Origin of the sequence: Labrenzia sp. PO1, from assembly GCF_012273635.1 — a bacterium.
Classification (GTDB): Bacteria; Pseudomonadota; Alphaproteobacteria; order Rhizobiales; family Stappiaceae; genus Roseibium; species Roseibium algicola.
Map to the genome: position 1 here is coordinate 1208012 of NZ_JAAXCR010000002.1, position 55564 is coordinate 1263575.

Below are 55564 nucleotides of genomic sequence, written 5' to 3' on the forward strand. Positions count from 1 at the left end.
CACGGACTTGCGCGGCAGAATGCCCGGCGCCTTGACGTCCACGCGGCGCTTTTCGGTTGCCTCGATCGGGCCTTTGCCGTCGATCGGGTTGCCGAGCGGGTCAACAACGCGGCCCAGGAGGCCCTTGCCGACCGGCACTTCCACGATGGCGCCGGTCCGCTTGACGGTGTCGCCTTCTTTAATGTCACGGTCGGAGCCGAAGATAACGACACCAACGTTGTCGGTTTCCAGGTTCAGGGCCATGCCCTTGATACCACCCGGGAATTCGACCATTTCACCAGCCTGGACTTTGTCCAGACCATAAACACGGGCGATACCGTCACCGACGGAGAGCACCTGACCGACTTCAGAAACTTCGGCTTCCTGGCCAAAGCTCTTGATCTGGTCCTTGAGGATTGCGGAGATTTCCGCGGCCCGAATATCCATCAGCCGACCTCTTTCATCGCGAACTTGAGTGAATTGAGCTTGGTACGCAGCGATGTGTCGATCATGCGGGAGCCGACCTTGACCACGAGGCCACCGATCAGGGCAGGATCAACCTTTGCCACGATGTTTACAGATTTGCCCGTGGAAGCCGAGAGAGCTTCTTTCAGGGCAGCGACATGATCGTCGGAAAGGGCAGCTGCGGAGGTTACCTCAGCCGTTTCCTCACCACGCTTTTGCGCAAGCAGGGTGCGGAATGCCTTGATCATGCCGGGAAGAACGAAGAGGCGCCGGTTACGGGCTGCCAGCTTCACGAAATTAGCAGCCAGGCCTTTGATGCCTGCCTTGTCGAGAAGTGCGGTAAGCGCTGCAAGCTGCTCCTCCACACTGAATACCGGGCTTTTCACGAGACGGACGAGATCTTCGCTTTCGGCAAGCATGCCTTCGAAAGCTGTCAGATCCCGCTCCACGTCAGCCGTTACACCTTCGCCTTCGGCGAGGTCGAGAAGGGCGGACGCATAACGCTGTGCCACGCCGGATACGAGAGATACGTTGTCAGTCACCAGGTCCGTGCTCTCTGACGTTTTTCATGCCCACGAAACGGCTAGCGCTCGCAAAGCATTGAAAAAATGAATGATTTCAAGGTCAGAAGGTATGACGGTTAAACCGCTGCCCCCAAAGCCGCGCCTCAATTAGCACAGGGTTTCTCAGTGTGCAACTTCGCCTAAAGACTGTTATTGCCGATTCCTCGGTGTTTTTTGTCAAAGGTCGATAAAAAACGTTTCAGATCAACGTCTCCGCACCGTCATAAACCTTTAGACGGTTTTCTGCAGAGCGGGCGAAAAGGCCTTTGCACAGGGCTGAAAGGGGCAAGCCAGGAGGGCGTTTTTGCCGCAGCTGCGCGGAAGGCGGGATTATTGCCGTCAGCAGCGTTGCCACAATTGCAAACAATGCCCCTGCGGTTCCACCCGATTCTCCCACGCCGAACTCGTATGAACGGCAGGCGCTTTTTCCGATGAACGCAAAAACCACCTAGAGAAAATGCTGCGGGTCGATGTCTACTTGCAGGCGCAGCCCCTTCGTGGGCTTCGGGCCGATGCTCAGCCAATGCCGCAGATAGGCCTGCAGATCGTACTGGCGGGGGGCCATTGCCAGCAGGCGGAAACGATAGCGTCCGCGCACCATGGCAAGGGCGGCTTCCGCAGGCCCAAGGAGCGTGACGGCCTGATCCGGCGGTGCGGCACGGGCAAGGGCCCTCGAGAAGCCTTCTGCAAATCCTCTGTCTGGTCCGGAGACGATGACGGCGGCAAGACGCCCGAACGGCGGCAGACCTGCTCCCCGCCTTGCCTCGATCTCGGCCTGGTAGAACGCCTTCTTGTCGCTTGAAAGCAGCGCCTTGATGACGGGATGATCGGCATTGTAGGTCTGCAGGAAACCTTTGCCGCCGCCGGTGACGCGGCCCGCACGGCCCGTCACCTGGGCAAGCAGCTGGAAGGTTTTTTCCGCAGCTCTCGGATCGCCATGGGCAAGGCCAAGGTCCGCATCCACCACGCCAACCAGTTTCATCAGCGGGAAGTTATGCCCCTTGGCGACCAGCTGCGTGCCGATGACGATGTCGGCCCCGCCTTCCTCGACAATCTTCATTTCGCGCTTCAGCCGATCCGGCCCGCCGGCAATATCCGACGAAAGCACGAGCACACGCGCCTGCGGAAAGAGCTCGGTCACTTCCTCGGCGATTCTTTCCACGCCGGGACCGCAGGCAACCAGACTGTCTACCGACTGGCAGGACGGACAGGCCTTGGGAACCGGCTCCTGATGGCCGCAGTGGTGACAGACGAGTTTTTTCTGAAAACGATGCTCCACCAGCCAGGCGCTGCAATGAGCGCATTGGAACCTGTGGCCGCAGGTACGGCAAAGGGTCAGCGGTGCATAACCGCGCCGATTGAGAAACAGTAGCGACTGCCCCCCTTCGGCGAAGGTGCCGGCGATGCCGTGGACCAGGCCAGGTGCCAGCCAGCGTCCGCGTTCCGGCCCGTCCTGGCGCATATCGATGGCCATGAGGTCCGGCAGGGCAGCACCGGATGCCCGTTCGGGCAGCTCAAACAGCTTGTAGCGGCCGACCTCTGCGTTGACGATGCTTTCCACGGATGGCGTGGCCGAAGCCAATACAACAGGGAAGCCGGAGAGATGGCCGCGGACAACAGCCATGTCGCGTGCGCTGTAAGGCACCCGGTCGTCCTGCTTGAAGGCCGCATCGTGTTCTTCGTCCACGATGATCAGGCCCAGTTCCTTGAACGGCAGAAACAGCGAGGAGCGGGCCCCTATCACCACCCGCACATCTCCGGAGGCCACCCCGCGCCAGACCCGCGAGCGGTTCTTGACCGTGATCTGGGAATGCCACTCGGCCGGATAGACCCCGAAGCGTTGTTCGAAGCGCCGCAGGAACTGTTCGGTGAGTGCGATTTCAGGCAGCAGCACCAGCGCCTGCTTTCCCCGGCGCAAGGCTTCGGCAATCGCCTCGAAATAGACTTCCGTCTTGCCCGAGCCGGTGACACCGTCGATCAGGGCAACGGCCCCACCCTTGCCGAAACAGGCCGTCAGGCCGTCTGCCGCGGCCTGCTGCGCCGGGGTCAGCGGTTTTTGCGCGTAGTCCAGTTGCGGTTTCGGCGGCGGAGGAGCCGCCGGCATCAGGACGGTTTCCAGGACATCTTGCTGAAGCAGGCCGTCGATGACGGAAGCGGACACGCCGGCAGCATGGGCAAGGCCGCTTTTCGTCCAGGCAAAGCCGTCTTCCATGGTCGCCAGAACGCGCCCGCGTGCCGGCGTCAGACGATCCGGCTCGGCACCTTCGATACGGCGGACACCGGGAACGGGTGCCTCCGGCTCCAGCGCTTCTTCGGACCGCAACACCATGCGCAGCACCATCCCCGGAGCGCCAAGTGTCCAGTTCGCTACCCAGTCGACGAACCGGCGCAGATCATCATCAAGCGGCGGCGTCTTGTCGTAGACATGGGAAATGGTCTTCAGTTTCTTTGGATTGATGGCCGCGTCCGGCTCGATATCCCAGACAGCGCCGATCACCTCGCGCGGGCCGAGCGGCACCTTGACGATGGTGCCCGGAACCACGGACTGGCCGGGCGGCACCTTGTAGGTATAGGCCCCCGCAACCGCGACCGGCACCAGCACGCTGGCAATGGTTTCCTGGAAGTCTGGATCGTCGAACAGCACTGGGTGTCAGGTCCTCATCGCTCCGGGAACGGCCGCGAAACCATGCGCCTGGCACGGCTCGAACCCTAGCGTGACATTGCCCGTCCGGTCGCCGGGATCAAGCCTCGCCATTCTTGAGGTACGTACCGCAAAAATTTCGTCCACCAGAGAATCAGGGGTTCTTCTTGTCATCATCCTAGGGTAAAGAGAGCCCAGCTGACCACGCAATCGTTTTGTCCCGCTAGCCGGGACCAGGTTTCCGGCGACGCTCCGGTAGCCCTACAGGGAGTAAAGACAGATGAAATTCTTCGTCGATACGGCCGACACGGCTGAAATCAAGGAACTGGAAGCAACCGGCCTCCTTGACGGTGTCACCACCAACCCCTCGCTGATCGCAAAGTCCGGTCGGGACTTCAAGGAAGTCATCGCAGAAATCTGCGCCATCACCGAAGGCGATGTTTCCGCCGAAGTGGCCGCAACCGATTTCGACACGATCATGAAGGAAGCGCACGTCCTTGGCGCGATCGCAAACAACGTGGTCATCAAGCTGCCGTTGACGTTCGATGGCCTGAAGGCGTGCAAGCAGCTGACCGAAGAAGGCACCAAGACCAACGTCACCCTGTGCTTCTCGGCCAACCAGGCCCTGCTCGCAGCCAAGGCCGGCGCAACCTACATTTCGCCGTTCATCGGCCGTCTGGATGATATTCATGCCGACGGGCTTGAGCTGATCCGCGAAATCCGCGTGATCTACGACAACTACGGCTTCGACACGGAAATTCTGGCTGCGTCGATCCGCACGCCGAACCACGTGAAGGATTGCGCCATCATCGGCGCCGACGTCGCGACCGTACCGCCGGCAACGCTGAAGGCACTGGTCAAGCATCCGCTGACCGACAAGGGCCTTGAAGCTTTCCTGGCCGATTGGGCCAAGACCGGCCAGAGCATTCTCTGATCATCGACCTTTAAGACAAACGAACGGCCCGGATTTCCGGGCCGTTTTTGTTTGCCGTTCCTGGCGCCTGCCAAGGGCAACAGGACGTTCCAATACCTTTTGCCTGGTGTTGGGGGACAAGTCGGTCCTGTTCACCTCCTGGTGGGAGTGGGACCACCTGTCGGCCGGTTTGACGAAAAATAGCCGCCATGTGGCGCGATGTTAACGGAACCGTTGGGGATCCGGCATCACATTGGCACCATGTGTGCCGCATCCTCCAAATCCGAATCGCTGCTCGTCACCGCCCGGCCGGAGCTCAACCGCCGCATCGACCAGTGGCTTGACCACCTGTCCGATGAGCGACGCCTTTCCGACAAGACCCTGCTTGCCTACGAACGCGACCTGCGCCAGTTCCTGCGGTTCCTGACCAACCATCTGGGCGGGGCACCGGACCTCAAGGAAATTGCAGCGCTCCGCCCGGCCGACTTTCGAGGCTTTCTGGCAAGCCGCCGCCGTGATGGTGCCCAGAGCCGATCGCTCGCCCGCGGCCTTGCCGGGATCCGGTCGTTCCTCAGGTACCTGGAGCGGCGCGGAGAAGTGAACGCCGCGGCGTCTTCCGCCGTGCGGCCACCACGGCAGGCCCGATCCCTGCCGAAACCCGTCTCCTCCAAGGACGCCATCGACGTGACCAGCGGAGACCTGGCGATGGAACGCGAACCGTGGCTGGAAGCCCGCAACGCCGCCGTCCTGACCCTGCTCTACGGCTGCGGCCTGCGGATTTCGGAAGCGCTGTCGCTAACCGGTGCCATGGCCCCCAAAACCGGGACGAAGACACTTCGTGTCGTCGGCAAAGGCGGCAAGGAGCGGATTGTCCCGATCCTGCCGGCGGTCTGCCAGGCGGTGGAGCACTATCTGAAACTTTGCCCTTATGCGATTTCGCCCGATGGCCCCCTGTTTCTCGGTGCCCGCGGCGGTCCGCTGAACCCGCGCATGATCCAGCTGGCCATGGCACGCCTGCGCGGTGCATTGGGCCTGCCGGACAGCGCGACCCCGCATGCCCTGCGCCATTCCTTTGCCACACATCTGCTGGCTGGCGGCGGAGATCTCAGGACTATCCAGGAACTGCTCGGCCACGCCAGTCTTGCCTCAACGCAGATCTATACGGAAATCGACAGCGCCCATCTCCTGTCTGCCTACGACAGGGCTCATCCGCGCCGTTAGGATCCGTCAGGTTTCGGAAATCCGTAGACTGTCCGTTCCTTGCCATCAGGAAACATCTCGCGCGCAATCGGCTCGCCGCCAAGTTTGCGCACCAGTCCCCTTGCTGCCTCGTTGTCATCCTTCATATGCGTTTCGACCAGTGGCCAGCCATAGACTTCGTAAGCATGGCGGATTGCCGCCTGCGAGACTTCCACGGCTGCACCGGTGCCGCGTGCCTGGGGCATCAGCCACCAGGTCAGCTCCCGTCTTGGCCAGCCTTCGGGCCAAACGAAGCCGCAACCACCGATGATATCTGCCCCCGTTTTCGGTTCGATAACCCACATGCCATAGCCGCGCAGTTGCCAGTGGCCGAGGTGGCTTGCCAGCACGCGCCAGGCAGAGTCCGCACGCAACGGCCCACCATAGAAGTGTGAGGCCTCGCCGTTCTCGAAGAACGCCTTGTAGACTGGAAAGTCCGGTTCTTCCGGCAAGCGCAGACGAAACCGCGACGTTTCGAGTGATTGCATGATAAGTCTCTGTTGTTTGCGGGAAATTTCGTTCGATTCCCATGTTAGTTCCAACTCCGTTGTAGCCGCTTCCGCCACAAACGGTTAGGTTGCTGAAACAGCCTGTTTCGCCGGGAGATAACGAATGCGTCTGATACTACTCGCAGCCGGTCTTCTTCTACTGTCGGCAGCGCCCTCGCTGGCGCAGCGCGTCTACTGTCCACTTCCCGAAGACGGCGTCTGGGTCAATGCGAATGCCAAGCCGAAGGAGATCTCGCGCGTCGAGGTGGAAAGCCGCTGCGAGAATGAAGCGGTGCATGTGCGCGTACGCGCATTCACCTCCTGCATCCCGCGTGACTGCAAGTGGGGCTGGACCAAAGGGGAAATGCGCTCAGATGGTGCCATCCAGGTGCTGCTGATCGGTTTCTTGAGCAGCAAGCAACTGACATTGCGGGCCTTTGGCGAGCTTCTGGATGTTCACGTGATCAACGTCGTCAACGATCTGTCCGAACCGCGAACCGAGACCACCTACAATCTCCAGCGCGAGTAACCGGTCAGGGGAGTGCGACGACAATCGCCTTTCGCTTTTTCCTTGTCAGACCTCCGTTTTTCCTTACCTTACGTAAGACTGCGCAAGTGTAGCGCAGGCCAACGGACGGAGATGTAACATGCGCCTATTGAGCACCGGCATTGCGGCCCTTGCCGTAACCGCGTTTGCAATTGCACCGGCCGCTGCATGCAGCTGGAACAAGACAGCCCAGTCCAAACAGATGACAGTGGCGGAAACGCCCGTCCTCCCGGACACCGACTCGGATGTGGCTATCGCCACCAACGATCTCAGCGATGCAATCGTAAGCGAGACCGTAATTCAGCCGACCACCGGCGAAGCCGTGTCGGAGTGACCCCCACCGGTAAACAAGCTCCAGACCAAGACCCGCTGCTACGCAGCGGGCTTTTTTTCGGCTGAATACCGTCTGCACGAAATCTGCTGAAACCTGCCTTCATCGGGCCGTATCGACGCCTCAATAACCCGGTTCACTCGGGATTATCCTGAAGAACCGGTTGATACAGTCTCATGATTTCCAGACGCCGTTTCCTGCAAACCTGTGGCATCGCAATGCTGGGTGCCGTTTCCGCTCCTGCCTATGCGATTGGCGTTGAGCCTTTTCGGCTCAGCCTGAAGCATTATCACCTGACGCCTCCACGATGGCCCAGAGGGCTGAACCTGAAAGCCGCGCTGATAGCCGACCCGCATGTCTGCGATCCCTGGATGGGGCTGGAGCGGGTTCGCTCCATCGTCCGGCAGACCAACGCTCTGAAGCCCGACATCATCCTGATGCTGGGCGACTATGTGGCCAGCCACAAATGGCAATATGACCCGATCCCGCCACAGGCGTGGGCTGATCTCTTCGGTGATCTGTCGGCCCCGCTCGGGACCCACGCCATTCTCGGCAATCACGACTGGTGGGACGACGCGGACGCGCAGCTGACTGGCGGTGGGCCGACCAGATATGGTCAGGCGTTGCTGAACGCCGGCATTCCCCTTTACCAGAACCGGGCTCAACGGTTCGAGAAGGACGGCCAGGCTTTCTGGCTTGCCGGCGTCGACGACCAGTTGGCGCTGAGACCGCACCGCAAGATCAAACGGCACCGCTGGAAAGGTTTGGATGACCTGACCGGCACGCTTGCCCAGGTGACGGACGATGCGCCCGTGCTGCTGATGGCACATGAGCCCGACATCATCCGCGAAGTGCCGGGCCGCATCAGCCTGACGCTCAGCGGTCACACCCATGGCGGGCAGGTCAACTGTTTCGGTTACAAACCTGCCTTTCCCAAACGCAGCGTCAAAAGCTACGCCTATGGCCACATCGTTGAAACGGAAGGGACGAGGCTGGCAAGGCACCTGGGCCTTGAAACGGAGCCCCGCCACCTCATCGTTTCCGGAGGTCTTGGCTGCTCGATCCTGCCGGTCCGATTCGGTGTTCCTCCGGAAATAACGGTGGTGCATCTGGGAAGCACCACCACTTGAGTCATGTTCCGGAAAGGGCGAATTATTCAGCCGCCACTTCGTGCTCCGTCTTGTGCCGGTATTCCTTTATGGCCTGACTCAGGATCTGGACCGAGGAACTGACGAAGAGAGCCGCCATGAGACCGGCGACAATCAGGTCCGGCCAGGCGCTTGCCGTTCCCCAGACACCGGCGGCCGCCAGCATGACGGCGACGTTGCCTATGGCATCGTTGCGCGAACACAGCCAGACGGAGCGCACATTGGCATCACCATCCTTGTATCGGACCAGCAGCAGGACACTGGCAAGGTTTACGGCCAGTGCCAGAAAGCCGATGGAGCCCATCACCGCGGCCTGCGGCACGCCAAGCACGAACACCTGATAGAGCGTGGTGGCAGCCACCCAGACGCCCATCAGAAACAGGCTTGTGCCCTTTGCAATCGCAGCCAGGGCCCGGGTCTTCAGCGATGCGCCAATGACAGCCAATGATATGCCGTAGGTGACCGCGTCGCCGAAGAAATCGAGGGCGTCGGCCTGCAGCGCCTTTGAGCCGGCTGCCTGTCCGGCAATCATCTCGACGATGAACATGCCACCGTTCAACGCGATCACCAGCCAGAGCCGGCGGCGATAGTCCTTCGACATTCCGTCAAATGTTCCGTGGGAATGTCCGCAACAGGCACCCATGATGCACTCCTTGTTCGAGTCGCTTGATTTTCGGTTCCTGTCCCTTGTAATTGCTATAGCGACTAGAGCTTCAAGAGGCTTTTTATGGATTTCTCAATTGGTGACCTTTCAAGACGGACCGGCGTGAAGGTTCCGACGATTCGTTATTACGAAAAGGAAGGCCTGCTGGAAGCGCCGATCCGCAGCGAGGGCAACCAGAGGCGCTACCGGTCCAGCGACCTGGAAAGGCTTGGCTTCATCAAGCATTGCCGCGACCTCGGCCTGCCAATGCCGGCCATCCGCGATCTGATAGACCTCAGCCAGCATCCGGACAAACCGTGCGAAACCGCCAACCGGATTGCCGAAGATCAGTTGAAGGCAGTGCGCCAGCGGATTGCCCACCTGCGCAAATTGGAGGCGGAGTTGAAGCGCATCGCAACAAGCTGCGAAGGCGACCACACGGTGACCGAATGCAACGTTCTGAAGGCTTTCGGCGACCATGGCCTCTGCCTGAAGGAGCACTGACAAGCCTTTTTGCCCGGCTTCAGGCAAGCATTGTCCAGTCCCGTGTCTCCCCTACGGCACGCATGTTCGTTCCGGTGGCAGCCGCCAGGGAATGTGCTGCTAGCTTTCGTCTATCGGTCTTGGTCCGGCGCCTGAGCCGAGTTCCGTTGCCATCACCGTTCCCCCTAGCCTTTCCAGGCGCATCATTGTCCAGCGTTTGGCAGGCAGATTACAGGAATGACGGCCCAGAATGCAGGAGAACTGGAGGACGTGGGGATAGTCGTTCTTCGGCCAAACCCTTTCAGCAACGTCATGCCTGCCCTTCAGGTATCCGAGCAGGGTATATTCGCTGACATACCAGACGTCGCCTTCCTTCAGGTCTGCCATACTGGTCGGCCGCCCCTTGGGAAATGTGCCTCCCCAGGTCCAGGACAGGGCACCGGACGTTTTCTGATCCAGAAAATGGTGGGCCATCGTTTCGTCGATAAAGACCCGCTTTCCGTCCGCCAGATCCTGCCGGTAAGCCTCGACCACAGCTTGCCTGTTCGGCAACGGTTCCGACAGCACATAGAAAACGATGAAGTTGGAGGAAAGCGCCAGCACCAATGCGGCGCAAAGGCCAAGCTTCACCCTGTACCAGCGGTCTTTCAACAGCACGTCGACCGCCAGCAGAAACAACATTGCGGCCGCAAGATTCCGGATCAGCGGCCGGTCATGCACGAAGGCGCCGAAGAATTGTCCAACGGCAAGGCAAAAGCCGATTATCCCGGCGGTGCGGGACTTGCGGAAAACAACCCAAGATACGCCTGCAAACATGGCAGCCCGGAAGATCGCTTCGACATTGAACTTGCCGGAGCCATGTGACCGGCTGGAGTGATAGGCGATCTGCCGGAAGAACTCGGCGAACTCGAAGTTCACCGAGACCGCAAACAGGGCAACGGCAATCGCGAGGGCGACAAGGCCTTCACTCAGCACACGAACGAGGCTTGCCTGCCGCGTCCTGAGCCTCCAGATCTGAAGAACGGCAATGACGCCAACACTCCAGGCAAGCATGGACAGTGCAGTCAGCGGAGCAATTCCCAAAAGCGCGGTACCCGCAACGCCGGCAACGGTTTCCGGACCGGTCTGCCGTGTGTCACCCGTACCTGCCCTGACTGCAACCGGCAGGACCAGCAGCAGCCCGAGCATCCAGATGAATGAACCCGTCAGTTCCAGCCGGAAGCCGGAAACGACATACATGGGCGCAAAGATCAACGGTGTGAAAAGCGCAGCGGTGCGAAGGTTCAATCTGAGGCAGAACACCACGAAGACCAGGCTGGTCGCCACGTAACAGAGGAATTCGTACAGGACGATTGTCGCGGTGCTGATCCCCGCGGCTTTCAAAAACCATCCGGACAGAATGAAATGAAGCCTTGGCTGGAGATGATAGGATTCCAGCCCCGGGAACTGGACCGCAAGAAGCGGATTCAAGTGACGGCCCGTTTGCGCAAATTCGGATGCCCAGGGAATAAAGAAGAGGTCATCCACGTAGGGAATGGTTCGCTCCGGCCAGAAAAACACCAGGCCGCAAACCAACGGCAATACGCCCCCTGCAACGACTGGCAGCCAGCCGCGGGTGAGATTCAGATTTTGATTGTTGCCCCGTTGCCTTTCAAGCAAAGCATCTCCTGCCTTTTGTTGAAATGCACCACCCCTGACAGGACAACACCTTAGCGCATTAGTTGCAGATGCGCGGCATTTTTTACGTTTACTTGCAGAACTTCAAACTTGAATGGCGTCTGCCGGTCCGCAGGACGGCAGATCCAACAAAAATGTTACGGGGCACCCGGTGACCGGATGCCCCGACCGATATCGAAAAGACATCGTTCAAGCGTTGATTACGCGTGGATCGACTTCGCAAATGCGCCGAGGGCTGCTTCCTTGACCGCTTCCGACATGGTCGGGTGGGCGTGGCAGGTGCGTGCAAGGTCTTCGGAAGATCCACCGAACTCCATCAGGACAGCAGCTTCGTGGATCATCTCACCGGCACCGAAGCCGACGATGTGAACACCAAGCACGCGGTCGGTCTTTGCGTCCGCCAGAACCTTGGCAAAGCCGTCGGTCTTGTTCATGGCGCGCGCGCGACCGTTTGCGGAGAAGACGAATTTGCCGGTCTTGTACTCGACGCCGGCCGCCTTCAGTTCTTCCTCGGTCTTGCCGACGGAAGCGACTTCCGGCTGGGTGTAGACAACACCCGGGATGACATCATAGTTCACGTGACCAGCCTGGCCTGCCAGCATTTCGGCAACGGCAACGCCTTCGTCCTCGGCCTTGTGGGCCAGCATCGGACCGACGACCACATCGCCGATGGCGTAGATGCCGTCGACATTGGTCTTGTAGTGGGTGTCGATCTTGACGCGGCCGCGCTCGTCCAGGGCAACACCTGCCCCATCAAGGCCCAGGCCTTCCGTGTATGGACGGCGACCGATGGCAACCAGAACGATGTCGGCCTCGAGAACCTGCGCATCGCCGCCCTTTGCCGGCTCTACAGTCACGGCAAGGCCCTTGCCTTTCTTCTCGACACCCGTGACCTTGGAGGACAGCTTGAATTCCATGCCCTGCTTTTTCAGCATGCGCTGGAAGTTCTTGGAAACGTCACCGTCCATCGGTCCGAGGATCTTGTCCATGAACTCGACCACGGTCACTTCCGACCCGAGACGATTCCAGACGGAGCCGAGCTCAAGGCCGATGACACCACCACCGACGACGAGCAGCTTGCCGGGCACCTTGTCCAGTTCCAGAGCGCCGGTGGAAGAGACCACCTGCTTCTCATCGATCTCGACACCCGGCAGCGGCATGACGTCGGAACCGGTGGCAATCACGATGTTCTTCGTTTCCAGTACGCTTGCCTTGCCGTCGGCATCGGTAACCTCGACCTTGCCTTTGGCCAGGATCTTGCCGGTACCGGTGTGAACGTCGATCTTGTTCTTCTTCATTAGGAAGGCAACGCCGTTCACATTGGCATCGACCACGCCGGTCTTGTGTTCCATCATCGCCGGCAGATCGAGCTTGGGCTTTGCGACCTTGATGCCGAGTTTTTCGAAACCGTGGCCGGCTTCCTCGAACATTTCCGAGGCATGCAGCAGCGCCTTGGACGGAATGCAGCCGATGTTGAGGCAGGTGCCGCCAAGCGTTGCGCGTTTTTCGACGACAGCCGTTTTCAGGCCGAGCTGCGCAGCCTTGATCGCGCAGACGTAGCCGCCAGGACCGGTTCCGATGACGACGAGATCATATTGGGACATTTTGGTCGCCTTTGCCTCTTTCATTTCTGGTTTGAATGCGGGTTAGGGAAGGATTGCCCGGCCGCCGGAGACATCGAGGATGGCACCGGTCGTATAGCTGGACTGGTCGGAGAGAAGCCACAGAATCGCTTCGGCCACCTCGTCGGCGGTTCCGGCACGTTTCATCGGCAGTTTGGACCTGAGCTGGGCCACCCGGTCAGGATGGCCCCCCGAGGCATGGATATCGGTGTCGATAATGCCGGGACGAATACCGTTGACGCGAACACCTTCGTCGGCAACTTCCAGCGCCAAGCCGACTGTCATGGTATCGATAGCCCCCTTGGAGGCCGCGTAGTCGACATATTGGGAAGGTGACCCCAACTTGGAGGCTGCAGACCCGAGATTGACGATCACGCCACCGGTGCCGCCATGCTTGGTCGACATGCGCCTGACCGCTTCGCGGGCACACAGGAAGGCGCCGATCACGTTGATGGAGAACATTCGTGTCAGACGTTCCAGGGTCATTTCATCGACGCGCTGGGAATAGTCGACAACACCGGCATTGTTGACCAGGCCCTTGAGGGTGCCGAGCTTGTCGGCTTCGGCGAAAAGATGCAGCACGTCGGCTTCGTTCTGGACGTCACCCTGAACTGCCACGGCCTCGCCGCCGGCCGCCTTGATTTCCTCGACGAGAGCATCAGCGGCAGCCTGGTTGTGCGTGTAGTTGACGATCACCTTGTGACCGAGCGCCGCAACCTTGCGGCTGACGGCAGCGCCGATCCCCCGGCTCCCGCCCGTTACCAATACAACCGTGTCAGTCATGAATTCCCACCGGCTCCCGTTCCTATTGCCCTTGAATGCGCGTCAGTTCTTCAGCGCCGCGGCCCGCGGCCCAGAGGCCTTTCAAATGCCCGTCCGCCATGACCGCGTAAACCACCGGCGTCTTGTCGCCCCAGTCCACTGTCAGCACGTTGCCATCCAGTTCACCCACGCCGCGATAGCTGTCGGTGCCGACTGTCCAGATCAGCGTGAATGTCCGGCCCTGCTGCGTCAACACGACCGTACCGTCATATGTCGTGCCGTCCGGGTTTCGGCCGGCAACCGAATAGTTGCCAGTCAGCCCTTCCGCCTCGACCGGTGCAGTGCGCGAATAGAGCGTCAGCTTTTCGCTGGCCGAGCCGTCCGCCCATTCACCGTCCAGCGTTTCCGCGCCAGTGAAGGAATAGACGACAGGGTGCTTGTCTCCCCAGTTGACCACCAGCATGCGGCCGGCGAACTCGCCGACGCCGGTGAAGACGTCGGTTCCGATCCACCAGGTGAGTCGCACATTCCGGTCTTCCGGCGTGATTGCCAGCATGCCGTCGTAGGTCGTTCCGTTCGGGTTGGTTCCCTCGACCCGGTAGACACCCGAGATCTGGCGGGCCGGACCGGTGCGCGCGGTGCTCTCCTTGAGCGCGGTTCCGATGGCCGCAAGAGCGGCCATCTTGGGCACCGATCCTGCCGGATTATCCGTGCCGCCGTCAACGAAGGTGAAATCTCCGAAGAAGGACGAGGAAATCCAGGGCGTTTGCTGGCCGTTCGTTTCCTGGAAGACGCCCTTCAGCGTGCGCTTGAAGGTTTCTTCCAGATTGAGCGCCGGGGTCGCGATGGCGCTGGCAAGATGCTTGGTGAAGGGGCTGTTGCTGCCCTGCCCGTCCAGAGCCACGGAGCCAGGTGACGTCGAATATGAGACGAACAGGCGCGCGTTGCTGTCGATCCGCGACAGGCCGGACGATGCCCCACCGAGGGGATTGTTGCGGCAAGCGTCCAGCACGACGATGTTGAGCCCGTCATGGGACGACGTCATTACTTCCACGGCCTCGCTGACCGCGACCGACTGCTGCTGCAGGACCTCGTCCGCCGGCGCATCCCCTGCCACAGGCAGCAGGTAGTTTTCGCCCTTAATCTGGATACCGTGGCCGGCGTAATAGAACAGGCCGACGCCACCCTCCTTTTTCAGCCGATCACCGAAGGCCCGGATCGCCTGTTCCATGGCATCACGGTTGGCGTCAGTCTGAAGGATGACCTCGAAGCCGGCCTTGTCGAGGGCGCGGGCGATGGCCAGAGCGTCATTGACCGGATTGGCGAGCGGGCCATAGCCATATTGCGCGTTTCCGATCACAAGCGCAGTGCGTTGTTCGCTTGCATGCGAAGCGACTATCAGTCCGAGGACGGTCCAGACGACAAGAACAACCGAAAGGGCATAACGCTTTATGGCGTTCATATTCCTGTTCCTCCTGACCGTCTCACACCGTGTCGGCGATGATCCGATTATTGCTCCGCCAGAGCCAGTCGCAAACCGAACCCGGCGAAGGTTGCAGCCACGGTCCGGCGCATCCAGACCATCACGCGATCACTCTTCAACACCTTCTCGCCGACCAGTGAAGCAAACGCGCCATAGATGACAAAGACAACGAAGGTCATTGCCATGAAGACGCCGCCCATCAGCAGCATGTCGAGCGTTGGATTGACGGCATCATGGCTGACGAATTGCGGCAGGAAGGCGAGGAAGAATACCGTCAGCTTGGGATTGAGGATGTTGATCAGGAAGCCGGTGCGCGCCGTTGCAAGGAAACTCTTGCGCGATCCCCTGTCGGCTTTCAGGTCCATCGGTCCGCTGTCTTTCAGCGTCTGCCAGGCAAGGTAGAGAAGATAGGCGACACCGGCGTATTTCACGCCCTGGAATACCAGAGCACTGGTGTGCATCAGCGCCGCCAGGCCCACGACGGACGCCAGAATTGCGGGAATGATACCGAGGGTGCAGCCGAAGGCCGCGGCAACGGATGCCTGACGGCCTCTGCCAAGTCCGACGGCAACCGTATAAACAACACCGGTGCCCGGAACGAGCACCACGACAAGAGCAGTAATCAGAAATTCCAGGCTCACAATGCGGCTCCTCCTGGGCCAGACCGACGGGCATTCAACCGCGAGAGCTGGAACGCCGCTGGCCAGGCAACCTTAAAATGTCCGGGCACCCTGCCGGGGCGTTCCCGGCAAGGCACTCGCAAGGCACTGAACCGGATCAGAGATCCAGAACCAGACGCTGCGGATCTTCCAGGCTTTCCTTGACGCGAACCAGGAAGGTCACGGCTTCCTTACCGTCGACAATCCGGTGGTCATAGGAGAGCGCCAGATACATCATCGGGCGGATCACCACCTGGCCGTTCACAGCCATCGGACGTTCCTGGATCTTGTGCATGCCCAGGATACCGGACTGCGGCGCGTTCAGGATCGGCGAAGACATCAGCGAACCATACACCCCGCCATTGGAGATAGTGAAGGTGCCGCCGGACATATCAGCCATGCCCAGCTTGCCGTCGCGTGCCTTGCGGCCGAGATTGCCGATTTCCTGCTCGATCTCTGCGATGGACATCTGGTCGGCGTCACGCACAACCGGAACCACAAGGCCCTTGTCCGTGCCAACGGCGACGCCGATGTGGCAGAAGTTCTTGTAGATGATGTCGGTGCCGTCGATCTCGGCATTGACTGCCGGGATCTCTTTCAGCGCATGGGTCACCGCCTTGGTGAAGAAGCCCATGAAGCCGAGCTTGACGCCGTGTTTCTTCTCAAACAGGTCCTTGTACTGCTTGCGCAGTTCCATGACCGGGCCCATGTCCACTTCGTTGTAGGTGGTAAGCATGGCCGCGGAGTTCTGTGCGTCCTTCAGGCGGCGCGCAATGGTCTGGCGCAGCTTGGTCATGCGAACGCGTTCTTCGCGAATTTCGTCCTGGGCGGCAACCGGGCCACGGGCAACGGGAGCAGCCGACGGGGCTGACGACGACGAGGTTGCACCGGAGGCGATCGCGTTGATGACGTCTTCCTTCAGCACCTGACCACGCTTGCCGGACCCGGCAACCTGGTCGGCGGAAAGGTTGTTTTCAGCCATCATCTTCTGAGCAGACGGAGCCGGCGGCATGGAAGACCCGCCGCTTGCGGCCGGAGCGGACGCAGCCGGTGCCGGTGCAGCGGCTGCCGGAGCAGCACCTTCGCCTGACGGATCGATCTGGCAGAGCAGAACGCCGGGTTCCACGGTCGTACCGGTTTCGACTGCGATCTTGACGATGGTGCCGGCAACCGGCGCCGGAACTTCCTGGGCTGCCTTGTCGGTTTCCAGTTCCACCAGCGTGTCGTCGGCCTTGACGACATCACCGACCTTCACGCTCCATTCGCCGACTTCCGCCTCGGTGACGGATTCGCCCGCGCTCGGCGTGACGACATCGACCAGCTGGGCCTTTTCGGATTTGGTTTCGGCCTTGGCATCAGCCTTTGCCGGAGCCGCTTCAGCCTTCGCGGCCGGAGCACCGGCGCCTTCTGCGATCTGACCGAGCAGGGCGCCGACCTCAACGGTGTCGCCTTCCTTGACCACGATGCTTTCCAGCGTGCCCGCGGCCGGTGCCGGAACTTCGACGGTTACCTTGTCGGTTTCCAGTTCCACAAGGGGCTCGTCCTGGCTGACGGCGTCGCCCGGTTTCTTGAACCACTGCGCAATAGTCGCTTCGGAAACGGATTCACCCAGCGTGGGGACGCGAATTTCGGTTGCCATGGTCGCCTTCTCTTAAAATTACCTGGCCAAATTTTTGAAAGAGGGCCCGAAGGCCCTCTTGTGACTAACTTCCCAGAGCCTCTTCGAGGAACGCCTGCAACTGCGCCAGATGCGAGGACATCAGGCCGGTTGCGGTCGATGCCATCGCATTGCGGCCAGCATAGCGCGGGCGCTTGTGCTTGGCGTCGATCTGCTCCAGGACCCATTCGATGTAGGACTCGACGAAGAACCAGCTGCCCATGTTCTTGGGCTCTTCCTGACACCAGACCATTTCGGCCTGCGGGAAGCGCGCCAGTTCCAGCATCAGCGCCTTTTTCGGGAACGGATAGAGCTGTTCGACGCGGAGCAGGTAGACGTCGTTGACGCCGCGCTTTTCACGCTCTTCGAACAGATCGTAGTAGACCTTGCCCGAGCACATCACGACGCGCCGGATCTTGTCGTCTGAAACCAGCTTGCCTTCCGAATTCAGGTTCGGCCCCCAGTCGTCCCACAACAGACGGTGGAAGGAGGACTCTGGACCGAGTTCCTGCAGCGTGGATACCGCCTTCTTGTGACGCAGCAAGGATTTCGGCGTCATGAGGATAAGCGGCTTGCGGATATCGCGGCGCAGCTGACGACGCAGGATGTGGAAGTAGTTCGACGGCGTCGAACAGTTCGCAACCTGCATGTTGTCTTCAGCGCAAAGCTGGAGGTAACGCTCCAGACGGGCGGAAGAGTGCTCAGGTCCCTGACCTTCGTAGCCATGCGGCAGCAGGCAGACGAGACCGGACATGCGCAGCCACTTGCGCTCACCCGAAGAGATGAACTGGTCGAAGACCACCTGGGCGCCGTTGGCGAAGTCGCCGAACTGGGCTTCCCAAAGGGTCAGAGCACGCGGCTCTGCCAGCGAGTAGCCATATTCGAAGCCGAGCACGGCTTCTTCCGAGAGCATCGAGTTGATGACCTCGTAGCGCTGCTGATCGGGAGAGACGTTGTTGAGCGGAATGTACCGGCTCTCGTCTTCCTGATCGTACAGGACCGAATGGCGCTGCGAGAACGTGCCGCGTTCGCAATCCTGACCGGACAGGCGCACCGGGTGGCCTTCCTTCAGCAGCGAACCGAAGGCAAGCGCTTCAGCGGTTGCCCAGTCGATACCCTCGCCGGTCTCGATCATCCGCTCGCGCTGGTTCATGAAGCGCGCGATCGTGCGGTGGATGTTGAAACCGTCCGGCACGTGGGTCAGAGCCCGGCCGATCGACTTCAGTTCATCCATCGGCAGACCGGTTTCACCGCGACGCGGATCGTCTTCGTCGTCGGCCCGTTTCATGCCTGCCCACTTGCCGTCCAGCCAGTCGGCCTTGTTCGGCTTGAAGGCCTGGCCAGCATCGAACTCGTCGTCCAGATGCTTGCGCCAGTCGGCTTTCATGTGCTCGACTTCGTCCTGCGTCAGAACACCTTCCTTGATCAGGCGTTCCGAGTAGAGCTGCAGCGTCGTCGCATGCTTGCGGATCTTGCGGTACATGATCGGCTGCGTGAACGCCGGCTCGTCGCCCTCGTTGTGGCCGAAGCGGCGATAGCAGATCATGTCGATGACCACCGGACGATGGAACGTCTGGCGATATTCAATCGCGATCTTGGCTGCAAAGACGACGGCTTCCGGATCATCCGCGTTGACGTGGAAGATCGGCGCTTCGATCACCTTCGCCATATCCGACGGATAGGGCGAAGACCGCGAGAAGCGCGGATTGGTGGTGAAGCCGATCTGGTTGTTGATGATCACATGGACCGAACCGCCGGTGCGGTGGCCACGCAGCGCGGACAGGCCAAAGCATTCCGCAACAACACCCTGGCCGGCGAATGCGGCGTCGCCGTGCAGCAGCAGCGGCAGAACCGTGCCGCGGTCGATTTCGGTCGTGTCGACGAAGTTGCCGTTCTCGTCGGCAGCCAGCTGATCCTGCTTGGCGCGCGCCTTGCCCAGAACCACCGGGTTGACGATTTCCAGGTGCGAGGGGTTTGCCGTCAGCGACAGGTGCACGTCGTTGCCGTCGAACGTCCGGTCGGAAGACGCGCCGAGGTGATACTTCACGTCGCCGGAGCCTTCCACATCGTCCGGCGCGTAGGAGCCGCCCTTGAACTCGTGGAAGATTGCCCGGTGCGGCTTGGCCATCACCTGGGAAAGCACGTTCAGGCGGCCGCGGTGGGCCATGCCGAACACGATTTCCTTAAGGCCCATCGAGCCGCCGCGTTTGATGATCTGTTCCAGCGCCGGGATCAGCGCTTCACCGCCGTCCAGGCCGAAGCGCTTGGTGCCGGTGTATTTGACGTCCAGAAACTTTTCGAAACCTTCGGCTTCGACCAGCTTGTTCAGGATCGCCTTCTTGCCTTCCGTGGTGAAGGCAACCTGCTTGTCCGGACCTTCAATGCGCTCCTGGATCCAGGCCTTGGCCGCCGGATCGGAGATATGCATGAACTCGACACCCAGCGTCGAGCAATAGGTCCGCTTCAGGATGTCCATCATCTCGCGGATGGTGGCGTATTCCAGACCCAGCACGTGGTCGATGAAGATCTTGTGGTCCCAGTCGGCTTCGGTAAAGCCGTAGGAGGAGGGATGCAGCTCCTCGTGATCGCCCTTGCCGGCCAGGCCGAGGGGGTCGAGATCTGCATGAAGATGGCCGCGCATGCGATAGGCGCGGATCATCATCAGGGCGCGAACGGAATCGCGGGTCGCCTGATGAACTTCCTGATCCGAAACCGGCTCGCCCTTGGCTTCAGCCTTCTTCTTCAGTTTGTCGCCGAGCTTCTGCTCAATCGGGCCCCAGTTGCCGTCGAATGCATTGACGAGGTCGCCATTGGCCTCGATCGGCCAGTCCTTGCGTTTCCAGGTCGCCCCGCGAGCCTCTTTCAGCACTGCTTCCTTCTCGTCCTGGAAGGCTGCAAAGAAGTCCTGCCACTCGGCGTCGACCGAGCTCGGATCTGTCTTGTACTGTGCGTAGAGGTCTTCGATATAGGCTGCGTTGGCGCCGTAAAGCAACGACGTCAGTGCGAATACGTTGTTCGCTTCCTGCCGTGCCATGTCCTTTAGCGGAGGTATCCTCCGCCCTTTTGTTTAGGCGGGCCCGAAAAATTGACCCGCGGCCGGTTTCCCTACAATGGCCGATGGTTTCCACCGACCCCTCGAAAAATGGTTACGGCACGTCAACCGCGCCGGAACCCATCCTTTCATCATGCGACAGGAAACGTAAACAGTTTCCGTCCCCATCGCTAAAGATTCTTGCAGAATCAGCCCTTCAAGACTTCGAGAAGGGTCTCGCCGAGCTTCGCAGGAGACGGTGACACCTTGATGCCAGCAGCTTCCATCGCAGCGATCTTGTCTTCTGCACCGCCCTTGCCGCCTGAAATAACGGCACCGGCGTGGCCCATGGTGCGACCCGGAGGCGCTGTTCGTCCGGCGATGAAACCAGCCATCGGCTTGGACCGGCCGCGCTTGGCTTCGTCCTTCAGGAACTGCGCCGCGTCTTCTTCCGCGGAGCCACCGATTTCGCCGATCATGATGATCGACTGGGTTTCGTCGTCGGCCAGGAACATTTCCAGGACGTCGATGAACTCGGTGCCCTTGACCGGGTCGCCACCGATGCCGACAGCCGTCGTCTGGCCGAGGCCGGCATTGGTGGTCTGGAAGACAGCTTCATAAGTAAGGGTGCCGGAGCGGGAAACAACACCGACGGAGCCTTTCTTGAAGATGGAGCCCGGCATGATGCCGATCTTGCATTCTTCCGGGGTCAGGATACCGGGGCAGTTAGGGCCGAGGAGGCGCGACTTGGATTTCTCCAGCTTGGCCTTGACCTTGACCATGTCGGCAACCGGGATGCCTTCGGTGATGCAGACGATGAACGGAACTTCCGCTTCGATAGCTTCGATGATCGCGGCGCCCGCGCCTGCCGGCGGAACGTAGATCACGGAGGCGTCGGCACCGGTTGCTTCCCTGGCTTCGCCTACGGTCGCATAGATCGGCAGGGATGCAGCGCTGTCGACACCGGAAGACCAGGTCTCGCCACCCTTTTTCGGGTGCACGCCGGCGACCATCTTGGTGCCGTAATACTCAAGCGCCTGTTCCGTGTGGAACGTGCCGGTCTTGCCGGTCAGGCCCTGAACGATGATTTTCGTGTCTTTATTGACGAGGATCGACATATTTTAGTTTCCTCAGCTCGAAATCGCAGGGTCAAAGCTCTTTGCCGTCCGTCGGAAAAATCAGATCAAACCGCACAATCTCAACGATTTCGCCATCAACAATCGTACAGGTGAAGCCTGGTCTCTTGTTGGTGGAGGGATAGTTGATTTGAACGGAACGGCCTGAGGTGCCGGAAAACGAACGGTAACCGTACTCATCACCTCGGACACCTACACTGCCGTGTTTGAGAATTCCCTGAGCACAAGCTGATAGCTCTTCCGTAGTTGGTGACAATTCACCGCTACAGGCCGTCAGCAAAATCCCCAGACCAAACAGGGCAGCAATTGGTGCCAGTTTGAACATTAACCCTTGACCGCTTTCACGATTTTCTGGGCGGCGTCGTCGAGATCGTCAGCGGCGATCACGTTCAGACCGCTTTCGTTGATGATCTTCTTGCCGAGTTCCACGTTGGTGCCTTCCAGGCGAACAACGAGCGGAACCTGCAGGCCGACTTCCTTGACGGCTGCAACCACGCCTTCCGCGATCACGTCGCAGCGCATGATGCCGCCGAAGATGTTGACCAGGATGCCCTTCACGTTCGGATCGGACGTGATGATCTTGAACGCGGCCGTCACCTTCTCCTTGGAAGCACCCCCGCCAACATCAAGGAAGTTGGCCGGCTCGGCGCCGTAGAGCTTGATGATGTCCATGGTCGCCATGGCAAGGCCGGCACCGTTGACCATGCAGCCGATGTCACCGTCGAGAGCGACATAGGCGAGGTCGTACTTGGAGGCCTCGATTTCCTTGTCGTCTTCCTCGGTGACGTCGCGCAGCTCCATGATGTCCGGATGACGGAACAGAGCGTTGCCGTCGAAGGAAACCTTGGCGTCCAGTACGCGCAGGCGGCCGTCCTTCATGACGATCAGCGGGTTGACTTCCAGAAGGCTCATGTCCTTCTCGACGAAAGCCGTGTGCAGGATCGGGAACAGCTTCATGCCGTCTTCGCGTGCCGCACCGGTCAGTTCCAGCGCGTCGCACAGCTTGGCGGCATCGGCTTCGGTCACACCGGTTTCCGGATCGATCGGCAGGGTGACGATCTTTTCGGGGGTTTCTTCGGCAACCGCTTCAATGTCCATGCCACCTTCGGTGGAGACAACGAAAGCCGGGCGACCAACGGTCCGGTCGACCAGAATGGAGAGGTAAAGCTCACGCTCGATGTCGGCGCCGTCTTCGATGTAGAGACGGTTGACCACCTTGCCGGCGGCACCGGTCTGTTTGGTGACCAGCGTGTTGCCAAGCATTTCCTTGGCGTTGGACGTGACTTCGTCCAGCGAGAAAGCCAGACGGACACCGCCCTTGGCATCAGCGGACAGTTCCTTGAACTTGCCCTTGCCGCGGCCACCAGCGTGGATCTGCGACTTCACGACCCAGAGCGGGCCCGGAAGGCTCTTGGCGGCTGCTTCGGCTTCGTCGGCGGAGAAGATGGCAACGCCTTCGGCCACCGGTGCACCGTATTCCTTCAGAACGGCCTTGGCCTGGTATTCATGAATGTTCATGTGTTTCCCCCGTTGTCGGAGGACCGTTCTTCCCGGCAGGAAGAACGGCCGCAAATTCCCTTAGGCGGGCCCGGTTCAGGCGAGCGCCGGCTGAATTTTCTTGCAGGCCTCGACCAGACCGTCGACGGAAGCGACAGACTTGTCGAAGTTGGCCTTTTCGTCGCCCTGCAGGTCGATCTCGATGATGCGCTCGACGCCATCGGCGCCGATCACGACCGGAACGCCCACATAGGTGTCCTTCAGGCCGTACTGGCCGTCGAGAGCAGCAGCACACGGCAGAACGCGCTTCTTGTCCTTCAAGTAGCTTTCGGCCATTGCGATGGCGGAAGCCGCCGGAGCGTAGAAAGCGGAGCCGGTCTTCAGGAGGCCGACGATCTCCGCGCCGCCGTCACGGGTGCGCTGGACGATTTCTTCCAGACGCTCGGCAGTGCACCAGCCCATCTTGACCAGGTCGGTGAGCGGGATGCCGGCAACGGTGGAGTAGCGGGTCAGCGGCACCATGGTGTCGCCGTGACCGCCGAGAACGAATGCGGTCACATCTTCGATGGAGACGTTGAACTCGTCTGCCAGGAAGTAACGGAAACGGGCGCTATCCAGTACGCCTGCCATGCCGACGACCTTGTTCTTCGGCAGACCGGAGAACTTCTGCAGGGCCCAGACCATCGCGTCGAGCGGGTTGGTGATGCAGATGACAAATGCGTTCGGGGCATACTTTGCGATGCCGGCGCCAACCTGCTCCATAACCTTCAGGTTGATTTCCAGAAGGTCGTCGCGGCTCATGCCGGGTTTACGCGGAACACCGGCGGTAACGATGACAACGTCCGAGCCTTCGATGGCTTCGTAGCTGTTGGCACCCGCCATTTTGGCATCGAAGCCATCGACCGGGGAGGACTCGGCCAGGTCGAGCGCCTTACCCTGCGGAACACCTTCCGCGATGTCGAAGAGCACGATGTCTCCCAGTTCCTTCAAACCTGCCAGATGTGCGAGCGTGCCGCCGATCTGACCAGAGCCGATCAAGGCAATCTTGTTCCGCGCCATTTCGAAAGTTTCCCTTTACGTAAGATGGAACTCCATGCCATCCTCTGATGACTGAGGATGGCACTACTCCCTTTGATCCGCCCGCGCAACCTCGCCAAAAGAATATTGCGCGATGCCGGACAAATTTTCTCAGATCTTCCCGTCTGCATAATTCACCTATAGGGAATGCAGACCTATGCGTGTACTTGTCGTCTTTCTCCCGCAAGGTACGCCTCGGACCGCATCTCGATCAACCGGGAGGCTGTCCGGTCGAATTCAAAGGCTTCCGTGCCGTCCTCGCCGACGTAAAGATCCTGCGGCTCGGCCTCAGCCGATACCACCAGCTTGATGCCGTTATCGTAAAGCGTATCGATCAGATTGATGAAGCGCTTGGCTTCGTTGCGTCGCGCCTTGGACAGCACGGGCACGTTGTCCAGAAACACCGTGCCGAAGGCATGAGCGATGCGCAGATAATCACTTGCCCCCAACGGCTGCATGCACAGGTCGTCGAAGGTGAACCTGGCCGCTCCCGCCGCAACACAGGGAACGGCAATCTTGCGGCCCTTGTTCTCCAGCTCTTCGGAATGCGGTGTCATGCCGTGCGTCAGCTTGGCAAAGAGCTCATCCATCTGGGCGTTTGCACTCTCGCCCAGAGGCGTGACATAGACCGGCGCACCAGCAAGCTTCTCCAGCCGGTAATCCGTCGGACTGTCCAGATGCAGCACTTCCACCTTGGAGGTCAGCATCTTGATGAAGGGCAGGAACAGCTGGCGGTTGAGCCCGTCCTTGTAGAGGAGAGACGGCTCGACGTTGGACGTGGCGACAACGATGACGCCGCGCTCGAAAAGCTGGGTGAACAGGCGGCCGAGGATCATGGCATCGGCAATGTCGGTCACCGAGAACTCATCAAACAGCAGCAGCCGCGTTTCTTCGGCAATCTGGCTCGCCACGGGCGGGATCGGATCGTCACCCTTGACCTCGCCGCGCTTGTGCGCCTGGCGGTGGGCATGAATGCGCTCGTGCACATCGGTCATGAATTCGTGGAAATGCACACGCCTTTTGCGGCGGATGACCGTGACCTCGTAAAAGAGGTCCATCAGCATCGTCTTGCCGCGCCCGACACCGCCCCACATGTACAGCCCCTGTACGGAGGCCCAGAGCTGGTTCTTCTTGTTGGCGAACAGCCAGCCAAGTGAACTCTTCTTGGAGGCCAGGCGGGTTTCGGCAAGACGGGTGTTCAGGAGATCGAGCTGGCGCACCGCCTCCCGTTGCACGGGGTCTTCCTTGATCTCACCCGACGCGATGAGCGCGTCGTAGCGGGCGCTCAGGGCGCGGTTGACCGGCAGTTCCATCTTCAAGGGTGCTGCTCCCTCCATGAGAATTCATGGGGTCTTGGACGTATCTATTTGCACGGCGGAATAAGGTCAAAACGTCGCAGATGCAAGTCATGATATGGTTGCATACGATCACACATTCTTACGGATTTGTTTTTCAACCGTTTGAAATTTAAGGATTTCAGACCTCATGTCCATTCCGTTGCTCCCACATAATCCGGACTGGTTTCGCCAGGCTGACCTGCTGATCGACGACCTCGGACATCTCCTAGGAGCAAGGGCCCTGCGCCTGGACCATGTCGGGTCCACGGCCGTCTCTGGGCTGATTGCCAAACCCAAACTTCATATCGATGTAACGCTGGCTCCCGGATTTTCACCGGCTGCACTCAGCAACGACCTCCTGCTGTATGGCTACCATGATCTCGGCGCCCGCTTTCGGGAAGACGAAGTGCAAATGACCCGGCCAGCCGGGCCAGGCCCCCGGTCGAACGAGAGGGAAAATCAAGAGCTGATTATCGCGCATCGGCTGTGTCTGTGTGCATCCGATTGCCCCTCACCTGAGCAGAGGCGCAAGTTTCGAGACGCCTTGCGCGGCGATGCCAGCCTTGCCGGGCGCTACGCCGCCCTGAAACGGAACCTTGCCCTCAAGGCCGGTTCGCCCTCCGACTGGGAAACATACAATTCCGGCAAGACATCCTTCATCGAAGGCGTACTCTCAGGGGAAGGTATGCGACTGATCCAGCGATGACGCTCCTTCCGGCCCCGCCATCACGGCCCACATTGACGGAACACTGCACCCAGCAGCCCGGTTCGGAATTCACTGATAATGGGCAGAAAAACACAGGCCAAGCCTTGAGGAACTCGAAACAGGAACGCAGCACGCCCTCTGAACAAACAGCGCCCGCAACCGGTGGGAGGGTTACGGGCGCAGGGCACAGGGAGGGGTCCTGTGCGGGAGGAACGCAATCATGAACGCCCAAACGGCTCGGCCTGACTGGACCCGGCCATCATGCCTGTGCCCGGCTGAGCGCAAAAAGCACTCAGACAACGCTTAGCGCAGGTAAAGGGCCGTCTTGCGACCGTTCTGGACTTCCTGAAGATAGAGCAGCTGGGCAACCAGATAACACTCGGACTGGTCGTCCAGATTGGCCTTGCGGCCACGACCGTCGGTCAGCAGCCAGGCATTGCCGGACTTGACCACATCACATTCGATTGGTGCGGCAGCATCGAAACCGGCCTTCTTGAACAGCTCCGTACCGACACGGCTGCCGGTATCGTCGTCCAGACCCTTCATCGCCATGCGCAGGCTGCGATAGGCCTTGTGAACCGACAAGGTTGCGACGATGGCAGTGACGACTTCGTCGCCTTCCATGGCCGCGAAGCGCACAACGCCGCCTTCCTGCGGAATGATGGAATTGGAACAGGGCGTGCGCTGGACATCGCCAAGCGTGGTCCATTCGGAGCGCAACGTCACGGTTGCAGGCTGACGAAGGGCTGCCATTTCCTTGGTGAGCCGCTTTTCTGCAGTTTTTTGCGGATTCTTGGCGGTCCGATCCATACGGGCGGACACCCCGGCCACGGTTCCGCCGATGCGCAACCGGCGGAAGACAATGACATCGCGCATGAGATCGGTTCGCTCTACCCGCCAGCCGGCATCAAGCCAGGCGTTCTGGTGAACGAGGCTGCCGCCGGAATTTGCCCACCATGTCCGGTGTTCCCGGGCGCTCTTGGGCAGCGACGAGCCTATGATATCTTCGACTTCGTTCAGCTTGGCCGCCCAGACAACATCTTCCAGTCGTGCCAAGTGTTCCCGCAGTGGTTCATATTTTGACATTTGCACAGCCTTTCCGGTAGCTATGCAAATATACACCTATAGCGCGAGCTGTCCAGCATAAATACGGAGGGGCCTTAACGGTACAGCGAGATCGGCGATCCGGTAGAGGTCTGACCGTTGAACTGGCCGGAAGCGCTGGAGTAAAGCTGTGCAACGATCAGGCCGGTGCCGTCCTTCAGGACCACCTGATTGCCGCTCAGGTCCCATGCAGAGATCCCGGACAGCACAGGCGAAGCACAACCTCTGGTATTTGCACGGTAGCCGCCGGACCATGTTGTCAGCGTCATGAAGGCCATGCAGTTGTCGCCAGCGGAGGTGATTTTCCAGCCACCCAGAAGGTCTGTCCGGCCAACTTCCTTGGCATCGGCAGGCGCTGCAACCGGGTTGCTGGCCAGGTCGGTCGGCTGAGCCGACGGATCGTTGAGACCGCCGGCCGGCGCGTTGGGATCAAGCGGTGCAAGCTGTCCCGAGCCTACGGGTGTAGTCGGGGTCGCCGGCAGCGGTTCGGCATAATTCCGGCCTCCGGACAATCTCTGGCAACCAGCTGCCAGGACCACCAGGCCGACGATCAAAACAAACTTTCCCGCGCGCATCATGACGAATCAATCCCTCACCTTCGTCCCAATATGGGAGCAACTCTTAGCCCACAATTTGTCGAAAATCCAAAATCCTGAGAATCGACCGTTTTCTGATCGCTCAGGCAACCCTGTTCGAGACGGCCTTGCCTGCTGTTTTTGGCGGCTCCACAAGCCTGTCGATCGCCTCCGCAATCTTCTCGAAATAAGTGGCGCAGGCACCAAAACCATCCGGAAAAGGCGGTTTTGCGGCAATGTTCCACCAATGGCTCGATGTGGTGGTCTTCCACTGCGGCGGCAGGGCTACCGGCGCTTGGTCAGCGAGATAGACGACCCTGTCGGGAATTTCAGCATGCGGCATCAGGAAAATGTCGATCGGCTTGGGCGCAAGCCCTTTGGCATCAATTCCCCGTGCCGACAGTATCCGGCGCACATGCCGGCTCAGTTCCTGGGAAGGAGCCACACCGGCGGAGAACGCCCGCATCAGACCACCTGCCCGAAAATTCAGATAGGCTTCGGCCAGGGGAGACAGCAGGCTGTTGTCCGGACAGACGAACAGAACGGTTGTTTTCGACAAGGGGCATTCCTTCGCGGCTGCAGCCCATGCCAATCACGCCATGGGCGGCCTCCCCCTAGCGCCGGGACGGGAAGACTTTATGACAAACCCGGGGCAACATCGAAAATCATGAGGATATCTTCCACGAGCCTGATAGATATGCGCACAAACGCTCGCGTGCAGCCCGGCGCTCTGCTGCAGCCACATTCGGGGTATTCGCGCGCAAGACCTGCAACACGTTCCTGAGGAGCCCACATGCCCGTCGCCTTCTGGTGTGTCCTTGCCGCCGCCATCCTGCCGCTGCTTTCCGTCTTTCCGGCAAAACTGGACAAGTCCTTCGACAACGCCCGCCCACGTGACCCGGACTATTGGCGAGACGGTTTCCGCGCCCGCGCACAGGGGGCACAGGCGAATGGCTTCGAGGCATTTCCCCTGTTTGCGGTTGCCGTTTTCGTTGGCCTCAACCAAGGCGGCGACCCGCACTGGATCGACAGGCTCGCCGTGCTTTTCGTGTTACTGAGGATCATTTATATCGGCTGCTACTGGGCCGACCGCGCCTCGCCGCGCTCGCTTGCCTGGGCAGCCTCCTTCTTGACATCGCTGGCAATTTTCACCAGTTCCCTATGGAGCTGAGCCGCCGATGGGCGGATTCCGATCCTGAAATTCGTACAACGATCATTTGCACCAAGAGGCTGATTTCGTTAACGATGCATCGGAGTGAGGCAGTAATCTCGTGGGCAGAGGTGCATTGTGCGGACGACCGACCAGACGACAGACACCTTGCCGACGCGCCGTCAGGCCGCGGCACAGAGGCAGATTTCTGAGCAGCATATCGTCGACCTTCTGATAGCCGAACGGGGCAAGCTGGTGATGGCCAGCCCGTGGTGGCCCTTCATCAGACCCTTCGCTCACAAGATCCTTCGCTACAAGTCCGCCGTCGAAATGGCCGACACCATTGCGCAGATGGAAGCGCTGGAGGTTTTTGCCCATTTGAGCGGATTGCTGTCGCTTGACGTCACCACGCTTGGCCTTGAACGGGTTCCGCAGGAAGGCCCCGTCGTTCTGGTGTCCAACCACCCGACCGGCATTGCCGACGGCATCGTCCTTTATGATGCGATCAAGTCCCGCCGGAACGATCTAGCGATCTTTGCCAACCGCGATGCCATCCGCATCAACCCGCGCCTTGCCGACATGATCATTCCGGTCGAATGGCGTGCTGACTTCAAGACCCGCGAAAAATCCAAGGAAACGATCAAGCTCGCCTCCTCCGCCTTTGCCAAGGAGCGGGTGGTGGTGCTGTTTCCCTCCGGGCGCCTGGCCTATTGGCATGACGGCAAGCTGACAGAACGGCCCTGGATGACGTCAGCCCTGGCGCTGGCACGCAAGAACAAGGCCCCGATCATTCCCATGCACATGGGCGGGCGCAATTCCGGTCTGTTCTATTTCCTTGCGAGAGTGTCTACCGAATTGCGCGACATGACGGTCTTCAACGAATTGCTCAACAAGGAACATGCCAAGTTCAACGTGCATTTCGGCAAGCCGATCCGGCCGGAAAAACTTGAAGGCGACCTTGGCGATCTGACCGAACAGATGCGCATTCACTGCGCCGAAACGCTGGCGACGGATCCGGACGCCGAGTTCTAGGTGCCAACGCACCGCCTCCACGCGTCTCCTAAGCATCTGATTTTTTGATGCTCTGACCAGGGCCTGCACGTCATCCACAGGCGCGGTTCCGCCTTCATTGCCCTTCTTCCGCGAATAAGACATTGTGCGGGAGAATCAAAGGACCCGTCTCACCCATGCCCGTTTCGCCCGCTGTTGCCGCGGAGGAAGTCATTCCAGTGCAGCATGCCGTTGCTCCGACCGTGCGTCCGGAGCCGAAGCCGCTTGCGGTTCTGCAGAAGGTTTTCGGCTACAGCAGCTTCAGGGGCAAGCAGCAGGCGGTGATCGAAACGCTTGTGGACGGCAACGACGCTGTCGTTCTGTTTCCCACCGGCGCAGGCAAGTCGCTCTGTTACCAGATCCCGGCACTGTGCCGGCGTGGGGTGGGCATTGTCGTCTCGCCGCTGATCGCGCTGATGAAAGACCAGGTCGGTGCGCTTCGCGCCGCTGGCGTTCAGGCCGCGGCCCTCAATTCCACGCTGTCACCTGAAGAACAGGACGGCATTCGCAGTGCCCTGCGCCGCGGTGAAATCGACCTGCTCTACGTGACACCGGAGCGGCTGGGCACCGAGAGCTTCCGCAAGTTCCTGGACACGCTGCAGATTGCCCTTTTTGCCATCGATGAAGCGCATTGCGTCAGCCAGTGGGGACATGACTTCCGTCCGGAGTACATGTCGCTGTCCTGTCTGCGCGACCGCTATCCGGGCGTGCCGCGTGTGGCGTTGACCGCGACTGCCGACCCGCACACCCAAAAAGACATTCTGGCCCGCCTGCAGCTGGAAGACGCCGCCGTCTTTTCCACCAGCTTCGACCGGCCCAACATCCGCTACGAGATTGTCGAGCGCACCAACCAGCGCCAGCAGCTGCTGGATTTCCTGAAGAAGCACTCCGGCGAGAGCGGCATCGTCTATTGCCTGTCGCGGGCAAAGGTCGAGGACATCGCCGAATGGCTGACCTCTAAGGGCATCAGGGCCCTGCCCTATCACGCCGGATTGCCCGCGGAACAGCGCTCCGCCAACCAGGATGCGTTTCTGCTGGAAGAAGGGCTGTGCCTGGTGGCGACGGTTGCCTTCGGCATGGGTATCGACAAGCCGGATGTGCGCTATGTCGCGCATCTGGATCTGCCCTCTTCGGTCGAGGCCTATTACCAGGAAACCGGCCGTGCAGGCCGCGACGGCGCTCCATCCGAAGCCTTCATGGCTTACGGCATGGCCGATCTGGTGCAGCGCCGGCGCATGATTGCCGAAGGCGATGCTCCCGAGGAGGTCAAGCGCGCGGAAAATGCCAAGCTGAACGCGCTTCTCGGCATCTGCGAAACGGCCGGTTGCCGTCGTCAGGCCCTGCTGGCCCATTTCGGCGAGACCTACCCCAAACCCTGTGGCAACTGCGACACCTGCCTGTCCCCGGTAGAGACCTGGGACGGCACGGAAGCTGCCCAAAAGCTGATGTCGGCGATCTATCGTACTGGTCAACGTTTCGGCACGGCGCATGTCATAGATGTGCTTCTGGGCAAGACCAACGAGAAAAGCACCCGCTTCGGCCATGACACGCTGTCGGTTTTCGGAATTGGCCAGGACGTGCCGCAGAAGACCTGGCAGTCGATTGCCCGTCAGCTTGTCGCCGCAGGCTACGTCGATGTCGACCATGCCCAGTTCGGTGCTCTGTTTCTGACGGAAAAAGCGCGGAGCGTCCTGCGCGGTGACGAGAAGCTCGCCTTGCGCAAGGACCGGAGCGCGGCAGGCCTGAAACGGACGAGTTCTTCACGTACGGCCTCCATCGCCGATGAACTGGACCATGAAGACAGGCTGCTGTTTGAACGCTTGCGCAGGCTGCGGACCCAGATTGCCCGCGATCAGGGCGTACCGCCCTATGTAGTGTTCACGGACGCGACGCTGGCCGGAATTTCCGCTGCGCGCCCGGTGACCGAAGATGCGCTGCTGGCCGTTTCCGGTGTCGGGCAGTCCAAACTTGAAAAATACGGCGAGGCGTTCCTCGAGCTGGTCGAGGCATTCGAAGCCGGCGTATGACCGCCAAGTTGGTTGCCGATGAAATCCGGTCAACCGTCCTGCTGCAGGCAGAGCTGATACACCCCGGCAAGATCCGACAAGGTTTCTTCATCAGGACGCGACAGGAAACTGTCGATGATATCCCTGAGCGCCAGATGCATGTTCCGGTGCTGGCGCAGACGCCTGTAGGACGAGCCGAGCTTGTAGATCTGTTCGATTTCCTCATGCGAGAAGAGGTCCAGACCCGCAATACCCAGCACGACACCAAGATCAGCATTGGTGCGGCGCGTCAGGTTATGGGCAATCAGGAACCCGAACAGGCCGGTGACAAATCGGTTTTCGAAGCACAGTTCGTCAAAGTCGCGCTCGACCACTTTCAGCACGAGCTTCATGATCGACACGGTGGCAGCTGCCGCAAATTCGGTCGGTGTGTTGGTGTCACAGATCTCCAACCCTGCTGCTTCCAGCATGGCGGCGGTGGATCTTCGAAGGCGGTCTTCCGTCTCGACGGCTCTCAATTCTGAAATAAATTCCGGCTCTGCTGTAACGCGACTTCCAAACAAGCTCAGCATGTTAGCGTCCTTTCAGACGTAAGCCCACTGAAAGTATGTAGTGTACACCTTACCCTACGGCAAATTGATGCCTGAAAATTCGACGAAAATGCTGTTCTTTTGGGCCGTTCCCCGCGGAAACGGCCCATTTTCGAATGTTATGATCCTGCCTTGGGCAGCCCCTTGAAGGCTTCGCTACCCCACACGGCCTTGACCTGTGCATCCCTGCCGCACCCTTTCCGGTAGCCTTTGTAGGCGTCGGCGCGGGTGACGTAGCCGAAGCGGGTGAGCGTACGAACCTGGCTCTTGTAATAGGCCTGATGGTAGTCCTCGGCGGGCCAGAAAACGGCCGGAGCCTCGACCGGCGTTACGATCTTTCCGCCGAGTGCCTTTTCCGCCTTCGCGATTTCCGCCCTGGCCTGTTTCGCCTGGGTTTCGTCCAGAGGATAGATGGCGGTGGAATAGGCATGTCCCCGGTCGCAGAATTGACCGCCGGCGTCCGTCACATCGACGGTGCGCAGGAATATCCCGACAAGTTCGGTGTAACTGATCTTGTTCTCGTCGAAATCGACCCTGACGACCTCCCGGTGACCGCCACGATCATAATCCTTGTAGGTAGGGTTCTGGGTCTCCCCGCCAGCATAGCCGGAAACGACATCGCGCACGCCGGGAAGTTTTTCGAGATCGGATTCAACGCACCAGAAGCATCCTCCGGCAAGCACCGCGGTTTCGGCCTGTGCGGTACCCGGTGGCATCGACGCCACGAGCGCGGCAAAGAAAGTGAGCGGGAGCAGGCGTTTCATGTCAGGTCCTCCGGGCAGCTGGTTGTGATCGACCTTTCCCGGGGGATCACCAACCTGGTGATGATTGCGAAACCCCGACCGGAAAGACGACCAGCGCGCTTGGGTTTCGAGCTGTGGTCTTCGACTTTGAAATGCACTTCATGGGTTGGAAGACCGGAGAAGGCATTTCGAATTCTACCCGAAAGAGGTAACGCGCCCGGCGGCTGAGACAAACTCAACTCCGCTCCCCAAACCAGCACATGCCCGTGAGCCTGGCGTGAGGCCCCTCGTTTCGGGCAGCCAAAGCCATGTCCGGTCAGGCCGTTCTCAGTCCTCCCAGGCCTTGGCAGCCTCCACAAAACCAGCGAGTTGCGGTTTGACGACGCAGAACCGGTGACCGCTGGTTGCCTGCATCACTGTCCAGCCGTCCAGTTTCTGAACGATGGTCGCGCCCAGACCTTCGAGCCGGGTAACTTCCTTTTCCGGATCGTCGGTTTCGATATCCAGGTGCACGCGGGAAGGATGCTCGACAGACTGGAGCAGGATGCCGATTTCATCTTCCGTGCCGATCAGACGGCGATAGCGTGGGTTTTTCGGCTCAGCTTCAACAGTGCGCCCGAGCGCACCGGCCCAGAATTCCGCATGGCGGTCGATATCACCACCTTCACAGTCGATCACCAGATCTCCCAGCCGGCTCTTGTGCATTTTATTCTCCAAATTGAAATCAGGAAACAAAGACTTATTCAGGCAGGTGACAGACCGCCTCGATATTCAGACCATCCGGGTCGAGTACGAAAGCACCGTAGTAATTTTCGTGGTACTGCGGCCGCAGGCCCGGTGCGCCGTTATCCTTGCCGCCGGCTGCGATCGCAGCCTCGTAGAAGGCATCGACGAGCGCCCGGTTCGAAGCAGCAAAGGCGACATGCACCGGTGTTCCGGGGGCTTTGCCTTCACCAATCCAGAAGTCCGGCTTGTCCTTGCCGAAACCGCAATAGGCGGGTCCACTCGTCATTTCAGCGGTGACTTCCATCAACACCTTGATGCCAAGTGGCGCCAGGGCCTTTTCGTAGAACGTACGAGACGCCGGAAAATCGCTGACCGCAAAACCGATATGATCAAGAATGGACATCACGTCCTCCCACTCACCTCAATAGAACAAAATAAGAACATTCAAGGAGAAATTGCAAGCCTCGTTTTAGAGCTGCGATGCGCTCAACCGGCAAATGCCAAGCAAAATCGGCGGCGCAGCGAAGCCACACCGCCGACCGGATTGGCGACATGCCGGAATGACAGAATGACCGTCAGACCGCTTCGGCTTGCGGCCTCGTGCCGACCTGTTGTTGCCCGGACCAGTCGATCCGCTGGGTGGCAAACATGGTAACGGCAAGTGACAGGAACCCGATCATCGAACCGATCAGGAGCGCGTAGTCCTGCTCCTGCATGAGCGCATAAAGCACGCCGAATATCGCAGCCAGGACCGCAAGCATCACGCTTCCGGCAAGACGGCTTTTGAGCGAAGTCCCGATATAGAGCGCATTCAGCAGCGTCGCGGCGGCAGCGGCGACAAGATAGGCCAGGCCGTAGCCAACATGCTCTGCAAAGGCGAGCAGCATGACGTAGAAGACGATCAGGGACAATCCGACCAGGCCATACTGGATCCAATGGACCCGCCATCCGGAGCGCATTTCCAGAACGAAGACCGCCAGGAAGGTCAGACTGATGAAGCAGACTGCGTATTTCAACGACCTGGAAATGTTCTGATAGAAATTGACGGGTTCAACGAACTGCACTCCCAGAACCTTGTTTTGCAACGGCATTTGCGGGCCGAGCACCAGTTTGGGAATGCCGCGGGCAAGATAGGGGATGGTCCAGGATGCGTTGAAACCGGCATCACCGATTTCTCGGGCTTCCGGCAGGAATGCGCCGGTAAAGCCGGGATGCGGCCAGTCGGATTGAAGGGATACGCTGGTCGTTTGACCGGCCGGGGCAACGTAGAAGGCGGTGGAGCCGTTCAGCTGCATCGGGATGTCGAAAGAAAACCCGTTTCGCCACAAACCCGCAGCGACAGGTGCGTTGATACCGGACGCGTTGATCGTGGCAACAGACCGCCGTATCGGCTCCATGGTCAGCGGCCCGAGTCCAGGCTCGAACGGCACGGAACCACTGTCGTTCAAGACCAGTGCGACCTCGCTTTTCAGCGCTGCGATGTCGCCGATGCCGACCACAAGAACCGCCTTGTCCCCGGCAATGTCGATTTGCCCACCGAACTGCGGCTGAAAGTTTTCGGACGACGTTGCGGCGAACCGTCCTTTCAATGTCACGCTGCCATGATAGACGGGCAGCGAATAGATCGATTTCCTGCGCTCCTGAACGGAGATGTCGCCACTCACATCCAGCTTTTCCGGAAACAGGATGGCAGTGTGCCAGCGAATTTCGGTCTTGGCGTTTTCTCCGGTGGAAACAGTGAAGGTCTCGCTGAACGGAACAACCAGGTAGGGTCCGTTGATCTCCTGGATGCCGCCCCAGGACCGGGCGATGTCCTGAGCGACATCCCGGGCTCTTTCGGCCCGTTCTTCCACCAACACCCAGACGAACAGGCTCGGCACCAGCAGCATCACGGTCAACATCCCGATGATCACGAACTTGACTGCCGGAGACCCAAGAAAAGACGTTCGGCGCACCGGTTGTTCACGGGGTGAGCGGGGCTGCGAAAATTGAGGTCGCTCCTGCGGTTGTTCAATGGTGTCGTTTTCAGTATCGCTTGTCATGCAAATCAACCCTCTGCCAGAAGGATGTCCCGTCAGGCGGGCACCCGGTCAACAGGGCGATCATTGAAGACAGAACAGGACACAAAAGGGCGTGGCCGAGCGGCTTTTCAGTATTGTTTGTGCAGTTCCTGTGCAGTGGCTCAAAAGTTGTTGGATTGCTGCCTCATTTTTCCTGTCTATTTCACAACTCGCACTTGTGCGTACCGGCGGCGCAGTGCCAGAATGGCAGAACCCTCGGAATAACTAACAATGCATCCATTAAGCGACATATCTACCGCGGCCGCGCCCGCCTATGCCCGACGTGCGGACTATCTGCCGGCGCTGGTCAAGCGGCTCGATCTCTTCAAGAGTGAAGCGCACCGGTATCTGCTGGTGGCGCATCTGTTTGACGACACAAGGCGCATGATCGATGCGCTGGAAGGGGTCATGGATTTCGATGCAATCATCGGCATCCCGTATTCCTCCGGCAGTGATGTGACACGTCTGAAATGGCAGGCCGTATACGGCGACAAGGTCCAGTGCCCGAAGACCGAGCCAGAATTCAAAGAGGTCCTGGCCATCGCCTTGCAGAAGAGCCTGGACGCCTGCCGGGCCTCCGATCAGAAGCTCGTCATTCAGGAAGTCGGCGGTTATGCCGTCGAATTGCTGCACGAGCGGTTTCAAGATCAGCTGCACCTTGTCGAAGGCGTGGTGGAGATCACCAAGCAAGGCGTCTGGCGGGCCGGGCAGACGCGGTTGCGGGTGCCTGTGCTCCACTGTGCCGACAGCGAACTGAAGCGCCTGGAAGCGGTACGTTGCGGCGAGACCATTGCCCGGTGCCTGGATGGGCTCATGCGCGATCTCGGCAACTCCCTGGCCGGCCGGCGCGCTGCTGTCTTCGGAGCGGGCTGGATCGGCTTCGGCGTGGCCAAGGCCCTGCGCCGGTTGGATGTCATCGTCTCGCTGATCGATGTCGACCCGCTGAAAATCGCAGAAGCAAGGTTGTCAGGTTATCCGGCGACCCTTCATCCCACGGATCTCGAGCAATGCGACCTGGTTGTCGGGGCGGCAGGGCGCTTATCGATAACCGGGGACGTGCTGCAGCAGCTTCGCAACGGCTGCCTGGTGGCGAGCGCCAGTTCCCGGCGTATCGAAATCGACGTCGATTTTCTGGAACAGTCGCCAGCCTGCGACATTCATCCGTCGATCAAGGCTTTCCAGCTTTCCGGCCAACAGGGGGCGGACAAGCAGATCTGCCTCGTCAACGACGGCTACCCGGCCAATTTCATTCCCGGCTCCGGCAGCGTTGCCGATGAAGTGGTCGAGCTGATCCTCGGCGAACTGATCGTGCTGATGGCCGACCTGACCACCTACACCTACGAACCCGGCATTCACCGCTTGGCGACAGAAGGAGAGGCAGTGTGCACCAAACTCTGGATCGAACAGAGAGACCAGACCTAGCGGATGATGAGCAATCCGAAGTTACGGTCCATTCGCAGTATCTGGTCAAGAAGCTCGCGAACGCCCAGAGGAACCTGTACGGAACGGTGAAGTTCGACATTGTCGCCCGCACCATCCGGGACTGGGCGCAAGACCTTGGTCGGCCGCCGCGCATTCTCGATATCGGTTGCTCGACCTCGATTTCGAAAGAATATCTCGCCGACACCGGCCTGGATTTCGACTATTGCGGTGCCGATTATGAAGCGGCGTTCGAACCGGACATCGTGCTGGACGCCACCCGTCTTTCCGAACACCGCGACGACCTGCCCTGGCAACCGGATGTGATCGCCCTTCTGGACGTGCTGGAGCATCTGCCAGGCCGTGGGCCGGCGATCGAGTCCGTGATGCGTCAATGTGGTGAGGTCATTGCGCCGGGTGGGCTGATCCTTGCCGTGGTCCCGCAGCTTTACCGCCTCGACCGGCTAAAGCTGAGCCACCTGCACTACGCCGAGCACCAGGTCCGCATGACCTTGAACGAATGGTCGGAGATCATCGGCCGCGCGGTCACGATCGAGTCGGTGCACGGCATCGGCTATCTCTCGTGCCTACCCTATCTGCCGATGCTCAGCCCCTGGTACGAGGAAACCAACCGCCACGGGAAACTGTTCCACCACCTGCGTGGCAAGACCTTCGAATGGGGTCCGCTGAAACCCGCTGAAATCGCCCTTACCCGCACGCTTGGTCGTGTTCCCGGGTTCCGGGGCTGGTGCAACAGCTCGCTTCTGGTGTGCCGGGCGAAGGTATGATGCCGGTGGAGCTTTTCTTGAGAACGCGGTAATCCCGGCTCAGCTTCGGTCCGACCAGAACTGGGCACCGGGAAACGCAAAAGCGTTTTCCCGCGTCATCCCGGACAAGGAAGGCGCAGCCGACCGCCGATCCGGAATCCAGAAATATGCTGCGCGAATAGCGCTGCCTTATCTTTCCAGAGTGTTCGCTCCGCTCACGCTGATGTCTGGATTCCGGATCGGTGCGCAGCTTCACTGCGCTTGTCCGGAATGACGGTGGCAAGGTCCTTCGGAACCAATACAAAAAAGGCCGCCCCCCGGGACGGCCTTTCGATTTTCCGGCGACGCGCAACTTACACCCGGCGTTCGACCATCATCTTCTTGATCTCGGCAATGGCCTTCGCCGGGTTCAGGCCCTTCGGGCAGGCTTGCGAGCAGTTCATGATGGTGTGGCAGCGATAAAGCCGGAAGGGGTCTTCCAGATTGTCCAGACGCTCGCCGGTGGCCTCGTCACGGCTGTCGATCAGCCAGCGATAGGCCTGCAGAAGGACGGCCGGGCCGAGATAGCGGTCCCCGTTCCACCAGTAACTCGGGCAGGAGGTGGAGCAGCAGGCACACAGAATGCATTCATACAGGCCATCAAGCTTCACCCGGTCTTCATGCGACTGGCGCCATTCCTTTTCCGGCGCTGGCGATACTGTCTTCAACCACGGCTCGATCGAGCGGTGCTGGGCATAGAAATTGGTCAGATCCGGCACAAGGTCCTTGACCACCGGCATGTGCGGCAGCGGGTAAATCTTGACGACGTCGCCGGCAATCTCGTCCATGCCCTTGGTGCAGGCCAGAGTATTGGTGCCATCAATGTTCATCGCGCAGGACCCGCAGATACCTTCGCGGCAGGACCGGCGGAAGGTCAGTGTCGGATCGATCTTGTTCTTGATGTAGATGAGGCCGTCGAGCACCATCGGCCCGCAATCGTCCGCATTGATGAAATAGGTATCGACGCGCGGGTTGCGGCCATCGTCCGGGTTCCAGCGATAGATGCGGTATTCACGCAGGTTGGTGGCGCCTTCCGGCTTGTCCCACACCTTGCCTTCCGTCACCTGGGAGTTCCGGGGAAGCGTCAGCTGAACCATCTCGTTACTGCTCCGCGTTGGGCCCTTGGTTTCGCGTCCAGGGCCAAATCGTCTTTCGCTCAGGCAGAGAGCTCAAAGACCATGTTGTCATTCGTCTGGCCGGTTACCCCGTAGCCGCGGTTTGCCAGTTCACTCAGGCAATCCTCGGTCCAGTAGGGCCGGCAATTGGTTTCAAGCAGGATCACGCGGGGCCAGAGGCTCCGGTCCGCGTGCCTCAGGAAAGGCAGGACCACACGGTCCTCGAAGCCTTCCACATCAACTTTCAAAACATCGATCCGGGTGAGGCCCTGATCGTCGGCTATGGCCGTCAGCGGACGAACCTTGACGAAGGTCGGTGTCCAGTCGCCAGCCCATTCGCCGGTGGTCAGGTCCTTCACGAAGGTGGCAAAGCCGCAGTTGCTCGGTTCCTGCCACAGCGGCAGCGTATCGTCGCGCGGGCCAACGGCCGAATTGACCACCGTCACGGTGTCCAGGTCGTTTGCACGTACGTTGAAACCGAGCTTCGTTGCCGTCTGCGGGTTGGCCTCGATTGCAACAACCTCCGCGCCGAGACCGGCGGCAAAGATCGAATAGGAGCCAATGTTGGCGCCTATATCGACAAACACCTTGCCCTTGCCCAGATGCGGTTCGATCAGCTTGTGCTCTTCGCGCTCCGGCAGGCGGCCCTTGGCCAGGATCTTGCGGTCGTCATAGTTTTCACCCGGATAGATCCGGAACTTCAGACCGTCGGCTTCCAGGTCGTAAGGGCCCTTGAAGAACCGCGCCACCAGGGAGCGGATACGCTTGCGCAGGCCCTTGGAAAGGTCGTGCCGGTCGGCAAGACGCCAGGCAGTCCGGACCATCCGCTCGGCGGGATATGTGCCGAACGGACTTCTCGTGTCCAAAAGGGTTGCCACCTGGCTCACCGTGCCGTCTCCTTAGTAGACGCGCGCTTTCGGCGCGATCTTCTTCGGATCGATGCCACCCTCTTCAAGGGTGGTCAGCGGATCGAGCACCACCGGACGGTAGTCCAGCTTGACGTTGCCGGCTTCGTCGACCCACGAGAGCGTGTGCTTGCGCCAGTTCTCGTCGTCGCGGCCGGCGAACGGACCGTCCTTGTAGTCCTCGCGGGCATGGGCGCCGCGGCTTTCCTTGCGGGCTTCCGCGCCGTAGACCGTGGTGATGGCGTTGGCCATCAGGTTCTCCAGCTCCAGTGTTTCCACCAGATCGGAGTTCCAGATCAGCGAACGGTCGGAGACCTTGAGGTCCTTCATTTCGCCCCAGATCTCGGTCAGACGCTTGCAGCCCTGCTCCAGGCTTTCCTGGGTCCGGAAGACGGCAGCATCTTCCTGCATGGCGCGCTGCATCTTGTCGCGAAGATCAGCGGTCGGGATGGAACCGGAAGCGTTCCGCAGCTTGTCGAAGCGGTCCATGATCTTTTCACAGGAAGCTTCGTTCGGCGCCGGCACGGCCGATTTCGGATCGACGACCTCGCCTGCCTTGATCGCCGCCGCGCGGCCGAAGACCACAAGGTCGATCAGCGAGTTGGAGCCGAGACGGTTGGCACCGTGAACCGATGCACAGCCGGCTTCCCCGACGGCCATCAGGCCTTCCTGAATGCGGTTCGGATTGTTGCCGTCCGCGTTCAGCACTTCGCCCCAGTAGTTGGTCGGAATGCCGCCCATGTTGTAGTGAACGGTCGGCAGGACCGGGATCGGATCCTTGGTCACATCCACGCCGGCGAAGATGCGGGCGCTTTCGGAAATGCCCGGCAGACGTTCGGCCAGCAGAGCCGGATCGAGGTGATCCAGGTGCAGGAAGATGTGGTCCTTGTCCTTGCCGACGCCGCGGCCTTCGCGGATTTCCATGGTCATGCAGCGCGAGACCACGTCACGGGAGGCAAGGTCCTTGGCCGACGGTGCGTAGCGCTCCATGAAGCGTTCGCCCTCGGAGTTGACCAGATAGCCGCCTTCGCCGCGTGCCCCTTCGGTGATCAGGCAGCCGGAGCCGTAGATACCGGTCGGGTGGAACTGGACGAATTCCATGTCCTGAAGCGGCAGGCCCGCACGGGCCACCATGCCGCCACCATCACCGGTGCAGGTGTGGGCGGAGGTTGCCGAGAAGAAGGCGCGGCCGTAACCGCCGGTCGCCAGAACCACCATCTTGGCGGCAAAACGGTGCATGGTGCCGTCATCGAGGTTCCACGCGATCACGCCCTGGCACACGCCGTCTTCGGACATGATCAGGTCGAGTGCGAAATACTCGATGTAGAATTCGGCATTGTTGCGCAGGGACTGGCCGTACAGCGTGTGCAGGATGGCGTGTCCGGTCCGGTCGGCTGCAGCGCAAGTGCGTTGCACGGGAGGGCCTTCGCCATAGTTCTGCATGTGACCGCCGAACGGGCGCTGATAGATGCGGCCGTCTTCGGTCCGGGAGAACGGCACACCGTAGTGTTCCAGTTCGTAGACCGCCTTCGGCGCTTCACGGGCCAGGTATTCCATGGCGTCGGTATCGCCGAGCCAGTCGGATCCCTTCACCGTGTCGTACATGTGCCATTCCCAGCAGTCCGGCGTCATGTTCTTGAGCGACGCGGCAATGCCGCCCTGGGCAGCAACCGTGTGGGAGCGGGTCGGGAACACCTTGGTGATGCAGGCCGTTCTCAGGCCCTGCTCGGCCATGCCGAGCGTGGCCCGCAGGCCTGCGCCACCGGCGCCGACGACCACCACATCATAGGTGTGGTCGACAAATTCATAGGTCTTGGCCATTCGGGTCAGCCTCCAAAGCCAATCTTGAGCACTGCGAAGACGCAGCCGAAACCGATAAAGGCGCAGAAGAAGGTGTTCGCCATCAACGTGAGGAACTTGATGCCTTCGCCATGCACATAGTCTTCGATGATCACCTGCATGCCGAGCTTCATGTGATAGACGCCGGAGAGGATAACCAGGAGCAGGATGATCGAAACGAGCGGGTTCTTGAGGGTCTCGACCACGTCACCGTGGGAGGAGCCCTGCATCGCGATCACCAGGATCACGAAGAACGAGATCAGGAACACGTTGGCGACAGCGGTCAGACGCTGCTTCCAGAAGTGATCGGTGCCTTCCTTGGCAGATCCAAGGCCGCGTACCTTGTTCAGGGGTGTGCGCATATCTGTCATGACACTCTCCTTAGCGAACCGCGTAGCCGATGATCCAGAGGATCAGCGTGACGGCAACGGACCCGATGATGGTCGCCTTGGCGAGCCACTCGCGCGCTTCCTTGCCGAAGCCCGCACCCATGTCCCAGATGAAGTGGCGCAGGCCGCCGAGCATGTGATGCACAAGCGCCCAGGTGAAGCCGAACAGGATCAGTCGGCCGATGATCGAGCCGTAGATGCCGTTGACGAAATCGAAGTAGCTGGGGCCCGCCGCAGCGGCGATCAGCCACCAGGCCAGCAGGACGGTGCCGAAGTAAAGCGCCGCGCCAGTGATGCGGTGCAGAATCGACATGACCATCGTCAGAATGGGCTTGTAAATCTGAAGATGGGGCGACAGCGGGCGGTTGCCCCGCAGATCGGCGTTCGACATGGAATTCCTCTCCCGTACGACGCTAGAGCGAAATGCGCTTAAGATGACCCGTTTGAACCTGGTTCCGACCCCGGACGAACCGGCGCAGCCTCCTGGCCAAACGACCCAACCTCAACTCACCTCACCCCAGTTTACGTTTACGCAAACGTAAGCAAATCAAAGCGTTGTCTAGGTGCGTAATAGCGCCAACGCTTCAAAAGGTCAAAATATCCTATAGGCCTAATTGCAAGGAAACTACTTCTATATCGTTTAAATTCATCCGGTGACAGAAAGTGACCTAAACGTGAGCCCCTTCGCCCCCGTGGGGAACGCCGAACACCGACCAGCCGGTTTTGTGTGCAAAATGCTCCATTGCTTCCGTGCCCAGCTTGGAATTGCCGTACTTGTTGAGACCCGGCGACCAGACGGCGATAGACGCCCGGCTTGGCGAAATCACGAGAATGCCGCCGCCGACACCACTTTTCCCCGGCATGCCGACACGAAAGGCGAAATCGCCCGAACCGTCGTAATGGCCACAAGTCATCATGAGGGCATTGATCCGCCTCCGGCGCTCGATCGAAACAAGGCCCGGCATCCGGGGCGCATCCACCAGAAAGCGGCCGGCAAGCGCAAGCTGCCGGCAGGACATCTCAATGGCGCATTGATGGCAGTAGGTGCCAAGCACCTTGTCGACAGAAGCCCGCAGATTGCCGTAGGACGCCAGATAATGGGCAAGGGAGAAATTGCGGTGTCCGGTGGCGAGTTCCGACTTCGCGACCTTCTCGTTCATGTGGATGCTGTCGTCGTCGCAGGCGGCGCGAATAAAGCGCAGCAGTTCGCCCAGAGCTTCCCGTGGCGTTGATCCGGCCAGATAGGTATCCGTCGTCACCAGCGCCCCAGCATTGATGAACGGATTGCGGGGAATGCCGTCTTCCCGCTCCAGAAGCAGGATCGAATCGAAGGACAGCCCGGAGGGTTCGCGCCCAACCCTGTACCAGAGCTGATCTCCGACCCGGCCGAGCGCCAGAGCAAGGGCAAAAATCTTGGAGACGGACTGGATGGAGAACGGCACATCGGCATTGCCGGCTGTGAATACCCTGCCATCGGCCAGGGCGACGGCTATGCCGAACTGGTTGGGATCGATGCCTGCCAGTTCGGGAATATAGGTCGCGACATTGCCTTTGTCGGGATTGGCCGCAGCGGCTTCCGCGATTTCCGTCAGCAATTCCTGCATGTGCTCCTCCGGTTCGGAGGGGCACTTGGTCAGATTGCCATGGGATATGCAAGTGTCGGGTGACGTGGCGCCATCCTGGCAGCCTCAATTGCAGGGTGCCGTCTCCCGCCTCGCAAGAGCGAGACAATCTTCAGGCGCGCGCCACATTCTGTCGCTGCGCTGCCAGCAGCTTGAAAAGGTGCAGCATGAAGATGGTCGCAAAGATCGGTGTCACCAGGTTGAGAATCGGCACGGCAAGCAAGCCGGCGATGATCAGTCCACCGAGAAAAACGGTTCCGCCCCGTGCCTTGCGGAATGCCTTCGCCTCGGCCGCCGGAAGAAACCGCATGGCGGCGAATTCGAAGAATTCCCGGCCGAGCAGGTAACCGTTCACGATGAAGAAGGCGACCAGATTGACACCGGGCACAAGCAGCAGCACCAGGGCAAACAGGTTGCCTAAAATCACGACGCCGGTGAACTTGATTGTCTGCACGATCGACTGCGACAGCGGCAGTGCGCGGCCCGGCTGGTCGTGCGGATAGTCCTTCTTGTCGACGATATCCGCGATCTCGTCCTGAAAGAGGCCGGCGAAAAGCGCTGAAATAGGCGCAATCAGGAAGCCGAGTACGAAAATTGCGCCAATGCCCGTCAGAACGGAAATTGCCGTGTCCATCCAGGCATAGGGCAGCGCGACGAAGGCCGCGATCACGCCCTGAAGGGCGATCCAGATGACAACCAGCACGCCAAGTGTAAAGCCAAGCATCTTCCAGAAAATTGCCCGGAACGGCGGTTCGAACACCTCGGACATGGCGCGGGAAGCAGCTTGGAACATGACACCTTCAAATTTCTCGTGAACGACCGCCTCGACATAAGTGCAGCGCCGATCATGTGCAAGCCCGCGGACGATAGGCGACCGAAAACTAAACTTATTGTTGTGCAAACCAGCTTCTGAAACTAGCATTTGGTAAACGGTTGTTCGTTGCCGGTACTTTACACCCCAGGTTCGGACCGCACGATGCTGCATCTTGATTTCGCCCCCGACACCGACATCACCAAGGGGCTAGCACCCGAAGCCCTGAAAATGTTCCAGTTCGAGTGGAACATCTATCACAAGCTGGTGCGTGCCAACGAAATGCACCACCGGGAAATCGGCCAGCTCTTGCGCGACGAGATCGGCAAACGTTTTGACAGGCCTTTCGCTTTTCTGGATCTGGCCTGCGGCGACGCCAGTCTTGCGCAGACGGTGCTTCAGGACAGCAAGGTTGCGACCTACGAGGGCCTCGACCTGTCACGCCCGGCGCTGCAATGCGCCGCCCGGGTGATGAAGGACGTGCCGTATGATGTGGAACTTGCCGAAGAGGACATGGTGGAAGGCATCGTGAGCCGTCCGGCCAGCGCCAACTTCATCTGGTGCGGTTATTCCATCCATCATCTTCAGCGCGCGCAAAAGCAGGAAATGCTGTCAGCGGTCCGCAACGCGCTCAAGCCGGGCGGCGTCTTCGTCTGCGCGGAGCCTGTGTGCCTGCCCGGCGAAACACGAGCCGATTATACACACCGCTGGCAGGAAGAACTGCGCCACCGGTTTCGTTCACTTACCGACGCCGAATATGACCACCTCTGGGAGCACATCAGCACGCACGACTTTCCCGAGACCCCGGAAGACTGGTTGGCGATGGGCGAGACAGCTGATTTTACATCAAGCCGGGAGATCTTCCGGTTTCCCGGCGATCTATTTTGCGCCGCGTTTTTGTATGAGAAGTGAGGCTATCGGCTTCGGCAGTTTGCCAGGTGCCTGGTTTCCAGCGTGTTTCTAGAACCTCGTCCGGGCGCGCAGCGCCTGCGCCAGCGTGCCTTCGTCCAGATAGTCCAGTTCGCCGCCGACGGGCACCCCATGGGCGAGGCGAGTGACATTGACCTCAAGATGGGACAGCTGGTCCATGATGTAGTGGGCCGTTGTCTGCCCCTCGACGGTGGCGTTGATCGCCAGAATGACTTCCGAAAAGCCTTCCGACCCGCAACGGTCGATCAGCGAGGCGAGATTGAGATCCTCCGGGCCGATGCCGTCGAGAGGCGACAGGGTACCGCCCAGGACGTGATACCGGGCATTGACCGCACCGGCACGTTCCAGCGCCCACAGATCGGCAACATCCTCGACCACCACCAGAACACTCTGGTCGCGTTTCGGATCTGAACAGATGGTGCAGGGATCGGACGTATCGACAGTGCCACAAGTCGAGCAGATGCCGATTTCGCGAACCGCAATGCCCATGGCGTCCGCCAGCGGTACCAGCAGCTGATCCTTTTTCTTGATCAGATGCAGCGCGGCACGGCGCGCCGAACGCGGGCCAAGCCCCGGCAATTTCGCCAGGAGCTGGATCAGCCGTTCGATTTCCGGTCCTGCCACACTTTTCTGTGCCATGGTTTTCTCTTCAGCGCGCGTTGACGACCACCTGAAAGACCTGCTGCGTCAAACCGGCCGGATCGCTCCCCTGATTTCCAGGACGCGACCAAGTGGCCGGCTTACGAGGCATGGCGCGAGGCTCTTACAGCCGCCACGCACTTCAGTTGGTATCAGAACGGCAGTTTCATGCCGGCGGGCAGGCCCAGACCACCCATCAGTTCCTGGGTCTTTTCCTGAATTGCCTGCTCGACCTTGGCACGGGCTTCGGTGTGGGCGGCAATCAGCAGATCCTCAAGGATCTCCTTTTCCTCTTCCTTCAGAAGAGACGGATCGATCGACAGCGACTTCAGATCGCTCTTGCCGTTGAGACGTACGGTGACCAGGCCGCCACCGGCCGAGCCTTCGGCCTCGATCTCAACGATCTGCTCCTGCAGCGAGCCCATCTGCTCCTGCATTTGCTTGGCCTGTTTCATCATCTTGAGGAAATCCATGGAACGACTCCTTCCAAACCCTCACATGGCGCGGATTTCCGCGACCTTACCTATCTGGGAACTGCATTTAGAAGAACAAGAAGCGCGGATCAATCGTCTTCGTCATCCCCGAGCGCTTCGCTCAGGAGCGGATCGCTGACCATCGGGTCGGCCAGAGCAGCGTCGTCTTCTTCGGTAACCTGAACCTTCACGTCGACAACACGGGCACCCGGGAACTGCGCCAGCAGGGCAGCAACGGTTGGGTGCGACTTCGCGTCGGACAGGAGTTGCTGCTGGTTGGCCTCCTGCTCCTCGTGGATGGTCGGGCGTCCCTGAGTGCGGGAAACCACGACAAACCAGCGCTGTCCGGTCCATTCGGTCAGTTTGCGGCCGAACTCGCCGGCGATATCGGCCGGGGCGTCGTCCGTCGGCTGGATCTCGATCTTGCCGGGTTCGAATTTCACCAGACGCATGAGGCGCTGGATCTTGACCTTGAACGGAATGTCGCCCTTCTCGGAAGCAAGGGCGGCGCAATCGTAGAGGCTCTTGAGATTATACGCCGGCTGAGCCTGCGGCTCGGGCGCGGCTTGCGGCACTCCCTGAGGCGCGGGCCTGCCGCCCTGGATGGCCGAGAGCTGAGGGCGGGCGCTTGCCTGCATAGTCGGGCCACTGCCCGAACTGCCGGGCGCGTAGTTCATGCCGACAGCCATGGCAGATGTACCACCGCCACCACCGGCAGGTGCTCCGCCGCCACCAGATGGTGCCGCACCGCCAAACGGGTTCTGGCCGTTCTTGATCTGTGCCATCAGGTCGCCCGGATCCGGCAGGTCCGCGGCATAGGCAAGGCGCACCAACACCATGTCGGCAGCGGCCAGTGGCTTGGACGCAGCCTGAACTTCCTGGACACCCTTCAAGAGGATCTGCCATGCACGGGACAGAAGCCGAACGGAAATCTGCTCTGCAAACTCCCGGCCGCGCGCCCGTTCAGCTTCGGTCACCGACGCTTCGTCAGCCGATTTCGGCGCAACCTTCATGCGCGTGACAAGATGCGTGAAATCCGCCAGGTCCGTCAGCACGATGGCCGGATCCGCACCGACCTCATATTGCGCCTGCAGTTCGCCCAGAGCGTCCTCGATCCGGCCGGCCATGATGTGACCGAAGAGGTCAATCACCCGGGCACGGTCCGCAAGACCCAGCATCTGACGCAGGTCTTCCGCCTCGATGGCGCCGGCGCCATGGGCCATGGCCTGATCGAGCAGGGACAGGGAATCGCGCGCCGACCCCTCCCCCGCACGGGCAATCAGCATCAGGGCTTCGTCGGAAATCTGGATGCCCTCGGCATCGGAAATCCGGCGCAGCAGACCGATCAGCTTGGATTGTTCGATCCGGCGCAGGTCGAAACGCTGGCAGCGCGACAGGACCGTGATCGGCACCTTGCGGATCTCCGTCGTCGCGAAGATGAACTTCACGTGCTCCGGCGGCTCTTCAAGGGTCTTCAGCAGACCGTTGAAGGCGGCGTTCGAAAGCATGTGCACTTCGTCGATGATGTAGACCTTGTAGCGCGCCGTTGCCGGGCGGTAGCGGGCCGCATCGATGATTTCGCGAATGTCGTTGATGCCGGTGTGGGAGGCGGCGTCCATCTCGATGACGTCGACATGGCGGCCTTCCATGATGGCCTTGCAGTGCGTGCCTTCCTGGGTGAGCTTCACCGTCGGCTTGTCGGCAACGCCCGGCACTTCGTAGTTTAGGCCCCGCGCGAGGATGCGGGCGGTGGTGGTCTTGCCGACGCCGCGCACCCCGGTCAGCATCCAGGCCTGCGCAATCCGCCCGGTTTCAAACGCATTTTCCAGCGTCTGCACCATCGGCTCCTGGCCGACCAGATCCTCAAACGTCTTCGGCCGGTACTTGCGCGCAAGAACGCGGTAAGCACCATCGTCGGTCGCCGGTTTCACCGCGCCCTGATCCGCCATCAACCCCGGCGTCTGCCCGCCGTCACTTTCGGAAAAGCCTGTCTCATCCATGAGCCGCACCATAACCATTTTTTCGAAAAGTGGGACGGGCTTTTGAAAGTTTTTGTGCGTCGGACTGCCCCGGGCCGCAATACCTTCAGGGAACCCTTTGCCCAAGCCACGCATTGAGTAACTGCCGGCCGTTATTTTCAGCCGGTTTTCATCAGGGAGACGATATGTCTGGAAAACTCTCGCACGACCTGTTCAGCCTCTGGTTCCAGGCGCCTGTCGTCATCGCCCTGCGCTGCCAGGACTGGACCGCAAACCTTGCGGCGGGCACGGCCTGGACCAATCCGGAGCTTCATCGGATGATCAGCGAAAAGGCTGCAGCTGCGACGGAAAGCGCGTTTGCCATGAACAGGGCGCTGCTACGTGATGGAATGACGTCGTTTCAGCGGTACTGGCTGGGTGGGCAATCAATCGCGGCAAAGGGCACACGGCCCTATGCGAAGCGTGTTCGCGCAAACGCCAAGCGCCTGAGCAGGAAACCGCGGTAGTTATCCGATTTCCTCAGCCCTGATATCTGTCCGGCAACAAAAACCGTTGCCTTGCGCCTGGCGACCCAAGCCGCGCGTCCGAATACCACGTTGCCATCAACGCCCTTGAGCTGAGATCCGGGTTCTTGGCAAGAAATTCGCCGAAGGTTTCATGCGGCGTCTCGGCCATCCGCTCCGACAGGATGCCCAGGAAGGCCAGGGTGATGGTGGTGTTGTATTTCTCCGGCACGCCTGCTCTGGAGGCGAGGCCACGCAAGGCGTTGCCATATCGGCAAGCCGCTTCCAGAAACTCGTACTTCTGCAGCATCTGGCAGGCAACGCCGATATGGTCCACATGGCTGAAGCCTTTTGCATCCAGCTGGCCAGCTTCGAAGCGATCGGAAAGCTGCGCGTAATCCCTAAGCTCCGGCATTTGTTTCGTCCTTCAGTTTGTGGCTGTCGGCCGCGCTCAGATCGAGGTCGTAAACGCTCTTGAGTTGCCGGATCTTGTCCAGCGTCTCCTTCGAAAACGGCGGCTTGTTCTCAAAAGCATGCAGCGCCATGCCCTCGATCAGGTCGCCAAGACTGATGTCCAGATGTTCGGCGAGCCCTTTCAGGACCTTCAGCAACCGTTTTTCCAGGCGCACACCGGTTTGAACGCGCTCAACTGATTTTTCCATGCTGTTATCATGGTACCAATGTACCAGATAAGTCAACTTGTCGATTTGAGATGCGGAGAGCCCGAGCCCGAAAACAAAAAAGCACCGCGGAGAACCGGCGGTGCTTTTTGGTAAAGCTGATGCTTTGGATAGGGTGGGAGGCTGGCACGGCGACCCGTGCCGAGGCTCGTTAGGGCTGCTTCCTTCCGGACCTGACCCGGTTGGCGAGTGGCTCGTCCACCACCAACCTCCCGAGGGCCTTATATCAGAAGAAGGATGGGGTTTGGCAAGAGGGCAACACGGTTTTTTGTTCGCCGGGAAATCACACTCCCAAACCCGCCAGGAAGCGTGTAGCCTTCGGGAAATTCTGCCCGGAGTGTTTCATGTCATCCTTTGCCCTCAATGCCCGTCTCGAAGGCGACAGCTACTTCGTCAGCGATCTGACGCTGTGCACCGTCCGTCTGCTGAAAGATGCCAACTATCCCTGGCTGCTGCTCATTCCGCGCCAGTCGGACCTCGTCGAGATCATCGATCTGGAGGAGGCCGACCAGATGCAGTTGATGCGAGAAATCGCCCTGGCCAGCCGGGTGCTGCGCGAAGTGACCGACTGCGAGAAGCTGAATGTCGGCGCTCTCGGCAATCAGGTGTCCCAACTGCATGTCCACGTGATCGCCCGTTACCGGGACGATCCGGCCTGGCCCGGGCCGGTCTGGGGAGCGGTTCCGGCGCAGGAGTATTCCCACGACAGGGTGGAAACCCTGATCGAGAAGTTGCGGGATACCCTTGCCGGTGACGACGACTGATTGCCGGACCGGTCCAACATCCTGCCTCGTAGCTGTTTCAATCTGCATTCAGATGTGATCGGCGGCACCGGCAGGAAGCGGTTTCTCAGAACTGGAAAATGCACTACGTGAAGAACCAGCACCTATTGACCTCCCGCCCCTTTCTCTTCCAAGGACTTTGACATGAACGCCAACCCCGCCGGTTCCCTGGCCATGGAAATGAGTTTCCTCGGCAACACGCTTGACCGGCAATCGACACGGCGTGGCGATACCGCCTATCTGGCAAGTCTTCTGGAAAAGCCCGATACGCGCATCGTGCTGTCGACGGACCGGACATTGGTCTTTGCCGCGGGCGAAAACCTTGCCGTCGGGCATCGTCTGGAGGTCGCCCTTTCGCTCGGGGCCGTGCGGGAGGAGATGATTTTCCTGGGACTGCGCCCGGAAAACGGCGAGGCCCTGTTCGCAACGGCCTTGCCCGCGACAGATGAAGACCTTGCGGATCGCACGGACCTTCAGCTTATCGACTTGCGCACCCTTGCCCTGCAGAACGCATTTGCACCGCAGGACATGGGCGCACTTGCCCAGGCCCGCGCCCTGATCCACTGGCATCGCACGCATCAGTTCTGCTCGCGCTGCGGCGAGAAAAGCCATCTGTCCGAAGCCGGATACCGTCGGGATTGCCCATCCTGCGGCGGCCAGCATTTTCCGCGCACAGACCCCTGTGTGATCATGCTGATTACCGACGAGAGCGGAGACAAGGCCCTGCTGGGCCGCCCGGCCCGACTTCCGGAGGGCATTTACACCACTCTTGCCGGCTTCATGGAACCGGGAGAAACAATCGAGCAGGCCGTGCGGCGCGAAACGCTGGAGGAAAGCGGGATCATTGTTGGCGACGTCCGTCTGATTGCCAACCAGCCCTGGCCGTTTCCGGCGAACCTCATGCTCGGCTGTATCGGCAAGGCGACCTCCTTCGACATCGCCATCGAGGACGACGAGCTTGAAGCCTGCAAGTGGTGCGGCCGGGACGAAGTGCGGCAAATGCTGGCCGATACGCATCCCGAGGGTCACAAGATACCGCCTTCGATTTCCATCGCCTTTGAACTGATCATGGGCTGGCTCGACGGAACGCTCTGATGACCTGGTGCGCTTACCTGACCCATCCGGAAGTCCTTATCGATCCGGACGTTCCTGTTCCCGAGTGGGGCCTGTCGGATACGGGCCGGGAGCGTGCGGCGAAAGCCACCGTCCTGCCGTTTGCCAAGGACATCCGACAGGTAATCTCCAGTGCCGAAAAGAAGGCGCTTGATACCGCGCAGGTCTTCTCCGGCCGCCTCCGCGTCTTTCAGCGGTCGCTTCCGTTCCTGCACGAGAATGACCGGAGTGCGACCGGCTTTCTGCCACCAGAAGAGTTCGAGCGGACCGCAGATCTTTTCTTTGCCGATCCGCATCATTCCGTTCGCGGCTGGGAACGTGCGATCGACGCCCAGGACCGGATCGTCAATGGTGTCAAAAGTGCCCTGCGCCACATTCCCGAGGAAGCCCCGGTCCTGTTCGTCGGCCATGGCGCCGTCGGCACCTTGCTGATGTGCCATCTGATGGCCGCACCGATTTCCCGCCATCACAACCAGAGACGCGGCGGCAGCTGGTACCGCTTCGAGAAATCCTGGCTGATGAGCCAGGCCGGGCGCAATTTGGCTTGGACAGTCCTTTAAGCACGGTCGGAGGAAGACCCGGAACATGTTAGGCTGCCCCGACCTGTCGTGATCCGGGAGCCCGATGTGATCTGCCGTTTGCCGAAGCTTGTTCTTGCGACCCTGAGCTGCCTCGCCGTTACATTCCTGCCCGCCAACGCGGGCCAGTATGATGCCCAATTCCGGCAGTTCCTGTCTTCAGAAGTTGCTCCGGCGGCGCGCCAGCAAGGCATCTCCCAGGCAACTCTCGACCGGGAACTGAAAGGTCTGACACCCGACACCTCCCTGCCGGGGCTGGTCGGGCCGGGCGGCAAGGGCACGCCGCCCAAGATCAACTTTCAGGCCGAGTTCGGTTCCCCAAGCCGCTACTTCCGGGACAGCCAATTCAACGCCCTTGTGCCGCGCGGGCGATCGCTGATGCAGAAACACGCGGCCGTGCTGTCGCGGATCGAAGCGAAATACGGCGTACCCAGCCGGATCATCCTGGCCATCTGGGCAAGGGAATCGGGCTATGGCGGGGCCAAGATCCCCTATGACGCGATCCGCGTTCTGGCGACGCAGGCCTTCATGGGCCAGAGGCCGGACTTCTTCAAAGGCGAATTGATCGCCGGATTGAAGATCCTGCAAAATGGCGACGTATCCAGGCAGGGCATGAAAAGTTCCTGGGGTGGAGCCATGGGTCAACCACAGTTCCTGCCGTCTTCCTTCTGGAAGTATGCGGTCGATTTCGACGGTGACGGCAAGCGCAACATCTGGACCTCCGACATCGACACGATGGCCTCCATTGCCCATTATCTCTCGGCACATGGCTGGGTAGCTGACCGCGACTGGGGATATGAAGTCCATCTTCCCGACAACGTCTCATGTACGCGGGAAGGTCCGGACAACCGCCAGAAGATTTCCGACTTCGTGCGTGAAGGCGTCAAGCGCGTCAGCGGCAAGCCTTTTCCGGCCAACGAGGTCAACCGGCCGGGGAACATCCTGCTGCCTGCCGGCCGCTACGGCCCAGCCTTCATTGCTACGGAAAACTTCTACGTCATCAAGGACTACAACGAGAGTGACACCTATGCGCTCTTCGTCGGTCACCTGGCAGACCGCTATGGCAACAACAGCGGTTTTGTCGGCGACTGGAAACCGATGAAGGAAACAACCAGAGGCGCGGTACGGAACCTTCAGCAGAGGCTTGAGGGACTGGGGCATGACGTTGGCGGCGCCGATGGCCTGATCGGCTTCAAGACCCGTCGATCCATCGGCAAGGACCAGGAGAAGAACGGCTTCTTCGCGACTTGCTGGGTCGGCTAGAACACACCCTGGCCGCTCTCCTGGGTTGTGTTTCAAGGTGCCCGCAAAACTGCTGTTTCCAGGTAGAAGTATCCCGTGACCAAGCGCCGCGGGATGCCCGTTTCAACAAACAGTTGATTTTGGGCGTGCAGTGCGGAAGACTGTGTCCACATCCTTCCTTACTGCTTCTCCGGTGCCTTCATGCGGCTCCCCAAGATCGTTACCACATTGCAGGATTATTCCCTGCCGCTCTTCCGTGCCGACCTCGTCGCCGGGATCACCGTTGCAATGGTTGCCCTGCCGCTCAGCCTGGCGATCGCCATTGCTTCGGGGGCCGATCCTGCGAAAGGGCTGGTGACGGCGATTGTCGGCGGGTTCTTCATCTCGCTTCTTGGCGGCAGCCGGGTGCAGATTGGCGGGCCGACCGGCGCTTTCATCGTGGTGGTTTACGGCGTCATTGCCGATCACGGGTACGACGGGCTGGTGCTGGCAACCTTCATGGCGGGCATACTGCTATTGATCGGCGGGTATTTCCGGATCGGCAGACTGATCCGCTATGTGCCGGAAGCCGTGGTCAACGGGTTCACCATCGGCATCGCGATCATCATCGCCTCCAGCCAGATCAAGGATTTCTTCGGCCTTCAGATCACCGAGGTACCAGCGGACTTTCTGGAAAAGCTTCCCGTTCTCTGGGAAGCACGTGACACCGCTTCGCTGGCCGCCAGCGGACTTGCCCTGGTCACGCTGGTAATGATCGTCGTCCTGCGCCGGATGGCTCCGGCCTTTCCGGGGCTGATCGTTGCCGTGTCGTTAGCCTCGCTGGCTGTCGTTCTGGCCACCCTGCCGGTAGAGACCATAGCCTCGCGCTTCGGTGCCCTGCCCAACACGCTGCCAGTTCCGGCACTGCCGAGCGTCACTGTCGAGCGGGTCGTGGAGCTGTTTCCCTCCGCCATCGTGATCGCGTTCCTTGCCGGAGTGGAATCGCTTCTGTCCGCGATGGTGGCCGACAGGATGATCGAAGGAAGCCACCGCCCAAACGCCGAGATGCTGGCACAGGGAACCGCGAATATCGCGTCTGCCCTTTTCGGCGGCCTTCCGGCCACCGGTGCCATTGCCCGCACGGCCACAAACGTCCGTGCCGGTGGCAAGACGCCTGTTTCGGGGCTGGTGCATGCGCTTGCCATCTTGCTGATCATGCTGGTTGCGGCCCCCCTGGCCGGATACCTTGCCTTGCCCGCCATGGCAGCCTTGCTGGTTCTCACAGCCTGGAGCATGAGCGAACCGCACAAGTGGAAATCCTATCTGAGCGCCCCGATGGCCGACCGCATGTTGCTGTTGACCACGCTGATCCTGACGGTCCTGATCGATCTGACCGTTGCCATCGGCGTGGGCGTTTCAATCGGTCTTGCCCTCAGGCTGCGCGAACGCAAGAAGCAGCCGGACGACTGGTCGATGCCGGAACGCTGACACGGCCGGTCCCCGCCTGCAGGACATTCAAAACGCAAGGTTTTCAGCTGGAATTCCCAATTTCCCCTTTGGTTGCGACCAGCCAAAGGCCTGATGCCGTGTGCGCGGCATATATTTTCTGCTTTTATTTTTTATTGTTTTACGATAATTAATCGCTGCAACTTAAATTGGAGCCACTCCACAT

57 protein-coding genes and 1 other RNA gene (2 of these 58 cut by a window edge) are annotated in these 55564 nt (G+C 60.2%); 20 read left to right on the forward strand and 38 right to left on the reverse strand.

Going from position 1 to position 55564, the window contains the following annotated elements; translation table 11 throughout:
- From atpA to HCG46_RS13475, 3 genes are all read right to left on the reverse strand, one after another.
- A protein-coding gene (gene atpA, locus HCG46_RS13465; RefSeq protein ID WP_022998996.1) for a F0F1 ATP synthase subunit alpha crosses the window boundary here: on the reverse strand, nt 1-426 show its beginning. Its footprint begins 1104 nt before the window's first position; the window shows 426 of its 1530 coding nt (coding positions 1-426); the start codon lies at nt 424-426; its stop codon lies beyond the left edge, outside the window.
- A complete protein-coding gene (locus HCG46_RS13470; RefSeq protein WP_022998997.1) occupies nt 426-986 on the reverse strand; it encodes a F0F1 ATP synthase subunit delta in 561 nt (186 codons plus the stop codon). Before HCG46_RS13470 ends, atpA begins: the two co-directional genes overlap by 1 nt.
- Before the next feature lie 469 nt (nt 987-1455).
- The gene (locus HCG46_RS13475) at nt 1456-3651 is read right to left on the reverse strand and encodes a primosomal protein N' (protein ID WP_168686500.1); all 2196 of its coding nucleotides are present in this window, start codon (nt 3649-3651) and stop codon (nt 1456-1458) included.
- 277 nt (nt 3652-3928) lie between these two features.
- Here HCG46_RS13475 and fsa point away from each other — a divergent pair, with 277 nt between their 5' ends.
- Together fsa and HCG46_RS13485 are read left to right on the forward strand one after the other, a co-directional pair.
- Complete coding sequence (fsa, locus tag HCG46_RS13480; RefSeq protein ID WP_022999000.1) at nt 3929-4582, forward strand: fructose-6-phosphate aldolase; 654 nt, start codon at nt 3929-3931, stop codon at nt 4580-4582.
- A 240-nt stretch (nt 4583-4822) separates the two neighbouring features.
- Entirely contained in the window at nt 4823-5782 is a 960-nt protein-coding gene (locus tag HCG46_RS13485) for a tyrosine recombinase XerC (RefSeq protein ID WP_023014437.1), read from the forward strand.
- On the opposite strand, the gene HCG46_RS13490 is transcribed toward HCG46_RS13485, so the two are convergent.
- On the reverse strand, nt 5779-6288 hold the full coding sequence (locus HCG46_RS13490) for a GNAT family N-acetyltransferase (RefSeq protein ID WP_055657201.1): 510 nt from the start codon (nt 6286-6288) through the stop codon (nt 5779-5781). The two genes, HCG46_RS13485 and HCG46_RS13490, sit on opposite strands and share 4 nt — an antisense overlap.
- A 124-nt stretch (nt 6289-6412) precedes the next feature.
- On the opposite strand from HCG46_RS13490, the gene HCG46_RS13495 reads away from it, so the two are divergent.
- The 3 genes from HCG46_RS13495 (at nt 6413) to HCG46_RS13505 (ending at nt 8296) form a co-directional block, all read left to right on the forward strand.
- A complete protein-coding gene (locus HCG46_RS13495) occupies nt 6413-6817 on the forward strand; it encodes a hypothetical protein (protein WP_055657199.1) in 405 nt (134 codons plus the stop codon).
- A 118-nt stretch (nt 6818-6935) separates the two neighbouring features.
- Nucleotides 6936-7169 carry a hypothetical protein gene (locus HCG46_RS13500; RefSeq protein ID WP_139314047.1) on the forward strand — a complete coding sequence of 78 codons (234 nt, stop codon included), beginning with the start codon at nt 6936-6938 and terminating at the stop codon, nt 7167-7169.
- A 173-nt stretch (nt 7170-7342) separates the two neighbouring features.
- Nucleotides 7343-8296, forward strand: a complete 954-nt coding sequence (locus HCG46_RS13505) for a metallophosphoesterase (RefSeq protein ID WP_168686501.1) — start codon at nt 7343-7345, stop codon at nt 8294-8296.
- Nucleotides 8297-8318: 22 nt separating this feature from the next.
- Here the strand turns inward: HCG46_RS13505 and HCG46_RS13510 are convergent, their stop codons facing one another.
- Nucleotides 8319-8957, reverse strand: a complete 639-nt coding sequence (locus HCG46_RS13510; RefSeq protein ID WP_168686502.1) for a cation transporter — start codon at nt 8955-8957, stop codon at nt 8319-8321.
- Between the two features lie 84 nt (nt 8958-9041).
- Between HCG46_RS13510 and HCG46_RS13515 the strand changes: the two genes are divergently transcribed.
- Complete coding sequence (locus HCG46_RS13515) at nt 9042-9461, forward strand: helix-turn-helix domain-containing protein (protein ID WP_022999007.1); 420 nt, start codon at nt 9042-9044, stop codon at nt 9459-9461.
- Nucleotides 9462-9560: 99 nt separating this feature from the next.
- Here HCG46_RS13515 and HCG46_RS13520 read toward each other — a convergent pair whose 3' ends face one another.
- The 12 genes from HCG46_RS13520 to zapE all read right to left on the reverse strand — a co-directional run bounded on the left by HCG46_RS13520 (nt 9561) and on the right by zapE (nt 25354).
- A complete protein-coding gene (locus tag HCG46_RS13520; protein ID WP_168686503.1) occupies nt 9561-11021 on the reverse strand; it encodes a hypothetical protein in 1461 nt (486 codons plus the stop codon).
- A gap of 296 nt (nt 11022-11317) precedes the next feature.
- Complete coding sequence (lpdA, locus tag HCG46_RS13525; protein ID WP_031268678.1) at nt 11318-12721, reverse strand: dihydrolipoyl dehydrogenase; 1404 nt, start codon at nt 12719-12721, stop codon at nt 11318-11320.
- A gap of 42 nt (nt 12722-12763) precedes the next feature.
- On the reverse strand, nt 12764-13522 hold the full coding sequence (locus HCG46_RS13530) for an SDR family oxidoreductase (RefSeq protein WP_022999010.1): 759 nt from the start codon (nt 13520-13522) through the stop codon (nt 12764-12766).
- A 22-nt stretch (nt 13523-13544) separates the two neighbouring features.
- On the reverse strand, nt 13545-14963 hold the full coding sequence (locus tag HCG46_RS13535; RefSeq protein WP_022999011.1) for a caspase family protein: 1419 nt from the start codon (nt 14961-14963) through the stop codon (nt 13545-13547).
- 47 nt (nt 14964-15010) lie between these two features.
- Nucleotides 15011-15625 (reverse strand): LysE family translocator, encoded by a 615-nt coding sequence (locus HCG46_RS13540; RefSeq protein WP_168686504.1) that lies wholly within the window; start codon nt 15623-15625, stop codon nt 15011-15013.
- 136 nt (nt 15626-15761) lie between these two features.
- Nucleotides 15762-17282, reverse strand: coding sequence for a 2-oxoglutarate dehydrogenase complex dihydrolipoyllysine-residue succinyltransferase (gene odhB / locus HCG46_RS13545; RefSeq protein ID WP_168686505.1), 1521 nt, complete (start codon nt 17280-17282; stop codon nt 15762-15764).
- 64 nt (nt 17283-17346) lie between these two features.
- Complete coding sequence (locus tag HCG46_RS13550) at nt 17347-20334, reverse strand: 2-oxoglutarate dehydrogenase E1 component (protein ID WP_022999014.1); 2988 nt, start codon at nt 20332-20334, stop codon at nt 17347-17349.
- A 206-nt stretch (nt 20335-20540) separates the two neighbouring features.
- Nucleotides 20541-21449 carry a succinate--CoA ligase subunit alpha gene (gene sucD, locus HCG46_RS13555; protein WP_077291000.1) on the reverse strand — a complete coding sequence of 303 codons (909 nt, stop codon included), beginning with the start codon at nt 21447-21449 and terminating at the stop codon, nt 20541-20543.
- Nucleotides 21450-21480: 31 nt separating this feature from the next.
- Entirely contained in the window at nt 21481-21792 is a 312-nt protein-coding gene (locus HCG46_RS13560; RefSeq protein ID WP_062490817.1) for a hypothetical protein, read from the reverse strand.
- The gene (sucC, locus tag HCG46_RS13565) at nt 21792-22985 is read right to left on the reverse strand and encodes an ADP-forming succinate--CoA ligase subunit beta (protein ID WP_022999017.1); all 1194 of its coding nucleotides are present in this window, start codon (nt 22983-22985) and stop codon (nt 21792-21794) included. The genes HCG46_RS13560 and sucC overlap by 1 nt, the downstream gene beginning before the upstream one ends.
- 75 nt (nt 22986-23060) lie before the next feature.
- Nucleotides 23061-24023 carry a malate dehydrogenase gene (gene mdh / locus HCG46_RS13570; RefSeq protein WP_022999018.1) on the reverse strand — a complete coding sequence of 321 codons (963 nt, stop codon included), beginning with the start codon at nt 24021-24023 and terminating at the stop codon, nt 23061-23063.
- Nucleotides 24024-24196: 173 nt separating this feature from the next.
- On the reverse strand, nt 24197-25354 hold the full coding sequence (gene zapE, locus HCG46_RS13575) for a cell division protein ZapE (protein ID WP_031268680.1): 1158 nt from the start codon (nt 25352-25354) through the stop codon (nt 24197-24199).
- A 172-nt stretch (nt 25355-25526) separates the two neighbouring features.
- Here zapE and HCG46_RS13580 point away from each other — a divergent pair, with 172 nt between their 5' ends.
- On the forward strand, nt 25527-26084 hold the full coding sequence (locus tag HCG46_RS13580; protein WP_168686506.1) for a GrpB family protein: 558 nt from the start codon (nt 25527-25529) through the stop codon (nt 26082-26084).
- Between the two features lie 303 nt (nt 26085-26387).
- Here the strand turns inward: HCG46_RS13580 and HCG46_RS13585 are convergent, their stop codons facing one another.
- The 3 genes from HCG46_RS13585 to HCG46_RS13595 all read right to left on the reverse strand — a co-directional run bounded on the left by HCG46_RS13585 (nt 26388) and on the right by HCG46_RS13595 (nt 28322).
- Nucleotides 26388-27170, reverse strand: coding sequence for a hypothetical protein (locus tag HCG46_RS13585; protein WP_022999021.1), 783 nt, complete (start codon nt 27168-27170; stop codon nt 26388-26390).
- A gap of 74 nt (nt 27171-27244) precedes the next feature.
- Entirely contained in the window at nt 27245-27766 is a 522-nt protein-coding gene (locus HCG46_RS13590) for a protease inhibitor Inh/omp19 family protein (protein ID WP_022999022.1), read from the reverse strand.
- Nucleotides 27767-27866: 100 nt separating this feature from the next.
- Entirely contained in the window at nt 27867-28322 is a 456-nt protein-coding gene (locus HCG46_RS13595) for a hypothetical protein (protein WP_022999023.1), read from the reverse strand.
- Between the two features lie 234 nt (nt 28323-28556).
- Here HCG46_RS13595 and HCG46_RS13600 point away from each other — a divergent pair, with 234 nt between their 5' ends.
- The 3 genes from HCG46_RS13600 to recQ all read left to right on the forward strand — a co-directional run bounded on the left by HCG46_RS13600 (nt 28557) and on the right by recQ (nt 31990).
- Nucleotides 28557-28934, forward strand: a complete 378-nt coding sequence (locus HCG46_RS13600) for an MAPEG family protein (RefSeq protein ID WP_022999024.1) — start codon at nt 28557-28559, stop codon at nt 28932-28934.
- A 117-nt stretch (nt 28935-29051) separates the two neighbouring features.
- Nucleotides 29052-29945 carry a 1-acyl-sn-glycerol-3-phosphate acyltransferase gene (locus tag HCG46_RS13605; protein ID WP_022999025.1) on the forward strand — a complete coding sequence of 298 codons (894 nt, stop codon included), beginning with the start codon at nt 29052-29054 and terminating at the stop codon, nt 29943-29945.
- A gap of 155 nt (nt 29946-30100) precedes the next feature.
- Nucleotides 30101-31990, forward strand: a complete 1890-nt coding sequence (recQ, locus tag HCG46_RS13610) for a DNA helicase RecQ (protein ID WP_168686507.1) — start codon at nt 30101-30103, stop codon at nt 31988-31990.
- A gap of 29 nt (nt 31991-32019) precedes the next feature.
- Here recQ and HCG46_RS13615 read toward each other — a convergent pair whose 3' ends face one another.
- The 5 genes from HCG46_RS13615 to creD form a co-directional block, all read right to left on the reverse strand.
- Nucleotides 32020-32541, reverse strand: a complete 522-nt coding sequence (locus tag HCG46_RS13615; protein ID WP_168686508.1) for a hypothetical protein — start codon at nt 32539-32541, stop codon at nt 32020-32022.
- Between the two features lie 137 nt (nt 32542-32678).
- A complete protein-coding gene (gene msrA / locus HCG46_RS13620) occupies nt 32679-33275 on the reverse strand; it encodes a peptide-methionine (S)-S-oxide reductase MsrA (protein WP_209009488.1) in 597 nt (198 codons plus the stop codon).
- A gap of 354 nt (nt 33276-33629) precedes the next feature.
- Nucleotides 33630-34007, reverse strand: a complete 378-nt coding sequence (locus tag HCG46_RS13625; RefSeq protein WP_168686510.1) for a VOC family protein — start codon at nt 34005-34007, stop codon at nt 33630-33632.
- A 34-nt stretch (nt 34008-34041) separates the two neighbouring features.
- Nucleotides 34042-34425: a VOC family protein gene (locus HCG46_RS13630; RefSeq protein WP_168686695.1), complete on the reverse strand. Its 384-nt coding sequence runs from the start codon at nt 34423-34425 to the stop codon at nt 34042-34044.
- A 178-nt stretch (nt 34426-34603) separates the two neighbouring features.
- Nucleotides 34604-36070 (reverse strand): cell envelope integrity protein CreD, encoded by a 1467-nt coding sequence (gene creD / locus HCG46_RS13635; RefSeq protein WP_168686511.1) that lies wholly within the window; start codon nt 36068-36070, stop codon nt 34604-34606.
- A gap of 249 nt (nt 36071-36319) precedes the next feature.
- Between creD and HCG46_RS13640 the strand changes: the two genes are divergently transcribed.
- Nucleotides 36320-37510 (forward strand): S-adenosylhomocysteine hydrolase, encoded by a 1191-nt coding sequence (locus HCG46_RS13640; RefSeq protein ID WP_168686512.1) that lies wholly within the window; start codon nt 36320-36322, stop codon nt 37508-37510.
- Complete coding sequence (locus HCG46_RS13645) at nt 37471-38295, forward strand: methyltransferase domain-containing protein (protein WP_208993819.1); 825 nt, start codon at nt 37471-37473, stop codon at nt 38293-38295. Before HCG46_RS13640 ends, HCG46_RS13645 begins: the two co-directional genes overlap by 40 nt.
- Before the next feature lie 332 nt (nt 38296-38627).
- Here the strand turns inward: HCG46_RS13645 and HCG46_RS13650 are convergent, their stop codons facing one another.
- The 7 genes from HCG46_RS13650 to HCG46_RS13680 form a co-directional block, all read right to left on the reverse strand.
- The gene (locus HCG46_RS13650; protein ID WP_031268685.1) at nt 38628-39410 is read right to left on the reverse strand and encodes a succinate dehydrogenase iron-sulfur subunit; all 783 of its coding nucleotides are present in this window, start codon (nt 39408-39410) and stop codon (nt 38628-38630) included.
- 59 nt (nt 39411-39469) lie between these two features.
- Nucleotides 39470-40315, reverse strand: coding sequence for an FkbM family methyltransferase (locus HCG46_RS13655; RefSeq protein WP_209009456.1), 846 nt, complete (start codon nt 40313-40315; stop codon nt 39470-39472).
- Between the two features lie 12 nt (nt 40316-40327).
- The gene (gene sdhA, locus HCG46_RS13660; RefSeq protein WP_075281691.1) at nt 40328-42154 is read right to left on the reverse strand and encodes a succinate dehydrogenase flavoprotein subunit; all 1827 of its coding nucleotides are present in this window, start codon (nt 42152-42154) and stop codon (nt 40328-40330) included.
- 5 nt (nt 42155-42159) lie between these two features.
- The gene (gene sdhD, locus HCG46_RS13665; RefSeq protein ID WP_022999038.1) at nt 42160-42543 is read right to left on the reverse strand and encodes a succinate dehydrogenase, hydrophobic membrane anchor protein; all 384 of its coding nucleotides are present in this window, start codon (nt 42541-42543) and stop codon (nt 42160-42162) included.
- Between the two features lie 10 nt (nt 42544-42553).
- Entirely contained in the window at nt 42554-42952 is a 399-nt protein-coding gene (sdhC, locus tag HCG46_RS13670; protein WP_055657171.1) for a succinate dehydrogenase, cytochrome b556 subunit, read from the reverse strand.
- A gap of 277 nt (nt 42953-43229) precedes the next feature.
- On the reverse strand, nt 43230-44165 hold the full coding sequence (locus HCG46_RS13675) for a glutaminase (protein WP_022999040.1): 936 nt from the start codon (nt 44163-44165) through the stop codon (nt 43230-43232).
- Between the two features lie 130 nt (nt 44166-44295).
- A complete protein-coding gene (locus tag HCG46_RS13680) occupies nt 44296-44976 on the reverse strand; it encodes a sulfate transporter family protein (RefSeq protein WP_022999041.1) in 681 nt (226 codons plus the stop codon).
- A gap of 183 nt (nt 44977-45159) precedes the next feature.
- Here HCG46_RS13680 and HCG46_RS13685 point away from each other — a divergent pair, with 183 nt between their 5' ends.
- Nucleotides 45160-45906, forward strand: a complete 747-nt coding sequence (locus HCG46_RS13685) for a class I SAM-dependent methyltransferase (RefSeq protein ID WP_168686513.1) — start codon at nt 45160-45162, stop codon at nt 45904-45906.
- Between the two features lie 48 nt (nt 45907-45954).
- On the opposite strand, the gene recR is transcribed toward HCG46_RS13685, so the two are convergent.
- The 3 genes from recR to HCG46_RS13700 all read right to left on the reverse strand — a co-directional run bounded on the left by recR (nt 45955) and on the right by HCG46_RS13700 (nt 48985).
- Nucleotides 45955-46563, reverse strand: coding sequence for a recombination mediator RecR (gene recR / locus HCG46_RS13690; RefSeq protein ID WP_022999043.1), 609 nt, complete (start codon nt 46561-46563; stop codon nt 45955-45957).
- Nucleotides 46564-46715: 152 nt separating this feature from the next.
- Nucleotides 46716-47036, reverse strand: a complete 321-nt coding sequence (locus HCG46_RS13695) for a YbaB/EbfC family nucleoid-associated protein (protein ID WP_006935456.1) — start codon at nt 47034-47036, stop codon at nt 46716-46718.
- A gap of 89 nt (nt 47037-47125) precedes the next feature.
- The gene (locus HCG46_RS13700; protein ID WP_208997855.1) at nt 47126-48985 is read right to left on the reverse strand and encodes a DNA polymerase III subunit gamma/tau; all 1860 of its coding nucleotides are present in this window, start codon (nt 48983-48985) and stop codon (nt 47126-47128) included.
- A gap of 215 nt (nt 48986-49200) precedes the next feature.
- Between HCG46_RS13700 and HCG46_RS13705 the strand changes: the two genes are divergently transcribed.
- Nucleotides 49201-49521 carry a hypothetical protein gene (locus HCG46_RS13705; RefSeq protein ID WP_055657165.1) on the forward strand — a complete coding sequence of 107 codons (321 nt, stop codon included), beginning with the start codon at nt 49201-49203 and terminating at the stop codon, nt 49519-49521.
- Between the two features lie 13 nt (nt 49522-49534).
- On the opposite strand, the gene HCG46_RS13710 is transcribed toward HCG46_RS13705, so the two are convergent.
- The 3 genes from HCG46_RS13710 to ffs all read right to left on the reverse strand — a co-directional run bounded on the left by HCG46_RS13710 (nt 49535) and on the right by ffs (nt 50411).
- Nucleotides 49535-49933 carry a hypothetical protein gene (locus HCG46_RS13710; RefSeq protein ID WP_055657163.1) on the reverse strand — a complete coding sequence of 133 codons (399 nt, stop codon included), beginning with the start codon at nt 49931-49933 and terminating at the stop codon, nt 49535-49537.
- The gene (locus HCG46_RS13715; protein WP_022999047.1) at nt 49920-50180 is read right to left on the reverse strand and encodes a hypothetical protein; all 261 of its coding nucleotides are present in this window, start codon (nt 50178-50180) and stop codon (nt 49920-49922) included. Before HCG46_RS13715 ends, HCG46_RS13710 begins: the two co-directional genes overlap by 14 nt.
- 133 nt (nt 50181-50313) lie before the next feature.
- Nucleotides 50314-50411, reverse strand: an RNA gene (ffs, locus tag HCG46_RS13720) — signal recognition particle sRNA small type.
- A 131-nt stretch (nt 50412-50542) separates the two neighbouring features.
- Between ffs and HCG46_RS13725 the strand changes: the two genes are divergently transcribed.
- The 6 genes from HCG46_RS13725 to HCG46_RS13750 all read left to right on the forward strand — a co-directional run.
- Nucleotides 50543-50962 (forward strand): HIT family protein, encoded by a 420-nt coding sequence (locus HCG46_RS13725; RefSeq protein ID WP_022999048.1) that lies wholly within the window; start codon nt 50543-50545, stop codon nt 50960-50962.
- Nucleotides 50963-51124: 162 nt separating this feature from the next.
- Entirely contained in the window at nt 51125-52075 is a 951-nt protein-coding gene (nudC, locus tag HCG46_RS13730; RefSeq protein ID WP_168686514.1) for an NAD(+) diphosphatase, read from the forward strand.
- On the forward strand, nt 52075-52653 hold the full coding sequence (locus tag HCG46_RS13735; RefSeq protein ID WP_168686515.1) for a histidine phosphatase family protein: 579 nt from the start codon (nt 52075-52077) through the stop codon (nt 52651-52653). Before nudC ends, HCG46_RS13735 begins: the two co-directional genes overlap by 1 nt.
- A gap of 66 nt (nt 52654-52719) precedes the next feature.
- The gene (locus tag HCG46_RS13740; protein WP_031268687.1) at nt 52720-53934 is read left to right on the forward strand and encodes a lytic murein transglycosylase; all 1215 of its coding nucleotides are present in this window, start codon (nt 52720-52722) and stop codon (nt 53932-53934) included.
- A gap of 180 nt (nt 53935-54114) precedes the next feature.
- Nucleotides 54115-55380: a SulP family inorganic anion transporter gene (locus tag HCG46_RS13745; RefSeq protein ID WP_152508706.1), complete on the forward strand. Its 1266-nt coding sequence runs from the start codon at nt 54115-54117 to the stop codon at nt 55378-55380.
- 182 nt (nt 55381-55562) lie between these two features.
- Nucleotides 55563-55564, forward strand: a 2-nt sliver of a protein-coding gene (locus HCG46_RS13750; RefSeq protein WP_168686516.1) for a hypothetical protein. Its footprint extends 613 nt past the window's final position; just 2 of its 615 coding nucleotides fall inside the window; only part of the start codon is in view: it crosses the right edge, with 2 bases visible at nt 55563-55564; its stop codon lies beyond the right edge, outside the window.

Excerpts from the sequence above, each read along its gene's own strand:
- fsa (WP_022999000.1), top strand. The coding sequence starts at position 3,929 with ATGAAATTCTTCGTCGATACGGCCGACACGGCTGAAATCAAGGAACTG.
- HCG46_RS13485 (WP_023014437.1), top strand. The coding sequence starts at position 4,823 with ATGTGTGCCGCATCCTCCAAATCCGAATCGCTGCTCGTCACCGCCCGG.
- HCG46_RS13490 (WP_055657201.1), bottom strand. The coding sequence starts at position 6,288 with ATGCAATCACTCGAAACGTCGCGGTTTCGTCTGCGCTTGCCGGAAGAA.
- HCG46_RS13495 (WP_055657199.1), top strand. The coding sequence starts at position 6,413 with ATGCGTCTGATACTACTCGCAGCCGGTCTTCTTCTACTGTCGGCAGCG.
- HCG46_RS13500 (WP_139314047.1), top strand. The coding sequence starts at position 6,936 with ATGCGCCTATTGAGCACCGGCATTGCGGCCCTTGCCGTAACCGCGTTT.
- HCG46_RS13505 (WP_168686501.1), top strand. The coding sequence starts at position 7,343 with ATGATTTCCAGACGCCGTTTCCTGCAAACCTGTGGCATCGCAATGCTG.
- HCG46_RS13510 (WP_168686502.1), bottom strand. The coding sequence starts at position 8,957 with ATGGGTGCCTGTTGCGGACATTCCCACGGAACATTTGACGGAATGTCG.
- HCG46_RS13515 (WP_022999007.1), top strand. The coding sequence starts at position 9,042 with ATGGATTTCTCAATTGGTGACCTTTCAAGACGGACCGGCGTGAAGGTT.
- lpdA (WP_031268678.1), bottom strand. The coding sequence starts at position 12,721 with ATGTCCCAATATGATCTCGTCGTCATCGGAACCGGTCCTGGCGGCTAC.
- HCG46_RS13530 (WP_022999010.1), bottom strand. The coding sequence starts at position 13,522 with ATGACTGACACGGTTGTATTGGTAACGGGCGGGAGCCGGGGGATCGGC.
- HCG46_RS13535 (WP_022999011.1), bottom strand. The coding sequence starts at position 14,963 with ATGAACGCCATAAAGCGTTATGCCCTTTCGGTTGTTCTTGTCGTCTGG.
- odhB (WP_168686505.1), bottom strand. The coding sequence starts at position 17,282 with ATGGCAACCGAAATTCGCGTCCCCACGCTGGGTGAATCCGTTTCCGAA.
- HCG46_RS13550 (WP_022999014.1), bottom strand. The coding sequence starts at position 20,334 with ATGGCACGGCAGGAAGCGAACAACGTATTCGCACTGACGTCGTTGCTT.
- sucD (WP_077291000.1), bottom strand. The coding sequence starts at position 21,449 with ATGTCGATCCTCGTCAATAAAGACACGAAAATCATCGTTCAGGGCCTG.
- HCG46_RS13560 (WP_062490817.1), bottom strand. The coding sequence starts at position 21,792 with ATGTTCAAACTGGCACCAATTGCTGCCCTGTTTGGTCTGGGGATTTTG.
- sucC (WP_022999017.1), bottom strand. The coding sequence starts at position 22,985 with ATGAACATTCATGAATACCAGGCCAAGGCCGTTCTGAAGGAATACGGT.
- mdh (WP_022999018.1), bottom strand. The coding sequence starts at position 24,023 with ATGGCGCGGAACAAGATTGCCTTGATCGGCTCTGGTCAGATCGGCGGC.
- zapE (WP_031268680.1), bottom strand. The coding sequence starts at position 25,354 with ATGGAACTGCCGGTCAACCGCGCCCTGAGCGCCCGCTACGACGCGCTC.
- HCG46_RS13580 (WP_168686506.1), top strand. The coding sequence starts at position 25,527 with ATGTCCATTCCGTTGCTCCCACATAATCCGGACTGGTTTCGCCAGGCT.
- HCG46_RS13585 (WP_022999021.1), bottom strand. The coding sequence starts at position 27,170 with ATGTCAAAATATGAACCACTGCGGGAACACTTGGCACGACTGGAAGAT.
- HCG46_RS13590 (WP_022999022.1), bottom strand. The coding sequence starts at position 27,766 with ATGATGCGCGCGGGAAAGTTTGTTTTGATCGTCGGCCTGGTGGTCCTG.
- HCG46_RS13600 (WP_022999024.1), top strand. The coding sequence starts at position 28,557 with ATGCCCGTCGCCTTCTGGTGTGTCCTTGCCGCCGCCATCCTGCCGCTG.
- recQ (WP_168686507.1), top strand. The coding sequence starts at position 30,101 with ATGCCCGTTTCGCCCGCTGTTGCCGCGGAGGAAGTCATTCCAGTGCAG.
- HCG46_RS13615 (WP_168686508.1), bottom strand. The coding sequence starts at position 32,541 with ATGCTGAGCTTGTTTGGAAGTCGCGTTACAGCAGAGCCGGAATTTATT.
- msrA (WP_209009488.1), bottom strand. The coding sequence starts at position 33,275 with ATGCCACCGGGTACCGCACAGGCCGAAACCGCGGTGCTTGCCGGAGGA.
- HCG46_RS13625 (WP_168686510.1), bottom strand. The coding sequence starts at position 34,007 with ATGCACAAGAGCCGGCTGGGAGATCTGGTGATCGACTGTGAAGGTGGT.
- creD (WP_168686511.1), bottom strand. The coding sequence starts at position 36,070 with ATGACAAGCGATACTGAAAACGACACCATTGAACAACCGCAGGAGCGA.
- HCG46_RS13640 (WP_168686512.1), top strand. The coding sequence starts at position 36,320 with ATGCATCCATTAAGCGACATATCTACCGCGGCCGCGCCCGCCTATGCC.
- HCG46_RS13650 (WP_031268685.1), bottom strand. The coding sequence starts at position 39,410 with ATGGTTCAGCTGACGCTTCCCCGGAACTCCCAGGTGACGGAAGGCAAG.
- sdhA (WP_075281691.1), bottom strand. The coding sequence starts at position 42,154 with ATGGCCAAGACCTATGAATTTGTCGACCACACCTATGATGTGGTGGTC.
- sdhD (WP_022999038.1), bottom strand. The coding sequence starts at position 42,543 with ATGACAGATATGCGCACACCCCTGAACAAGGTACGCGGCCTTGGATCT.
- sdhC (WP_055657171.1), bottom strand. The coding sequence starts at position 42,952 with ATGTCGAACGCCGATCTGCGGGGCAACCGCCCGCTGTCGCCCCATCTT.
- HCG46_RS13675 (WP_022999040.1), bottom strand. The coding sequence starts at position 44,165 with ATGCAGGAATTGCTGACGGAAATCGCGGAAGCCGCTGCGGCCAATCCC.
- HCG46_RS13680 (WP_022999041.1), bottom strand. The coding sequence starts at position 44,976 with ATGTTCCAAGCTGCTTCCCGCGCCATGTCCGAGGTGTTCGAACCGCCG.
- HCG46_RS13685 (WP_168686513.1), top strand. The coding sequence starts at position 45,160 with ATGCTGCATCTTGATTTCGCCCCCGACACCGACATCACCAAGGGGCTA.
- recR (WP_022999043.1), bottom strand. The coding sequence starts at position 46,563 with ATGGCACAGAAAAGTGTGGCAGGACCGGAAATCGAACGGCTGATCCAG.
- HCG46_RS13695 (WP_006935456.1), bottom strand. The coding sequence starts at position 47,036 with ATGGATTTCCTCAAGATGATGAAACAGGCCAAGCAAATGCAGGAGCAG.
- HCG46_RS13700 (WP_208997855.1), bottom strand. The coding sequence starts at position 48,985 with ATGGCGGATCAGGGCGCGGTGAAACCGGCGACCGACGATGGTGCTTAC.
- HCG46_RS13705 (WP_055657165.1), top strand. The coding sequence starts at position 49,201 with ATGTCTGGAAAACTCTCGCACGACCTGTTCAGCCTCTGGTTCCAGGCG.
- HCG46_RS13710 (WP_055657163.1), bottom strand. The coding sequence starts at position 49,933 with ATGCCGGAGCTTAGGGATTACGCGCAGCTTTCCGATCGCTTCGAAGCT.
- HCG46_RS13715 (WP_022999047.1), bottom strand. The coding sequence starts at position 50,180 with ATGGAAAAATCAGTTGAGCGCGTTCAAACCGGTGTGCGCCTGGAAAAA.
- HCG46_RS13725 (WP_022999048.1), top strand. The coding sequence starts at position 50,543 with ATGTCATCCTTTGCCCTCAATGCCCGTCTCGAAGGCGACAGCTACTTC.
- nudC (WP_168686514.1), top strand. The coding sequence starts at position 51,125 with ATGAACGCCAACCCCGCCGGTTCCCTGGCCATGGAAATGAGTTTCCTC.
- HCG46_RS13735 (WP_168686515.1), top strand. The coding sequence starts at position 52,075 with ATGACCTGGTGCGCTTACCTGACCCATCCGGAAGTCCTTATCGATCCG.
- HCG46_RS13745 (WP_152508706.1), top strand. The coding sequence starts at position 54,115 with ATGCGGCTCCCCAAGATCGTTACCACATTGCAGGATTATTCCCTGCCG.